The sequence below is a fragment of the Acidihalobacter sp. genome (genome assembly GCF_037381185.1).
Classification (GTDB): domain Bacteria; phylum Pseudomonadota; class Gammaproteobacteria; order DSM-5130; family Acidihalobacteraceae; genus Acidihalobacter_A.
The window spans coordinates 1-50942 of the sequence record NZ_JARRQY010000016.1; the positions used below are offsets into that span (position 1 = coordinate 1).

Annotated in this window: 46 protein-coding genes, 1 tRNA gene and 1 pseudogene; 30 read left to right on the top strand and 18 right to left on the bottom strand. The window is 59.2% G+C overall.

Going from position 1 to position 50942, the window contains the following annotated elements; genetic code table 11:
* Positions 1-80: 80 nt before the first annotated feature.
* Positions 81-377, bottom strand: a complete 297-nt coding sequence (locus P8014_RS07370; RefSeq protein ID WP_337816668.1) for a hypothetical protein — start codon at positions 375-377, stop codon at positions 81-83.
* Positions 378-820: 443 nt separating this feature from the next.
* Here P8014_RS07370 and P8014_RS07375 point away from each other — a divergent pair.
* Positions 821-1140 (top strand): annotated as a pseudogene (locus P8014_RS07375) (integrase core domain-containing protein); the annotation flags it as partial.
* 93 nt (positions 1141-1233) lie between these two features.
* On the opposite strand, the gene cynS reads toward P8014_RS07375, so the two are convergent.
* Positions 1234-1674, bottom strand: coding sequence for a cyanase (gene cynS, locus P8014_RS07380; RefSeq protein ID WP_337816669.1), 441 nt, complete (start codon positions 1672-1674; stop codon positions 1234-1236).
* 281 nt (positions 1675-1955) lie between these two features.
* Here cynS and P8014_RS07385 point away from each other — a divergent pair, with 281 nt between their 5' ends.
* The 9 genes from P8014_RS07385 to P8014_RS07425 all read left to right on the top strand — a co-directional run bounded on the left by P8014_RS07385 (position 1956) and on the right by P8014_RS07425 (position 11545).
* A complete protein-coding gene (locus P8014_RS07385; protein WP_337816670.1) occupies positions 1956-2762 on the top strand; it encodes an ABC transporter ATP-binding protein in 807 nt (268 codons plus the stop codon).
* Positions 2763-2795: 33 nt separating this feature from the next.
* The gene (locus P8014_RS07390; RefSeq protein WP_337816671.1) at positions 2796-4079 is read left to right on the top strand and encodes an ABC transporter substrate-binding protein; all 1284 of its coding nucleotides are present in this window, start codon (positions 2796-2798) and stop codon (positions 4077-4079) included.
* Positions 4076-4909, top strand: coding sequence for an ABC transporter permease (locus P8014_RS07395; protein WP_337816672.1), 834 nt, complete (start codon positions 4076-4078; stop codon positions 4907-4909). Before P8014_RS07390 ends, P8014_RS07395 begins: the two co-directional genes overlap by 4 nt.
* A gap of 147 nt (positions 4910-5056) precedes the next feature.
* Complete coding sequence (locus P8014_RS07400) at positions 5057-5926, top strand: sulfurtransferase (protein WP_337816673.1); 870 nt, start codon at positions 5057-5059, stop codon at positions 5924-5926.
* Positions 5927-6159: 233 nt separating this feature from the next.
* Positions 6160-7743: a sigma 54-interacting transcriptional regulator gene (locus tag P8014_RS07405; protein ID WP_337816674.1), complete on the top strand. Its 1584-nt coding sequence runs from the start codon at positions 6160-6162 to the stop codon at positions 7741-7743.
* 196 nt (positions 7744-7939) lie between these two features.
* The gene (locus P8014_RS07410; RefSeq protein ID WP_337816675.1) at positions 7940-8488 is read left to right on the top strand and encodes an OsmC family protein; all 549 of its coding nucleotides are present in this window, start codon (positions 7940-7942) and stop codon (positions 8486-8488) included.
* A 25-nt stretch (positions 8489-8513) separates the two neighbouring features.
* Positions 8514-9647, top strand: a complete 1134-nt coding sequence (locus tag P8014_RS07415) for an acyl-CoA dehydrogenase family protein (RefSeq protein ID WP_337816676.1) — start codon at positions 8514-8516, stop codon at positions 9645-9647.
* Positions 9648-9675: 28 nt separating this feature from the next.
* Positions 9676-10065: a DUF302 domain-containing protein gene (locus P8014_RS07420; RefSeq protein WP_337816677.1), complete on the top strand. Its 390-nt coding sequence runs from the start codon at positions 9676-9678 to the stop codon at positions 10063-10065.
* Positions 10058-11545 (top strand): FAD-dependent oxidoreductase, encoded by a 1488-nt coding sequence (locus P8014_RS07425; RefSeq protein ID WP_337816678.1) that lies wholly within the window; start codon positions 10058-10060, stop codon positions 11543-11545. Before P8014_RS07420 ends, P8014_RS07425 begins: the two co-directional genes overlap by 8 nt.
* A 575-nt stretch (positions 11546-12120) precedes the next feature.
* Here P8014_RS07425 and fabV read toward each other — a convergent pair.
* The 5 genes from fabV to glgC form a co-directional block, all read right to left on the bottom strand.
* Positions 12121-13311, bottom strand: coding sequence for an enoyl-ACP reductase FabV (fabV, locus tag P8014_RS07430; protein ID WP_337816679.1), 1191 nt, complete (start codon positions 13309-13311; stop codon positions 12121-12123).
* 217 nt (positions 13312-13528) lie between these two features.
* Positions 13529-14698 carry a 4-alpha-glucanotransferase gene (malQ, locus tag P8014_RS07435; protein ID WP_337816680.1) on the bottom strand — a complete coding sequence of 390 codons (1170 nt, stop codon included), beginning with the start codon at positions 14696-14698 and terminating at the stop codon, positions 13529-13531.
* A complete protein-coding gene (locus tag P8014_RS07440) occupies positions 14602-15000 on the bottom strand; it encodes a 4-alpha-glucanotransferase (RefSeq protein ID WP_337816681.1) in 399 nt (132 codons plus the stop codon). Before P8014_RS07440 ends, malQ begins: the two co-directional genes overlap by 97 nt.
* Before the next feature lie 5 nt (positions 15001-15005).
* Positions 15006-16706: a glycoside hydrolase family 57 protein gene (locus tag P8014_RS07445; RefSeq protein ID WP_337816682.1), complete on the bottom strand. Its 1701-nt coding sequence runs from the start codon at positions 16704-16706 to the stop codon at positions 15006-15008.
* The gene (glgC, locus tag P8014_RS07450; protein WP_337816683.1) at positions 16696-17961 is read right to left on the bottom strand and encodes a glucose-1-phosphate adenylyltransferase; all 1266 of its coding nucleotides are present in this window, start codon (positions 17959-17961) and stop codon (positions 16696-16698) included. The genes P8014_RS07445 and glgC overlap by 11 nt, the downstream gene beginning before the upstream one ends.
* A gap of 162 nt (positions 17962-18123) precedes the next feature.
* Between glgC and glgB the strand changes: the two genes are divergently transcribed.
* The 9 genes from glgB to P8014_RS07495 all read left to right on the top strand — a co-directional run bounded on the left by glgB (position 18124) and on the right by P8014_RS07495 (position 26832).
* Positions 18124-20304, top strand: a complete 2181-nt coding sequence (glgB, locus tag P8014_RS07455) for a 1,4-alpha-glucan branching protein GlgB (RefSeq protein WP_337816712.1) — start codon at positions 18124-18126, stop codon at positions 20302-20304.
* 55 nt (positions 20305-20359) lie between these two features.
* Positions 20360-20435: transfer RNA gene (locus P8014_RS07460), tRNA-Ala, on the top strand.
* A 949-nt stretch (positions 20436-21384) separates the two neighbouring features.
* A complete protein-coding gene (locus P8014_RS07465) occupies positions 21385-22050 on the top strand; it encodes a hypothetical protein (protein WP_337816684.1) in 666 nt (221 codons plus the stop codon).
* Positions 22043-22945 carry a helix-turn-helix domain-containing protein gene (locus tag P8014_RS07470; RefSeq protein WP_337816685.1) on the top strand — a complete coding sequence of 301 codons (903 nt, stop codon included), beginning with the start codon at positions 22043-22045 and terminating at the stop codon, positions 22943-22945. Before P8014_RS07465 ends, P8014_RS07470 begins: the two co-directional genes overlap by 8 nt.
* Before the next feature lie 125 nt (positions 22946-23070).
* Entirely contained in the window at positions 23071-23946 is an 876-nt protein-coding gene (locus P8014_RS07475) for a hypothetical protein (protein WP_337816686.1), read from the top strand.
* Between the two features lie 77 nt (positions 23947-24023).
* The gene (locus P8014_RS07480; RefSeq protein WP_337816687.1) at positions 24024-24482 is read left to right on the top strand and encodes a hypothetical protein; all 459 of its coding nucleotides are present in this window, start codon (positions 24024-24026) and stop codon (positions 24480-24482) included.
* A gap of 250 nt (positions 24483-24732) precedes the next feature.
* Positions 24733-25236 (top strand): restriction endonuclease, encoded by a 504-nt coding sequence (locus P8014_RS07485; protein ID WP_337816688.1) that lies wholly within the window; start codon positions 24733-24735, stop codon positions 25234-25236.
* An 80-nt stretch (positions 25237-25316) separates the two neighbouring features.
* A complete protein-coding gene (locus P8014_RS07490; protein ID WP_337816689.1) occupies positions 25317-26045 on the top strand; it encodes a hypothetical protein in 729 nt (242 codons plus the stop codon).
* Complete coding sequence (locus P8014_RS07495) at positions 26038-26832, top strand: hypothetical protein (RefSeq protein ID WP_337816690.1); 795 nt, start codon at positions 26038-26040, stop codon at positions 26830-26832. The genes P8014_RS07490 and P8014_RS07495 overlap by 8 nt, the downstream gene beginning before the upstream one ends.
* Before the next feature lie 111 nt (positions 26833-26943).
* Here the strand turns inward: P8014_RS07495 and P8014_RS07500 are convergent, their stop codons facing one another.
* The 4 genes from P8014_RS07500 to P8014_RS07515 form a co-directional block, all read right to left on the bottom strand.
* Positions 26944-27450 (bottom strand): HEPN domain-containing protein, encoded by a 507-nt coding sequence (locus P8014_RS07500; RefSeq protein ID WP_337816691.1) that lies wholly within the window; start codon positions 27448-27450, stop codon positions 26944-26946.
* A 6-nt stretch (positions 27451-27456) separates the two neighbouring features.
* Positions 27457-28542: a DUF262 domain-containing protein gene (locus P8014_RS07505; protein WP_337816692.1), complete on the bottom strand. Its 1086-nt coding sequence runs from the start codon at positions 28540-28542 to the stop codon at positions 27457-27459.
* A 129-nt stretch (positions 28543-28671) separates the two neighbouring features.
* Positions 28672-29064, bottom strand: coding sequence for a DUF4160 domain-containing protein (locus tag P8014_RS07510; RefSeq protein ID WP_337816693.1), 393 nt, complete (start codon positions 29062-29064; stop codon positions 28672-28674).
* An 80-nt stretch (positions 29065-29144) separates the two neighbouring features.
* Positions 29145-29510, bottom strand: coding sequence for a hypothetical protein (locus tag P8014_RS07515; protein ID WP_337816694.1), 366 nt, complete (start codon positions 29508-29510; stop codon positions 29145-29147).
* Positions 29511-29977: 467 nt separating this feature from the next.
* On the opposite strand from P8014_RS07515, the gene P8014_RS07520 reads away from it, so the two are divergent.
* Positions 29978-31843 carry a type IV secretion system DNA-binding domain-containing protein gene (locus tag P8014_RS07520; protein WP_337816695.1) on the top strand — a complete coding sequence of 622 codons (1866 nt, stop codon included), beginning with the start codon at positions 29978-29980 and terminating at the stop codon, positions 31841-31843.
* A 66-nt stretch (positions 31844-31909) separates the two neighbouring features.
* On the opposite strand, the gene P8014_RS07525 is transcribed toward P8014_RS07520, so the two are convergent.
* Entirely contained in the window at positions 31910-32224 is a 315-nt protein-coding gene (locus P8014_RS07525; protein ID WP_337816696.1) for a hypothetical protein, read from the bottom strand.
* Between the two features lie 14 nt (positions 32225-32238).
* Complete coding sequence (locus tag P8014_RS07530) at positions 32239-33672, bottom strand: hypothetical protein (protein ID WP_337816697.1); 1434 nt, start codon at positions 33670-33672, stop codon at positions 32239-32241.
* Between the two features lie 97 nt (positions 33673-33769).
* Here P8014_RS07530 and mobF point away from each other — a divergent pair, with 97 nt between their 5' ends.
* The 7 genes from mobF (at position 33770) to P8014_RS07565 (ending at position 42643) form a co-directional block, all read left to right on the top strand.
* Positions 33770-36694 carry a MobF family relaxase gene (gene mobF, locus P8014_RS07535; RefSeq protein ID WP_337816713.1) on the top strand — a complete coding sequence of 975 codons (2925 nt, stop codon included), beginning with the start codon at positions 33770-33772 and terminating at the stop codon, positions 36692-36694.
* On the top strand, positions 36666-38804 hold the full coding sequence (locus tag P8014_RS07540) for a type IV secretion system DNA-binding domain-containing protein (RefSeq protein ID WP_337816698.1): 2139 nt from the start codon (positions 36666-36668) through the stop codon (positions 38802-38804). The genes mobF and P8014_RS07540 overlap by 29 nt, the downstream gene beginning before the upstream one ends.
* Positions 38805-38874: 70 nt before the next feature.
* A complete protein-coding gene (locus P8014_RS07545; protein WP_337816699.1) occupies positions 38875-40875 on the top strand; it encodes a DNA topoisomerase 3 in 2001 nt (666 codons plus the stop codon).
* Between the two features lie 69 nt (positions 40876-40944).
* Complete coding sequence (locus P8014_RS07550; protein WP_337816700.1) at positions 40945-41127, top strand: hypothetical protein; 183 nt, start codon at positions 40945-40947, stop codon at positions 41125-41127.
* Positions 41128-41199: 72 nt separating this feature from the next.
* Positions 41200-41499 (top strand): hypothetical protein, encoded by a 300-nt coding sequence (locus P8014_RS07555; protein ID WP_337816701.1) that lies wholly within the window; start codon positions 41200-41202, stop codon positions 41497-41499.
* Positions 41496-41690, top strand: a complete 195-nt coding sequence (locus P8014_RS07560; RefSeq protein WP_337816702.1) for a hypothetical protein — start codon at positions 41496-41498, stop codon at positions 41688-41690. Before P8014_RS07555 ends, P8014_RS07560 begins: the two co-directional genes overlap by 4 nt.
* A 2-nt stretch (positions 41691-41692) precedes the next feature.
* On the top strand, positions 41693-42643 hold the full coding sequence (locus tag P8014_RS07565; RefSeq protein WP_337816703.1) for a hypothetical protein: 951 nt from the start codon (positions 41693-41695) through the stop codon (positions 42641-42643).
* A gap of 187 nt (positions 42644-42830) precedes the next feature.
* Here the strand turns inward: P8014_RS07565 and P8014_RS07570 are convergent, their stop codons facing one another.
* Both P8014_RS07570 and P8014_RS07575 read right to left on the bottom strand, forming a co-directional pair.
* Positions 42831-43250, bottom strand: a complete 420-nt coding sequence (locus P8014_RS07570; protein WP_337816704.1) for a hypothetical protein — start codon at positions 43248-43250, stop codon at positions 42831-42833.
* 9 nt (positions 43251-43259) lie between these two features.
* The gene (locus P8014_RS07575) at positions 43260-43559 is read right to left on the bottom strand and encodes a hypothetical protein (RefSeq protein ID WP_337816705.1); all 300 of its coding nucleotides are present in this window, start codon (positions 43557-43559) and stop codon (positions 43260-43262) included.
* 477 nt (positions 43560-44036) lie between these two features.
* Here P8014_RS07575 and radC point away from each other — a divergent pair, with 477 nt between their 5' ends.
* From radC to P8014_RS07590, 3 genes are all read left to right on the top strand, one after another.
* Positions 44037-44555 (top strand): DNA repair protein RadC, encoded by a 519-nt coding sequence (gene radC, locus P8014_RS07580; RefSeq protein ID WP_337816706.1) that lies wholly within the window; start codon positions 44037-44039, stop codon positions 44553-44555.
* 104 nt (positions 44556-44659) lie between these two features.
* Positions 44660-45091 (top strand): hypothetical protein, encoded by a 432-nt coding sequence (locus P8014_RS07585; RefSeq protein ID WP_337816707.1) that lies wholly within the window; start codon positions 44660-44662, stop codon positions 45089-45091.
* Between the two features lie 180 nt (positions 45092-45271).
* Positions 45272-46129 carry a DNA-binding protein gene (locus P8014_RS07590; RefSeq protein WP_337816708.1) on the top strand — a complete coding sequence of 286 codons (858 nt, stop codon included), beginning with the start codon at positions 45272-45274 and terminating at the stop codon, positions 46127-46129.
* Here P8014_RS07590 and P8014_RS07595 read toward each other — a convergent pair.
* The 3 genes from P8014_RS07595 to P8014_RS07605 form a co-directional block, all read right to left on the bottom strand.
* Positions 46126-47490, bottom strand: coding sequence for a DUF6035 family protein (locus P8014_RS07595; RefSeq protein WP_337816709.1), 1365 nt, complete (start codon positions 47488-47490; stop codon positions 46126-46128). The two genes, P8014_RS07590 and P8014_RS07595, sit on opposite strands and share 4 nt — an antisense overlap.
* Before the next feature lie 583 nt (positions 47491-48073).
* Positions 48074-48940 carry a hypothetical protein gene (locus tag P8014_RS07600; protein WP_337816710.1) on the bottom strand — a complete coding sequence of 289 codons (867 nt, stop codon included), beginning with the start codon at positions 48938-48940 and terminating at the stop codon, positions 48074-48076.
* A 72-nt stretch (positions 48941-49012) separates the two neighbouring features.
* Entirely contained in the window at positions 49013-50734 is a 1722-nt protein-coding gene (locus P8014_RS07605; protein ID WP_337816711.1) for a DUF262 domain-containing HNH endonuclease family protein, read from the bottom strand.
* Positions 50735-50942 lie beyond the last annotated feature (208 nt).

Genomic DNA, 50942 nt, shown 5'->3' on the forward strand with positions numbered 1-50942 from the left:
TGATCCACCTCCACCGACACCACCTGCCATGGCGAACTCAACCCCAGAATCTGCGCGTAAAGATCTATGTCTCTCATCGCTCAGCAGCCTAAGCCACCCACTCGATTAGGGGAAGCGCCACTAATATAGGTTTTTAGATCATTAAATATACTTTGATGAATGTAAACATGGACTTCTTGCATTTCGACGGTAAGTACTTGCCAGCGGAAAGCGTCTATCCCCTGTGGGAATATGCGCTGGATCTTATCCAGTTCCTCAAGTATTGAGCGCCCTGTAAGACGTACTATGTGCCAATTACCGACACTATTACTGTGCGCATACTTATAGATGCTACCTAATGTATAGTTTGATATTTTAAGCCCGTCTTCCAGCGACAACGCATCTCCTTCTGAGTCGACACGTAGGTAAAATCTGAGACATGCCGTGGGTAGACGCCTTGATCATAAGCCGACGTTTGGGCGGGTCCAAGGGCACCGCGCCGTATTGCTGACACTGATGCTCATCGGCTTTCCTTGCACTTGTGTTCCACGGGCCGAGGACCGCCAGCTACTGGAGCAACGCAGCGGGCTCTACGAAACGGCAAAACGGCGCCACCCGCAACGGTGGTCAGGCAAGACACGCGACTGGAGTGTGATCGGTCCGACCGCCCTGAATCCAGAGCGTACGGAGCGGCTGAACGAACGAGCCGCATGAACGGAAATAGCGACAACTGTCTTGAAAAACGCCGGCCCAGACGACGCATCAACCGCTTGGCGGTATAACGTGTTACTACGCAGCACCTTTTGATCCTGTAGGCGATTCGGACTTGAACTTGCGGCAAGCCTACGGCGCCCCGGAGATCGTCAATACCGATCAGGGGAGTCAGTTCACGAGCGAGGCGTTCACCGGCGTTCTCAAGCACCATGGCATCCGCATCAGCATGGACGGCAAGGGTCGGTCGATAACATGCTCGTCGAGCGCCTGTGGCGCAGCGTGAAATATGAGGAGGTATATCTGAAGGCCTACGACAATGTCGCCGATGCACGAAGGTCACTGGGGCGATACCCGGCCTTCTACAACGCCCAGAGGCGGCACCCGTCGCTGGACCGGCGCACGCCCGACAGCGTGTACTACGAATCCGCCGCCAGACTGGCGGCATAACCCGAGAGAGGAAGCACTTATCGTGCTGTCCAATTTCCCGGGGCCACTTCTTCTAACCGCCGGTCTTCAGACGTGTTGAGCACGGACGATGTGTCACCAGCTCTTGTAGGGTAGGAATTTGCCGTTGAGCGTAATGACGACCCGGTCCCCCTTGGGATCGTCCACTTTCTCCACGCAGGTGGTGAAGTCTATGGCGCTCATGATGCCATCACCGAATTTCTCATGGATGATTTCCTTGAACATCTCGCCATAGACCCCGGTGATCTCATAAAAGCGGTAAATCAGCGGATCAGTGGGCACGATCTGATCCCAGTCCTTCTTCGGGAATGCCTGCAAAGCGGCGGACACCTCTGCCGGTAGACCCAGGGATTCACACACAGCGTCGGCGGCCTCTGCCTTCAGACTGTTCATCCCCAGGCAGGCCGAGCAGGTGAACTCGACAGACAAGCCCGTCTTCGCGGCGAGCGCCTCCCAGGTCAGGCCCGTGGTCTGCTTGGCTTCGAGAATAGCTTGCTTCATTTCATTCTTGGTCATGCCGTATCGCCTCAATGATGGTTTAGGGAGCAGCACGGTGGCCACTGTTTGCTGACCAGCAAATGCGGTGCCAAGACAGAGGCGACTCGAGCCGTGCGCCCACCGGCCAGTTCCTCGTGCTAGCGCCTACTCCGCCGTCACGCGAACGGTGCGGCGACTTTGTCGGACATTGTCGGCAATGCGGACCGGACAAGGCCTTCTGATCAGCCACTCCAGTGCGCTCATGCTGAATGGCACGATGTCTGCAACCTGGCAATAGAGACCAGAGCCGGGACATCCACATGGGTGCAAAAATCTCCGTTGACTTCATTTCCCACACCTTCAAGGGTCAGGCGGCGCCAACCTTGAAGGATATCGACCTAAGCATTGCACCCGGCGAACAAGTGGCGCTCATCGGCCGCAGTGGGTGCGGCAAATCCACTCTGCTGCACATGCTGGCGGGCCTGCTGCTGCCGAGCGAGGGTTGTGTGCGCATCAATGGCCATCAGGTGAGTAAGCCCAGTGCCAAGTGGAACATGATGTTTCAAAAACCCGCCCTGTTTCCCTGGATGTCGGTGCGCGAAAACGCGTCCCTGGGTTTGGTATTCGCGGGTCGCAAAGACGCCGAGAAGGTGAACCGCCTACTGCGGCTGGTCGGGCTCGCCGACAAGGCCGATGCAAAGATTCAAGCCCTCTCCGGAGGACAGCAGCAGCGCGTGGCCCTGGCGCGTTCGCTGGCGGCGGGACCTGAGGTACTGCTGCTGGACGAGCCGTTCTCGGCACTGGACGCGTTCACGCGCACGAGCCTGCAGGACGAGGTTGCTCAGATCGCCAGGCGCGAGGGACTGTCGCTGGTGATCGTGACGCATGACATCGACGAGGCGGTGGCGATGGCGGACCGGGTTCTGATCATGGCAGCCGATCCCGGACGTATCGTCGGCGAGATCGTGGTGGATGCCGACTTCCCACGCGATCGCAGCAGTAGCGAGTTCAGCCGCCAGCGCGAGGCACTCATGCGAACGTTCGAACGGTTAGTGGGGAGTGACGTATCCGCTATCGATCGCAATTCCACAAAAAATCCGGCGACGACACCACAGGCCGCCGCCTGAAGCCCATCAACCCTAGACACGAGGCCCCGCTCGATGAGTGAACACAAAAACGACGAATTGAATTACATCTTCAATCACGAAATGAGCCGGCGCGACTTCCTGCTGGACATGCTCGCGATGGGTGGATTGGCGGCGGGCATGACGCTTCCCAATACCGTGCTGGCGAACACGGCCCCGCCCGAGGACGAGGTCGTGCGCATCGGCTATATCCCGATTACCGATGCGACCGCGCTGCTGGTCGCGCACGAACTGGGATATTTCAAGGACGAAGGTCTGGAATCCGCACCGCCGACCCTCATTCAGGGTTGGTCACCGCTTGTGGAGAGCTTCGCCGCAGGCAAATTCAACCTGCTACACCTGCTGATCCCGATCCCGATCTGGATGCGCTACAACAACAAATTCCCGGTGAAGATAACGGGCTGGGCACACGTCAACGGTTCCGGCGTTCTGGTCGGCCCGCATGTCTGGTCCGCACAGGACGCGAAGAAACTGGCAGGCGACGGCGCAAGCGAGTTCACCGTGCTGGCGGGAAAGCAGGTGGCGGTACCGTACTGGTACTCGACGCACAATGTGCTGTTGCAAATGGCGCTGCGCACGGTTGGACTGAAAGCGGTCATCAAGCCGCAGAGTGCGCCCCTGGCCAAGGACGAGGTCAATCTCGTTGTACTGGCCCCACCCGAAATGCCGCCGGCTCTGGCAGCCCGGAAAATCGACGCCTACATCGTGGCCGAACCCTTCAACGCGGCCGGCGAGATGTTCGTGGGCGGCAAGATTCTGCGTTTCTCCGGCGACATGTGGGAGAACCATCCGTGCTGCGTCGTATGCATGAACGAACACACGGTTAACAAGAAGCCGGTTTGGACACAGAAGGTCATGAACGCGATCGTGCGCGCCGAAGTGTACGCGCAGGCCAACAAGAAAGAGGTCGCACACATGATGTCCAAGGACGGCAAGGGCTACCTGCCGATGCCGGCAAAGGTTGTCGAGCGGGCGATGACGTTCTACTCCGACAAGGACTACGCGGACCCGCCGGCCATCCAGAACGAAAACACCTGGCATGACGGTCGGATCGACTTCCAGCCCTGGCCGTATCCCTCGGCGACCAAGCTGATGGTCCAGGAGATGAACAAAACCCTTGTCACCGGCGACACCACCTTCCTGAAAAATCTCGACCCGGATTTCGTGTCCAAGGATTTGGTTGAGTACAGTCATGTGAAATCCGCGATCCTGCGTCACGGCGATTGGCGCAAATGGTCAACGGTCTACGGCGTCGATCCTTACGACAAGTATCTGCGTAAGGAAGTGGTGAAAATATGAGCGCCAAGCAGGCAGCCGTCATTGGATTCATGCGTGCCGATCACCCCTCGCGAATGTCCTGGCGACGGTGGGGACTGCGCCCCTTCTATCCGGTCATCGGCGGCGGCCTGCTGCTCGGCTTATGGTGGCTCGGTGGATTTATCATTCAGCACGACAGCCGGATATCGTCATTCTCCGGCTTCGCTCCGGCCCCCACCTTCCGGACCTTGTATCACCTGATCGCGAGCGGTGCCCTGTGGGGCATCGCCGCTCCGAGCATGTACCGCATCGGCATGGGCCTGTTCTGGGCGATCCTTATCGGCGTGCCCTTCGGCGTTGGTGTCGGATTGTTCAAGGAGGTGCGGGAAATCACGCATTTCCCATTCCAGTTCTTGCGCATGATCAGTCCGCTGTCCTGGATGCCCGTTGCGGTGCTGACATTCCCCTCCTGGGACGGGGCGATCATCTTCCTGATCGCCATGGCCGCAGTCTGGCCGGTGCTGTTTTCCACGGCGCAAGGCGTCAGGCGCATCGATCCGCTGTGGTTCAAGGTGGCCAGGAACCTGGGTGGCAACGGGTTCCAGTTGCTGCGCCGAATCATCATCCCCGCCGTTGGTCAGGACATTTTTGCGGGTATCCGGCTAGCGCTCGGCGTCGCCTGGATCGTACTCGTGCCGGCAGAGTATTTGGGCGTGACCAGCGGCCTGGGCTACGCGATCAACGACGCAAGAGATTCATTCGACTACAGCACGGTGACCGCCATGGTTCTGGCCATAGGCGTCATCGGATTCTTCCTCGACGCCATCTGCGTCTCGATGATCAAGAAATTCAGTTGGCATCAGGAAGGCTGATTGCGGACCGCGTTAACACCCGCGCGACCGTATTCACCATCCAGGACATTTTGAACATTGAACAGGGGTCGCTATCTCAGGGCTCTTGAGACATCGACCCCGCCTCAAGGCTATTGGCGCAAACCGTGTTTCATAGGAGATGAAAACATGACGATAAACACACTTGTATCCTGCAGCGAACTCGAGCAGATGAAGGCCTCCCAACCCGCCGTCATCATCGACACCCGGTCACCTCAGGCCTACGCAGCTGGACACATCCCCGGTGCGGTCAATCTCCATGAGATATTCACATATCTGGCAACCTCATCGAAGGAAGGTCTCGAAGAGCTGCGCGACAAGTTTTCCGAGGCATTCGGTTCCGTAGGCGTTTCCGGTGAGGAGCCGGTGGTCCTGTATGAGGAAACGATGAATGCCGGGTTCGGCCAATCCTGCCGCGGTTATTTTCTGCTGCAGTTTCTGGGTTACCCGAAGGCGGCCATTCTGCACGGTGGATACCAGGCCTGGCTGGCGCAGGGGATGGAAACGACCATCGAGGTTCCTACGCCGCAGAGCAAGACGTTTCCGGTGGACGAAACGGCTGCGAGCGTCCTGCTGACGCAGGAGGACATGCTGGCCGTTTTGGATGACCCGAACGCCTTAATCCTGGATGTGCGCGACGCGGATGAATGGGTGGGGATCAGTTCCTCACCGTACGGCATCGATTATTGTCCCCGTAAGGGACGCATTCCGGGCGCGGTGTGGCTGGAATGGTATCGCATGATGAAGCCAAATGAAGATGGCGTGCCCGTGTTCAAGTCCAAGGAGGAACTGCAGGCAGAATGCAGAACCGTTGGCATCGGACCGGACACACCCATCTATCTGTACTGTTTCAAGGGCGCGCGTGCGTCGAATACCTTTGTCGCTCTGAAACAGGCCGGCGTGAAGGACGTCAAACTCTATTTCGGCTCATGGAACGAGTGGTCGCGTGATCCGAGTCTGCCCATCGAAAGTGGTCCCCTCGCCTGGGAGGCCGCGTAAGCGAGCCCGGCCCGGGCACCAACGCCCTTCCCCACCGAAAAGTCGACGCCGGCGGCGAGCGCATGCCGAGGCTGGAGCGAACCCACGTCATGCGCCCCATCAAGGGGCGCGTGACGCCTTTTTGGGCGACGGTTTTACCTTGAGCCCGGCCTGTATTCCTTATATCCCGTCATTCAGCACTGGCCCTGATCTTGCTTTTTTGAGGTTGTTGTCTACCTCGTATGTCTATCCCCATGGGTGCTACGCATCATTACAGCTCCACCGAACCCGAACTCCTGGTCGTACAGGAGGCCGCCCGCCTAATCACTCATGGCAGCGACACGGGGGGATCAATTTACGGCATTCTGCACCTGCTGTCCCAGTTGCTGGGTCTGAACCGCGGGCGCGTGCTGCTGTCCGAAGGCGAGAGTCCGGATCTCGTCATCCGCTATGCCTACGGCCTAACGGCTAAGGAGCGCGAACGCGGACGCTACGCCATCGGTGAGGGCATTACGGGCCGCGTGTTCCACACGGGCCAGATGGCACTGATCCAGGATATCGACGACGAACCGACCTATTTGCGGCGGGCCGTGGACCGAGCCACCCTGCCGGACGAAACCGTGGCCTATATCGCGGTGCCCATCTTGTGGGAAGACAAGCCGGTCGGGGTACTCGCCGTGCACCGCCTGCGCAAACGTGAACGCCCTTTTCGACGCGACATGGCTCTGTTGCAGGTGATTGCCACCTTCATCGGACAGGTGCTTCGCATCGATGAGATGGTGGAGGCCCGCACCGCCGATCTGTTGTCCAAAAACCAGATGCTGCGCAACAAGCTGGAAAGCGAGGGCGCGCGCTACGGCATACTGGGTCAGAGTCCTGCCCTGCAGGAGGCGGTGCAACAGGCGCTGCAGGTCGCCGCGACCAACACCACGGTGCTACTACTCGGCGAGTCCGGCACCGGCAAGGAACGCTTCGCGCGCATGCAGCACATGGCCAGTAAACGCGCCGATGGTCCCTTCGTCAGCATCAACTGCGCGGCCATCCCCGCCAACCTCATGGAGTCTGAACTGTTCGGCCACGAGAAGGGTGCCTTCACCGGCGCCGCGTCGGCCAAGCGCGGGCGCATCGAACTGGCCTCTAACGGCACTCTGTTCTTGGACGAAATAGGCGATCTGGATCTCGAACTACAGGCCAAACTGCTACGCGTGCTGGAGTACAAAACGATTCAGCGCGTGGGCAGTACGCGGGAAATTCCTGTGGATGTGCGCATCGTGTCCGCGACCCACAAGGATCTTCAGCAGGCTGTGCAGGAAAAGCGTTTCCGACTCGATCTGTTCTACCGCTTGAACGTATTCCCGATCAAGTTGCCGCCGCTGCGCGCGCGCCAGGAGGACATCGGCATCCTGGCCCAGCATTTACTCGGTCTTGCCAATCAGGAATTCGGCCATGAATCGAGCTTTGGACCTGGGGCTCAGGGCGCCCTGGCGGCCTATACCTGGCCCGGCAACATCCGTCAGCTGGAGAATGTGATCAAGCGCGGGGTACTGATGAGCGGCGGGCGGCTGATCGGGCGCGAGCTGATCGAGGACATCCTCGCCCAGGAAATCTCCACCGGGGTCCATGACGCCTCGCATCTCCCACTTCCGGCGGGGCAGGCGCGACCGTTCTCCCCGGTCGAGCAGCTCCGTCCCTATGCGCGGGTCCGAACGGAGGAAACGGCCGACATCCTAGAGGCTTTACGTCACCAGCAGGGCAACAAAACACGCGCCGCTATCAGTCTTGGGTTGACCCCGCGCCAGCTACGCTATCGCATGCAAAAACTGGGCATTGCCAACTGAGTACCACCCCGGCGGCTGACAAAATCGACAAACCGGTCACTCAAAATTACATTGTCGACAATCTCGGTTCGGCGCCGTAGGCCAAGAGCCCATAACATAACGCATCACATTGTTTTAATGGATAATTTCAGACTTGGCGCAGGCGTTGCTTTACTCGTGAGTGCAGATGCATGACTCACACAAGAGGAGAGCGAGAATGAGCACCCCTGCCGAAACCGTTTCCACCACCATCAGCTATCTCCGCCCCATCGATGCCGAGGGTCTGACCGCGCTCGGGAAAAAGGGCAAGTCCAATCCCGACGCTACGGTGACCCTCAAGGCCAAAACGGTCTGCGAAGGCCAGTTCCGCATGCAGACCTATGTGCGAGACCTGGCGCCACTGCTGATAGATGAACCGCCGCATCTGCTGGGCGAGAACAACGCCCCCAACCCCTCCGAGGCCTTGCTGGCAACCCTGGGGGCCTGCCTGGCTGTTGGCGTACACGCAAACGCCACCGCACGCGGCGTCAAGCTCACCAAGCTAGAACTGCAGCTCGAGGGCGACATCAACGTCACCGCCGTATGGGGCACAGGTGATCTCAATCCTGAAAAGCCGCTGGGCTTTACCGATGTCCGAGTCAAGATCAACGCCGAAGGAGACGCGCCCGAGGAAGTGATCGACGACGTCATCACGCACTCCAATGTCTGGTCGCCGGTGGCGAACACCCTGCGGCGCAATGTCAATCTGGTGGTCGAGCCGGCCTGAGGTCATCGCGATGGAGGGCACAGCCATGAGCGAATCGGCAGCCAGACTGATTGATGCCGCAGACCACCCAACGTCCATGCTGGAAGCAGCGGCTCGGATCGTCCATGAGGACTTGAAGCCGCTGACGCTGAAGATCGATCTGGAAGGCTTGTATCCGCAAGCCGTGATGCATCAGCTCGGTGCGGCGGGCGCCTTCCGCCCGCACCTGCCCGCCGCCCGTGCGGACGGGGCAATGGATATGCCGTCTTCGATCAAGGCCATGAGCCTCGTATCCCAGGAATGCCTGTCCACGGGGTTTTCAATGTGGTGTCAGGACACCTGCGGCTGGTATTTGCAGAATGCGGTCAATTCTTCGGTACGCGAGAACTGGGTCGGCCGTTTGGCCGAGGGGCACGTCCTGGGCGGTACGGGCATGTCCAATACCATGAAGGCCTTCGCGGGCATCGAAGAGCTGCGCCTGCGCGGCAAGCGTGTCGATGGCGGCTATGTGGTCAATGGCAGTCTGCCCTGGGTCTCCAATCTGGGTGCCGGGCACGTGTTCGGCACCCTGTTCGACGTGGAGGGCGAGCCCGGTCGCTCGGTCATGGCGCTGGTCGATTGCGATACGCAGGGCTTCCAGCTTCGCCTGTCGGCGCACTTCACCGCCCTGGAAGGCACCCGAACCTTTGCCTGCATATTTCAAGAGGCGTTCATTCCCGATGCGATGATCATCGACGACGACGGGGCCGCCTTCCTGCGCCGCAGTCGTGCGGGGATCGTGTTGCTGCAGCTCGGCATGGGACTCGGCGTGGTGCAGTCCTGCATCGATATCTGCCGGGATGTGGAACCGATGCTCGGGCACGTCAACTGCTACCTGGAGGACCGCCCGGACGAATTACAGCTGGAACTGGATGACACCGAAGAGGCGAGCCTGGCCCTGGCGGAAGACGCCTTTGAGGAGTCCGATGATTACTTCCGCGAGGTCCTGCAGCTGCGCCTGACCTCTGGGGAGCTGGCGCTGCGTGCGGCACAGTCAGCCATGCTGCATACCGGCGCCAAAGGTTATCTGCAGTCAGCCCCTGCGCAACGCAAGCTGCGAGAGGCCTATTTCGTCGCCATCGTAACGCCGGCCATCAAGCATCTGCGCAAGGAGCTTGCGGAGATGGATCAGGCCTCCTGACGCCAAGGCAACCCATAACAGGATATGCATGAAAACTTTCACTACCCATTTGAGCGCGGATGAAACCGTGAAGCGACTGCTAGCGGGCGTCGATGCCGCCAATATGCGTCTGGTCGCTCACATCAATGGACAGGAGAACGCCCGCAAAATGGGCAAGGAAGTGTCCGCCGACCAAATCCTAGAAGTGTTTCGCCCCGATTTCGCCATCCGCGTCTGGCAAGCCTACAAGCCCGCCGGGTATGACATTCCCTTGCGCATTCACGTCTACGAGAATAGCGGTGCTACCTGCGTGGCCTGCCGTATGCCGAGCGAGGTGTTCTCCCCCTACGCCAAGCCCGCACTAACGGCCATCGGCTGGGAACTGGACGACGTCTTTGAGCAGATTCTGGCCGGGGTGCCGGAGGCCCTAAATGACTGATGGCGACTACAAACGTTGGAGCTGCGATGCCTGCGGGTTTATCTACGACGAGGCCAAGGGCGACCCTGACTCCGGACTCGAACCCGGCACCCGCTACGCGGACATCCCCGATGACTGGCACTGCCCTCTGTGCGGCTTGAACAAGAGCGATCTTCGACCTCTGCCGGAGGCGCCACCCGCCGTGCTCGCGAATCCTGCGATACAACGCCCCATGGCTTCGGGTAAGTGCCGCGGAGGCAACGACTATGTGGTCATCGTCGGGGCGGGGCTTGCCGGCTGGTCGGTGGCCGAGGCCGTTCGACGGCGTGATCCCAGCACACCACTGCTGCTTATCAGTGCCTGCGATGGACTGATCTATCCCAAGCCGATCTTGTCTATAGCTCTGGCCAAGGGCAAGTCCGCCGAAGACTTGGTCGAGGAAGACGCCTGCAGCCGGGCTGCGCGCCTGAACATACAGGTACGCACCCAGACCCGCGTGATACGCATCGATTCGGCCAAGCGCCGCCTTGTCACTGCCAAGGGCGGCATCGAATACGGCAAGCTGGTGCTTGCCCTCGGCGGCCATCAGCGCGAGCTGCCGGTCGGTGGCGAAGCCTGCGGCGACATCCTGCGGGTCAATGACTTACTCAGTTACACCAAACTGCGCCGTCGCCTGGAACGCGGCGTGCGTCATGCGACCATCCTGGGAGCAGGCCTGATCGGCTGCGAGTTCGCCGAGGATCTGAGCGGGGCGGGCTATGCGGTGACCGTGGTCGATCCCGCCCAACATCCGCTCAACCGCCTGTTACCCGACAAAATGGCTGAGGATCTGAGCCAACAATTGGCCGACAAGGGGATCGAGTGGCGCTTCAAGGAGACGCTGATCAGCCTTGAAAACAATGGCGATGGCTACCGCGCGATGCTATCCAGCGGTGATCACTTGGACACCGATCTCGTGCTGTCCGCAGCCGGTCTAATCCCCAACACGGATCTCGCCGCCAAAGCGGATTTGGCTGTCCGCCAAGGCATCACTGTGGATAGGCGGCTGCGCAGTTCGGTGCCCAATATTTACGCCTTGGGTGATTGTGCCGAGATCGAAGGACAGGTGTATGCATTCGTGGAGCCTATCCGACGACAGGCCGAGGTCATCGCCGCCGACCTGTGCGATAGCGCGACGCCCTTCGAGACCATTCCCCAGCTGATTCAGATCAAGACGCCGACCCTGCCAATGACCGTCTGCCATGGCGAGACACTGCCGCTCAGTGGATGGGCAACCGTGGACCAGTCGGGACAGGGCAGACGAATGGAGTGGCGGAACACGCAAGGGACACTGCGTGGATTCGCATTGTCTGGCGTGCACACACGCCACGCTCAGGAAGTTTACCGCTTAATGACTCATTCCATCTCTCGGGAAGACCCCAGGGACAATATTCAACCTACGCGCCCACGGCCGCAGACACAAACGACAAGGCCGGCTATTTCCACGTCCAAACAGCTTTGAGATACCAATGACCGCCGCAGCTGGAAGCGGACACCGTACTATCAGAATCCACTCAAGGATGCCCAAGATACTAACCCCTGCCCTGCTTTTCTTCGGGGCAACTGGGTTGTCAGTCAGATAGCCGGATTTGAGGGAGGGTCCAACCACTAGACGCCTCATTAACATATTTACTTGGAAAGCTCCGAGGACAGCATATTGAAACGCTTGCTTGATGCCATTTACATTTATGCTTGGAGTCTCGCCTCATAAAATCAATAAGTTAACGCGCCATCTATTAACAAATATATTTGGGTGTCCACCCGGCTTGGAAGTACGCCGCGAGCGAACTGGACGGATCGACCTCAAGCACGCAGAGCGAGAAGCCGGATAGCTCCGCATGCCCGGTTTCATCAAGACCAGGCTTGCCGAGTTGCCTTCAGCCGCGGCAAACCGCAACGAGTTGCCCATTGACGACACACTGAGCGGAAACACGCACTCTCATCACCGCAGAAATGGTTATTGCCAAAGGTGTGGCAGCGACTTCTGATCGGATCACCCGCGACCGTACATCAGTCGCGGGTGGCGGCGTATTCAGATCAGATATCGATGAGCTCGAAGTCGACCTGGGGACTGACGTCCACCTGATAGTTGACGCCCTCCAGGCCAAAACCGAAGAGTTTGAGGAATTCCGCCTTATACGATGCGTAGTCCGTGACCTCAAACAGATTCTCAGTCGTGACGCGCGGCCAAAGCTCACGGCAGGCGTCCTGAATATCTCCGCGCAATTCCCAGTCGTCCATGCGCAACCGTGACTCCTCGTCGACCATCGCGCCATCACCATACAGGCCGGTCAAAAAGAGCCGATCGATTTGTTCGATGCAGCCCTCGTGCAGGCCATTGTTCTTCATGACCTTCAGCGCGATCGACAGATACAGCGGCATCATGGGGATGGCCGACGATGCCTGGGTGACGACGGATTTGAGCATCGCCACACATGCCCGCCCTTCCCGCTCATGCAGTTTTGCATCGATGGTGTGGGCCGCGCGGTCCAGATCCTGTTTGGCGCGGCCGAGGGCGCCGTGCCAGTAGATCGGCCAGGTGATGTCGGTACCGATGTAGCTGTAGGCGACGCTCTGACAGCCTTCGGCCAGCACCCCGGCCTGGGACAGGGCGTTGATCCACAGTTCCCAGTCCTGGCCGCCCATAACCTTAACGGTGGCTTCGATCTCTTCTTCGGTGGCTGGCTCGATTTCGGCTTCGGTGACGACGTCGCGGTTGGTGTCGATGGCGTTGGCGCGGAACGTCTCGCCGATCGGTTTCAGCGCCGAACGTGCGACTTCGCCGGTATCGGGCATTTTGCGCACGGGCGATGCCAGCGAGTACACGACGAGATCGACCTGCCCCAGGTCTTCCCTGATCAGTTCGATGACTTTCTGTTTGGCTTCGTGCGAGAAGGCATCGCCATTGAGGCTTTTGGCGTAGAGACCGGCTTCATGCGCATAACGGTCGAAGGCGGCCGCGTTGTACCAACCGGCAGTGCCTGGCTTCTTTTCCGTGCCCGGGCGTTCGAAGAACACGCCGATGGTCGCAGCGCCAGCGCCGAACGCGGCGGTAACGCGTGAAGCCAGGCCGTAGCCGCTTGAAGAACCGATCACGAGGACACGTTTGGGACCATCCGCGATGGGATGCTGCTTGACGTAGTCGATCTGCTCCCGAACGTGCGCGGCGCACCCCGCCGGGTGTGCGGTGGTGCAGATGAATCCTCGAATTTTCGGCTCAATGATCATGGTGTCGAATGCTTCCGTATTTCGTGAGGGCCGCGGCCCTGTCCCTAGGTGGCTTGACCATGCGCAATCGCATGCTGGGTTCTAAAGCGGGCATTCTAGCGCATCGAATGATGCGCTGTTTTAAGAGGCGGGATCCCACGACGGCACGGGGCGTTGTCTGTGGTTATATTTACATATAAAACAATTAATTATTTTTTAAAATTAAAGTATTTTATCATCAAAAAATTCTGCCATAGAGCCTGCACATGCGCTCTATTCGTTCGCTCAAGCCTTCTTCCAGCTGTTCCCAGCGAAAACGCCATTGCCAATTACCGCTGGTGGTACCCGGTATGTTCATGCGGTCCTCGCCACCAAGAGCGAGGAGGTCTTGCATCGGGACAATGGCGAGCCTGGCGACCGAGGCGAATGCGGAACGGATGATCGGCCAGGGCATGGACTCCTCCATACCGCCGCAGCCAAGGTACTCGCAGATGCGTTGCTGCAGTTCCGGAGAGCGCGAGTCGAACCAGCCGAGGGTTGTGTCGTTGTCGTGCGTTCCGGTGTAGACAACGCAGTTCTCAGCGTGATTATGCGGCAGATAGGGATTGTGGGCGTCGCTATCGAAGGCAAATTGCAGGATCTTCATGCCCGGCAGACCGTAGTCGTCGCGCAGACTCTCGACCTCGTGAGTGATGACCCCCAAATCCTCAGCCACCAGCGGCAATTCGCCGAATGCTTCAACCAACGCATCGAATAACGCCCTGCCCGGTATCGGCTGCCAGTAACCATGTTCTGCGGTCTGTTCGTGTGCGGCAACTGCCCAACAGGCTTCGAAACCACGAAAATGGTCGACACGAAGGAAATCGAATAACTCGAGCTGGCTTTCGAGCCTGCGTTTCCACCAGGCAAAGCCATCAGCCCCCATGCGCGTCCAGTTATAGAGGGGATTTCCCCAAAGCTGGCCGGTAGCCGAGAAATAATCGGGGGGTACGCCGGCGACATAGTGCGGGGCCCCGCTCTCGTCGAGATCGAACAGGTGGCGGCCACACCAAACATCGGCGCTGTCCAAGGCGACGAAAATCGGCATGTCGCCGAATAGGCGCACACCGCGCTCGTTGGCATAGGCACGCAGTTCACCCCACTGCCGGAAGAACAGGAATTGCTCGAATATGCACTGCGCAACGTGCTCGCCTAGCTCTTCACTTGCGGCCTGCAGTGCATCGGCGTCGCGGTTGCGCAGCGGCTGGGGCCATTTCCACCAGGGCATATCGTTGTGATGGCGGCGTAGCGCGCGGAACAGTCCATAGTCGCTCAGCCAATGCCCATGGCGCTGCGTAAATGCCTCGAATGCATCCCTGAACTCAGCGCCAGCGCTACACTCGAACTGCTGCCTGGCCAGATGCAGCAAACGGGCGCGGGCTTCGCACGACGCCGCCCCCCCGGTTCTTCGGGAGCAAGCCAACCCTGCTCCGATAGCAATTGCAAGCTGATCAGGCGTGGATCACCGGCATGCGCGGACTGCGCCTGATAGGGAGAACCGTCGTTATGTGGCGGGTTGAGCGGCAGAACCTGCCAGACGCCGAAGCCACTGGCCGCCAGGAAATCCACGAAACGTCTGGAATCCGGACCTAGATCACCTTGGGGGCCAGGCCCCGGCAGCGATGTGGGATGCAAGAGAAGACCGGCGCTACGGCGATCGAGCGCACCCACCTCGCCTACTCCTGACCGCGGCGCATGGTGCCACCGGCATCGGGGTCACCTCCGCCGAAGGAGAATGCATGGCCCAGATACTCGGGCGGGCTTTCCTGAAGCATCACATAGAGATTGGCCAGATGCACGCGGTAGAGTCGATCGAAATCGTTGACCGACGTGGAGGGATTGTAGTCGCCGAACCACCAGCACCAGTCCGAACCCTCGCATATGCCGAGCTGCGCGCGCGCGGCCTCAAGCGCCTCGCCCTGCAGCCGGCCGGAATCGACTGCTCGGTCAAAGGCCTGTTTGGCTGCGATGAGCATTTCCCAACCGCGGTTCTTGTCCTTGTCGCCGATCCAGGTGGAGAACGTGCCGTATACCCAGCTGCCGGCCACCAGCGTGGACAAGGGTGTGGATTTGACGTTGCCTGCAAGCACCTTTCCGAAAGTCGTCATTTCAATCTGCGGATGGTCGGCGAGCAGCTCGTACACGCGGGACAGGAAATAGTAGCCATTCGCCGGATAGTATTCCCAGGCGTTCTCTCCATCGAGAATAACGGAGACGACGCGCGACGCGGCGCCCTGTCGATCGGCGATCTCTTCAAGGCGGTGAACGAAGTTGGCTGCGGCATCATCGCCGTGCCAGTTCGAATACTTGAAACCGATCGCATCGGAAAGATTGTCGTCACGGAAGAAGCTATGGATGCCCTTATCGCCAAACCGGTACGGATGGTAGAGCCAGTCCTTGTCGCCGTCGATCCGCGTGCCGATCTGCTTGAGTGAATTGGCCAGGACCGTCTCGCCGCTGGCTGTCCACTGAAACCCTGCCTGACCGAGCAGATCTAGCGTGCCAGCACTGAGACTGCCTTCGGACGGCCAGCAACCGGTCGGTCGGACGCCGAAAACCCGTTCAAAAACGTCGCGTCCGTGACGCAGATGCCACAGCACGCGTTCGCGCCCGCCGGGATATTCATGTAAGCCCTCAGGCAACTGCACGTCGGGCCACGCCTCCTCCGCGCTATGCATATCCAGCAGCAATGGCATGATCGGATGACCATAGGGCGTCATCGAGAGTTCGATACGTTCCTGTTTAGCCAACGATTTGTAGCGATCGAGTACCCCTTTGAGCAATTCGCCAATCAGCTCGATCAGCAGGCGGCGGTCCTGTATGGTGAAATGTGTCCCCTGCTCCATCAGCCGTTTGACGCGCGCATCCGCGCGCTGCACGGTTTCGCCCATCCAGACCAAGTGATACCAGACCAATAAATCGCTCAGAAACTGGTCGCTTACGTAATCGATGGCATGGCTGTAGCGCCCCATCCAGCGAACCGTGCCGACCAAGTCACTGAATACGGGGTGCGGGTCGATCATGTGCTGCTGATTGGCCTTCAGACAGGCCTCGGCAATCAACATGCGTTCTTCGGGTCTCTGCGGCAGCACCGGCCCCGCCAGCGCGGCAAGCAGCGGATCGCGGATCGGCGTGCCCTGCTGAAGCCAGGCAGCAATCTGTGCGGCGTAGTCTTCGATCTGCTCGATCAGTATCGGCGCAAAATTGACCACTGCGCGAGCGCCGGGATGCGCTTCAAGGTGCGCAGCCATGTCGACATAGTCCTTGATGGCATGCAGGTAGGTCCAGGGAAGCTGGAACTCTTGCTGCGCGTCGCGATAATCGGGCTGGTGCATATGCCAGCACAACACTACTTTGAGCTTTTGCTTAGCGGGCATAGTTGAGGCGTTCTCCGAGCATTTCAGCAGTGACCAGCACGATGCCGCTGGACGATACGTGGAAACGGCGGGCGTCTTCCTCCGGATCCTCGCCAATGACCATCCCCTTGGGGATCATACAACCCTGATCGACCACCACATTCTTGAGGCGCGCGCCACGCCCGACATCGACGTCAGGCAGTATCACGGAATCCTCGATGTTGGCGAAGGAGTTGACTGTAACATTCGAATATAAAAGGGAATGTCGCACCGTCGACCCGGATATGATGCAACCACCCGAGACCATGGAGTCTACCGCCATCCCGCGGCGTTCCTCCTCATCGAAAACGAACTTCGCAGGCGGCAGCTGCTCCTGGTAGGTCCAGATCGGCCATTCCTGGTCGTAAAGATTGAGTTCCGGCGTAATGCCAATGAGTTCCAGGTTGGCGGCCCAGTACGAATCGATAGTTCCGACGTCTCGCCAGTAGGCCTGGGTGCCGGTCTGGGTGTCTCGATATGGAAACGCCATCACCCGGTATTTCTCGATGATCCCGGGAATGATGTCCTTGCCGAAGTCGTGCTGTGAGTTGGACGAATCCGCGTCCTTGGTCAGCTGTTCGTAGAGGAAATGCGTATTGAACACATACACTCCCATCGAGGCGAGCGCCCTGTCGGAACGGTCAGGCATGGGCTGCGGCTGGTCGGGTTTTTCGGCGAACTCGTATACCCGCCCCATCTCGTCGACGCTCATGACGCCGAACGCCTTGGCCGACTCCAGATCAACCTCCAGGCAGGCCACGGTCATGTCGGCGTTGGTTTCGACGTGGTGCGCAATCATTTCGCCGTAGTCCATCTTGTAGATGTGGTCGCCGGCGAGGATCAGAATGTACTCGGGATCATGCTCCCGGATGATGTCCAGGTTCTGGTAAACCGCATCGGCGGTCCCCTCGTACCAGGACGTGTCGATGCGCTGCTGCGCCGGCCAGATTTCCACGAACTCGTGGAATTCACCGCGCAGGAATCCCCAGCCTTTCTGTACGTGCTGGATAAGCGAATGCGCCTTGTACTGGGTCAGCACCGCGACGCGGCGAATGCCCGAATTGATGCAGTTCGACAAAGGGAAGTCGATGATGCGGAACTTGCCGCCGAAGGGCACGGCCGGCTTTGCCCGCCAGTTGGTGAGATCCCGCAGTCTGGAGCCGCGCCCGCCCGCGAGAATCAGAGCCAGGGTGTCGCGTGTGAGCCGACTAACGAAACGCTGCGACTGATGCTTCATGCAGTCACCTGAGTTTCATGCGTTGGAAGGAAATGACTCCATCGTCCGAGTCCGGCGAAGAAGCCATGTTAGACTTGCTCTGCGTTTTCTAGACTACTGGAAACGCGCGCCTTGGCACAATCCTTGTTCAAGCCCATTTCCCAACTGCCAGAGGTTCCTGAGATGGCGGATGCGACTCAACCGGCTGTTCCCGACAATATTCAACGCATATTGCTGGCCCGCCATCATGCGCCATCCGGCGTCCTGGGAAAGCATCCGCTCGACGAAGCCAGTGTCACAGTACGCGCATTCCTTCCGCATGCGGCCGCTGCTTCTGTCGAAGAGATGACGCTGGAACCCGTCGCCAACGCCCCTGGCCTGTTCGAGTGGCGCGGCCCGCGGGAAGATCTCCCCGAACACTACCGCATCGATTGGACCGATGCCGGCGGCGCCCGCCATTCAGCGATTGACCCCTACAATTTCGCGCCGCAGCTCAGCGACTTCGACATCCACCTGATCAACTCCGGCAAGCATTGGCACGCCTACCGCGTACTCGGCGCACATGCCCACAATGCGGACGGTATTGCTGGAACGCTGTTCGCGGTATGGGCCCCCGGCGCCGAGCGGGTCAGCGTGGTCGGAGAATTCAACCGCTGGGACGGCCGCTGCCATCCTATGCAGGTACGCGGCGGCAGCGGTATCTGGGAACTGTTCATCCCCGAAATCGGAGCCGGCGTTCTGTACAAGTTCGAACTGCGCAACCGCGACACGGGCGCGGTGATGGTCAAGATCGATCCCTATGCCCGACAGTTCGAACGGCGCCCCCAAACGGCCTGCATTACTACCGGAGAAAGCACCTACGCCTGGAACGACGGCGACTGGCTGACGCACCGGGCCGGTTGGGATTGGCAGCACGCACCGATGTCGGTCTACGAAATTCACCTCGGCTCATGGCAACGCGACGAACACGGCGAATTTCTCAATTATCGCACACTAGCCGACCGGCTCGTCGATTACCTCGCCGACACCGGCTTTACGCACATCGAACTACTGCCGGTGACCGAGCACCCCCTGGACGCATCCTGGGGTTACCAGACCACCGGTTACTACGCCCCCACCAGCCGCTTCGGCACGCCAGACGATTTTCGCTATCTGGTCGACCGTCTGCACCAAGCCGGCATCGGCGTGCTGCTGGACTGGGTGCCCGGACATTTCCCGCGCGACGACTTCGCCCTGGCGCGTTACGACGGTACCGCGCTGTTCGAGCACGAGGACCCGCGCCTTGGTGAACACCGCGACTGGGGAACGCTGATCTTCAACTACGGGCGCAACGAGGTACGCAACTTCCTGGTCTCCAGCGCCATGTTCTGGGTCGAGGAGTTCCATATCGACGGCCTGCGCGTCGACGCCGTGGCCTCCATGCTCTATCTCGATTATTCGCGCGAGGACGGCGACTGGCTGCCGAACAAGTTCGGCGGGCGCGAGAACCTCGAGGCGATCGATTTCCTGCGTGAACTGAACGTCACCGTCCAGGGCCATCACCCCGGGACCCTGATCATCGCAGAGGAATCAACAGCTTGGCCGCAGGTCACCCGACCGACCGAACTCGGCGGCCTTGGCTTTGCGATGAAGTGGAACATGGGCTGGATGCACGACATTCTGGAGTACTTCAAACAGGATCCCGTGCATCGCCAGTACCACCACGACCAGCTCACCTTCGGCCTGCTCTACGCCTTCACCGAGAACTTCGTGCTGCCCTTCTCCCACGACGAAGTGGTGCACGGCAAACGCTCCCTGCTCTACCGCATGCCGGGCGACGAGTGGCAGCGCTTTGCCAATCTGCGTCTGCTCTACGCGTTCATGTATGCCTACCCGGGCAAGAAATTGCTGTTCATGGGCTGCGAATTCGGCCAGGGCGACGAATGGAATTTCGACAGTCAGCTCGACTGGTACGTGCGCCAGTTTCCGCTGCACGAAGGAATGCGCACCCTGGTGCGAGATCTCAATCGCCTGTATCGCGAACACCCTGCCCTGCATACCCACGATTTCGAGTGGCAGGGCTTTGACTGGATCGACTGTCACGACGCGCCACAATCGGTGCTGAGCTTCGTACGCCGTGGCGGCGAACGCGAATTGATCGTGTTGTGCAACTTCACGCCCGTGCCGCGCACGAACTACCGGGTCGGCGTGCCGGCCGGCGGCGTCTACCGGGAAATCATCAACTCCGACTCCGAATACTACGGCGGCAGCAATCTAGGCAACTCTCCCGTAGTTCTGGCCGAGCCCACCCCTTGGATGGGGCGGGAGTTCTCGCTGAGTCTGTCGCTGCCTCCCCTTGGGGTGCTTATCCTGGAACACGCATGATGTGCAAAAGGGCTGGTCAGTCGTCTAAAAGATCGCTACAATGCGCGTCTTCGATGGGGCGGTAGCTCAGCTGGGAGAGCGTCGCGTTCGCAATGCGAAGGTCGGGAGTTCGATCCTCCTCCGCTCCACCAAATTTCCTAGCTAAAATCAGTAGCTTACATAAAGGCCGACTCTTTTGAGTCGGCCTTTTTTTGTGCCCGTTCTGGGCGTTTCGTGGTCCCGTTTGGTCCAAATTTGGTCCAGTTTCTGTTCCTGTCTGTTCTCGTCTGTTTCTGCCTTTGGTCCAATTTTGGTCCAAGGTGGCTTGTAGTGTGTTTTATTGGGTACCTTAACAAACAATATATTAATCAGCATGTTACGTGTATTTTGTTCTTGCCTGTCTCTGCCTGCCGTGGAATAATTGCTCTGTCGTCTCACTAACATAGGAGGCATGACGATGGCACTTAACCCACGCCCACTTAGGGCAGACGAGCAGATCGCTGACTGGGATCCGCTCGAAGCGCACTGGCACAAGATGCTCGAACAGGCAGAATCTCGGGCGTGCCGTGCAAGTGCGCGCAGGAATCGTGCGGTAGTTGTAGCCGCTCCGGCTTCGTCTTCTCGCGCTGCCAAGCGTTCGCGCTCTAGGCGTAGCCCTCAAGCGCACGGTGGCAGCAGCTCGCGCGCTTCGTCGAAAGGCAGTGACTCAGACGGAGACGGATCAGGCGACCCAGACTCCGACCCTTCAGCTCCACCCCACTCCCTCCCCCACTCAGCATCTCTCCCCCTCCCCGACGACCGTCTATGGTCGGTTCAAGATCTAGCTTATTTTCTCGGCATCTCCGCGGATCGGGTTTATCACCTCCTCTCTGCGAAGCGCTTCCCGGAAGCGATTCCAGCTCCAAGCTGCAGAATTCTCAAATATCCGAAGTGGCGCCCTCAGGACGTTGAACACTGGCTTGAGCTCCGCTGTGTCGCGTACGAAATGGAGCACGGACTAGCGCTAGAGGACGCATCCCCTGCGCCTGCGCCCGCATCTGTTAAGAAGCGTGGCCGCGGTCGCCCGCGCCTGTCCGACAACCGTCAGGCAGGGGGTGCGAAATGAGCGCTCGCCTCGACCCCCAATGCATGCCCGACGAGTTTTTTTACGTCGGTCCGCGCTGCCTCAAAAAAATCCTCGTCCCGCTCCTGCGCCAGTATGTGGCCGACGACGTGGATGAGGCACGCCAGATCTGGGCCGTGACCGTCCTGGAATGCCAGGGCCAGCCGCATGCCGTCGCGGCCCGCCTCAACCACCTGATCAGCCGCGGCCGCGCCGCCCAGCGTGGCGCGGCGGGCGCGGCATACGGCCATGCCCAGATGCGGGGTTGGTCGCCAGCAACTGAGGCTGGTGACGACGGAGTCGCCGCGCACCAAATCTGGGCTGAGTGGGACACCGCTCCTCAGCCCCCCCAGGCATCCTCAGCCGAGCTCGACGCGGCCTTGGGCGCGGCGGCCGCCATGCTCCCCCGGCAAACGGCCCGCGCGCTGCGCATGGTATGGGCAGGCGCGGACAGAGAGGAGATTTTGGCGGCCCTGGGGGTGGACGATCGTCGTCTGCGCCAAATGCTGGGGGACGCCGAACTGGCCGTCCGCGCCAGTCAGCGCGGCGGCCTGCGTGCCGCGGCGGCCGTGCTGCGCGCACGCTCTGACCGTCGCCATGCCCTCAGCCGCCCCGTGCTTGACGGTCAGCTCAGCCTGCTGGGTGAGGAGGTGCTCCATGCCTGACATGAATCTCCTCAACTGGGCTCTCAAACAGAAAACCGGATCGAGCTCCACGAAGGCGGTCTTTATGGCGTTGGCGCTGCACGCCGCCAACGCTGATGACCCAACCCCAGAGGTCTGGCCGTCGGTCGCACGGATTTCGGAAATCACCGAACTCAACCGCAAAACGGTCCTTTCCTCGCTTCATGCCCTTCGCGATGCCGGTTGGATCTCCGACACCGGCTGCCGAGTCGGGGATACACGCCAGGTAGTAGTTTGGCGGTTGGCGGCTTTGGTAGGCGAACAGTCCCAAAAACGGGACCGTTCCAACAGTCCCAATATTGGGTCCCTTGCCTCTAAAGAGTCCCAAAACCGGGACTGTTCCAACGCCAAACAGTCCCAAAAACGGGACACGGAACAAAAGACTGTAAGTAGTATTTATAAATATACAAATACAACAGACACAAACAGTTCCGATTCTGACAACTGTTGGTCAGGGGTCGCCGCACGGGAGCGGGAATACATCGAGCACTACGTCGCAGATCGGCAGAAGAAACGCGGCGACATCGACGATCCGGCACGCTACATCCGAGGGATGATCAAGCGGGCGCGAGAGGGCGCTCTGGACATCCCGTCAAATTGGAAATCGCAAAGTGAGCTTGCCGTAGAGCGTGCCGCAGAGGAGGAGAGATCGCGGGAGCGAGCACGACGCCTGAGAGTCACTTTTCTGGTGAACTACCTGCGTGACTTCCCTGACGCGCAGCGCGAGCAAGAAGAGCTGAAGGGCCTCGTCTCTGACGAGGAATTTAAGCGTCTTTTGATGCCAAGTAGTTCCCCGTTGCGCACTGCCGACAGTTTTGCCCAGCAAATCATGTCAAAGCTGAATGCTAGGGAGGCCTGCAGCAATGTGCCTGCCTAATCATTTTCGGACGATCACATCAGCATCTAACGCTTCTCGTATCCCCGTAAAAATTTTCGTTTCCGCCCCCGTGCATACCCCTGAGGCCACTCATCCCGAGCGGCCCGCACCAACAGAGGTATGACATGAAACGCACTCACCTAATTGCCAGTCTGATGCTGGCCTTCGCCGGTGCCGCCGCCCAGGCGCACGCCGCGACTCTCACCACCTCCGCCAGCCGCGAAACGGCCCATGGAGTCGCCATCAATGGTGTTTCCATGGGGCTGCACATCGATCGCCTCACGATGGGTTTCGCTGAGCGAACCGGCCACGACACGCTCTCCCCCGGCAACTACCGCACCTCCACGCGTGTTACGAGCACCTATCAGCTCCCCACCCTGCGCCGGGGTAGCTGGGCGCTCGCCTCCAGCATTGCCGCCAGCCTCCAGCAGATCAGCCTGCCCACCCAGGGTGGCTATGCCCCCGGAAACACCTCGACGACCTATGGGCGTCTGGGTGGCAGCCTGGCCGCGAGCCGCGCCCTGGTCTCGGGTCAGGTTGTGACTCTGGGAGTCGGCATCCAGCCGTGGGCCGAGCGCCTGCCGTCGGGCGGCGGCCAGCTCAGCGCGCCCACCGATACGTCACTGGCCCTCTACACGCCGATTCAGGGCGGCGGCCTGACGATCGAGGGTGTGCACTCGGCGGGCAACGTCCCGGGCATGAGGCTGAGCGGGGAAAGCTTGGCGGTTCGTTACCAGGGTCACGGCGGGCTGGAAGCCGGCGTGAGCTACACGCATGGTTTTGCCGTGGGCGCCACGGAGGCGCAGCTTGCCGACGTCTCGTTCCCCTCCCCTGACCCGCGCCACCCCTGGACTTCGTATGCCGATGGTCTGGCGGCGTACGCCAGCCTGCCGGTGCCCGTGGTCCATGGTCTCCGAGCCGACGCGGGTTTCGTCACAAACATCCCCCCGGGTTCATCCCGCGTGACCACCGTCAAGGCTGGCATTTCCTACTCGTTCTGACCCTCCATGCGCCGCGGCGGTTTCCGCCGCGGTGCATCCCCATGAGGGCAATCCAGCCCCACCCGGAGATCCGAATCATGAAAGAGCTTCTTTTTATCCCCGCCGCCGGCCTGGCCTTGGCCCTGCTCGGCGGCTGCGCACCGAATATGTCGCCAACCGTCGCCACTACTGGCTTAACCGCACAGCAGGTTCTACCCGGCGTCATCGTTGGCCTCCAGCCCGTAGAGCTTTCCCCGTCGAACGTCGGCGGTGTGGCCGGCGCCGGAGCCGGCGGGCTCGCCGGTTCGACTCTTGGCGACTCCACCGTCACGCGAGCGCTGGGCGCGATCGTCGGCGCGGTCGGCGGCGCTATCGCAGGACACGCCGCCGGCAACGCGCTGACCGACCAGAAGGGGGTCGAGGTCACCGTCCGCCTGGCGGACGGATCTATGGTAGCCGTCGCGCAGACCTACCAGAAACCCCGCCTGCACGTCGACCAGCACGTCCAGGTAATCAAGGGCAGCGGCAATCACGTGCGCGTGCTGCCTCTCGGCTGACACTCCTCAATCACTACCCCGGCCCGGATCACCGGGCCGGGATGTAGGAGCCAAAAATGCACGATCAGATTGATATTTACGTTGTTGAGGCGGTTGGCGGCACATGGTTGGTCAGGGCCGCATGCCTGATGTGCGGTAGGGTCGTAACGCTTCTTTGTCTCCCCTCACGCGAGGATGCTGAGCAGCATGCGGCTCGTTGGCGTCGGGTGTTTTCCTGCAACAAGTCCGACGATCCGCAGGTGGCGCAGCTATGACCACCACCGTGCGCGTATCTCTCCTCCTCCGCCTGCGCATCTGGTGGAACAACCACCGTGCAAATCGAAAGCGCGGCCACCGGCGAAGGCGCCGCCAGGCGCTGCGCGTATACGCGCGCCTGCGTCAAATCGACGGCGCGGGCGCCAATGCCCGCCGCCTGGCCTACCTGCGAAAAGTCGACCCACTTGCCTTCGAAGAAATGACGCTAGATGCCTTCGAGCGACAAGGCCACCGCGTGCTGAGAAATCTCAGATACACGGGCGACGGTGGACTTGATGGGCGAGTAATGATCAGAGGCGTTTGGCACGGAATCCAGTGCAAGCGCTATGGAAAGAACATCAGCTGGCGACACGTTACTGAGTTTCCCCATGACCTGAGGCGCGTGGGCTTGGAGCGTGGAATTTTCGTGCACACGGGGCGCACACCGAAAGGCCGACTGCCACCGCCGGGCGTCCAGATCATTTCTGGCCAGCGTTTGCTCGAACTTCTACTCCACTAAGCGCGCGTTTCCGGCCCAGCGCATATGCGTGAGGGCGGCAATCCCGTCGCCTTCATCGACCGAATTCAAGGAGCAATAACATGAACCGCAAAATGATCATCGTCCATGGCGATAAAGGCGGCGTCGGCAAATCCACGATGGCGAACCTGTGTGTCGATTATCTTCTCGATCGCGACGGCAAAGTCGTCGTCGTGGAAGGCGACAAAACGATCAGCGACGTCGCCGCCCGACATGCTGGCGTGGCCGGCGTTCAGGGATCCATGGCCTCCCTCGCCCGCCCTGACAAGCGCGAGGAGGCTGTAATCGCGCTATTCGAAAACCTCGACCGGATCGGCGAGGACGCCGGCCACGTCGTGATCAACACACCGGCTAGTGCCTCCGAAACCCTGGATGCCGTGGCGGAGCTGTTCATCGAAACCGCGCACATGATGGGCTTCCATGTGCATGTCGGATGGATGTTGGGCGACGACGAAATCGGGGCCGCCAAATCCGCAGAATCGGAACTTTGCCGCTTGGCTGACCGGCGTGTCGCCGTGCTCAATGGACGCTTTGGCGGCGGCCGCACCTGGAAGCGTCACGCAGCTCGCACTAAGTGGTTGAAGGGCGGCGGACTGGAGGTCGAACTACCCGAGCTCACGGAGCGGGCATCTGAAATCATGCGAGCGACGAATGGCCGCCTTAGCGACCTGACCTCTCCCGACGGCGGCCAAAGCATCGTGATTCGCCAGGTCGTCAAAGAATGGCTGCATCGCAAGGGAGCCTTGGCCGCCGCCGCCGAACTCGTCGGCGAGGAGGAAAGCGATGGCTGACATGACCGAAGGTCGGCCAGACTTCACCCCTGGTGAGCCCGCCGGTTCCGTGGCAGCGGAACCTGTGGAGCGCATGGAGGCCGCCATCCAGGCGGCCTCCATCGCCGCCGGTGATGAAGGCCAGGAAATCGAACGCAAACTCCGTCGACTGGCCCACGAGCAGCAGATCCCGGCAGATGACCCACTCTGGGCGGCGTTCTCTATGGCAATTGAGGTTATCGCTGCAACCACTGCGGCGGAGCTTACAGCCGCTGAGACCGCCGAACGCGCAGCGGCGGCGGGTGAAGCCGTCGCCGAGAAGCTGACTGATATTCCCGAGCGGATGCGCGAAGGCGCCCGGGCCGCCGGCGATGACCTCGCGCGGCAGATCGAGCAGATCGTTGCGCACGCTGTCCAACGTGCCGGTGACCCGGCCGCCGCCCTGGGGCGCGAGATCGCCGCAGAAATCGGCCGCAGCCGAGCGGCCCTGATCAACGACATCAAGACAAAGCGGAAGGAGGTTGTCGAAGACTGGCGTAGTGCTGCCGTCGAAGCCGCCAGAGCCGAGGTGCGCTCGCAGGCAGCGGGCCGCCGTGCCCTTACATGGCTGATTGCTCCGGCTGTGTTCCTGGCAGGACTCACTGCCGGACTGGGTGTAGCCTGGGAGAGCGGATATTTGCTCTCTCCCGGGGATCGCGTTCAGGTCGTAGAGCGCACGCCACGTGGCCCCGTGCTTGGCCTGAGCGGCGGCATCTACCGCTGGAGCGGTGATTGCTCGGAGACCCTATGCATACAGATTCACCGGTGAGAGCACGGCTTTAGGCAGCAGTCGACCCACTGCTGCCAGTCTCGTATCGGTGATGCGTTGTCGGTTCCAGACCTACCAGCGGCCGTTCGACACCTACGTTGGGCGGCACCTCTACCGGCGCATCGTCTCCGCAAGACAATGTATGATCTCCTTTCCATCTTCGTATGCTGTCACAACCTCCGCAAAGGTTGCGGTGGTATTAATTCGGCCTTCATGAGCAAAGTCATTCCGCCAGATGATGATGTTTCCGTACGATGAACGCACATCACGGCCCTGGGTAGCAAGAAACACCTTAGAGCGCCTCTCCATATTTCGCTTAAATCGTTTTTTGTACTTGTCACCAAACTGAGGAACATACTCGTCTTTAATTATCTGGTACTTGATTCGGCCATTGATTCTTTCAAAGTGTGATTCGACATATTTCCCGAATACTTTGTTTTTTGCCTCGCCAAATTCGATAAAGATAGATTTAATGGCTTGTTCATATACGGTCACGGCAGAAACTGCTACAAACCCGATGAACTTGATTTGCATGAGCGGATCAGTAATCGTTGGCACATAGGCCTGAAGTGACGTTATAACGTCATCCGCATGCGAGAAGTGGTCCTGGTAAGCCATGTAGGTCTACCCTACTAGGTATTCTTTGACTAGCTTGCATCGATCACGGACCGTCTTCGTATCCGTGGTGTTTATTCGCGTGTACTCATCGAATGAGCCATCATCTAGCAGTGCTGTAAATCGCTCACTTAGTTCACTCCTCGGCAGCCGTTCGTGATTCTGAATGAGAACTGCCATGACGGCGTCTAATGCGGACACATTGATAGGCCCGCGCAGATGAAATGGGCGCTCCCCTATCTGATCTACGACATTTTTAGTTACTTTCGGAAACACCTCAAAGAAGTTAGAAACTTTTTTCGTGTCGCCAGCGTTGTGCTTCTTCATGGCAACATTGAGGAATTCCTTCATCGGTTTTTCATAAGTTTGCCAAGCACCCACTAACGCGAAGACCCTCAACAACAACTCGACATCCTTTTGGTGCTTGTCAAGATATGGCTTACCGATAATCTTTCTCCAGTTTACGTCTTGGTTGGCTTCTTTAAGACGCTTATTAAAATCACCCCTAAAAACGCAGTTACGAATTTCCTGCGGCTTGAGCGGCGTGCCTCCAGTATTGAGACGTTCGAAGATATGGTATGCACTTGTGCTCTCACCACTTGGATTAAGCTGGCGAATGTTGACCGCCCTGAGGACAGCCTGCTTAAGTTTTCGTTGATCCTTTTCTTCAATGTCCTCAAACCGGTCATTTAGGTATGGGTGTTTCGGGTGCAGCCCAGACAGGCGAAAGACCTGACGTTTCCCTTGTGTGCTCTCGCGCCCAAAATAGCCATCCATAAAGAAAACAACGCTCAAAATTCTTTGCTGGCCATCAATGACGAGATTCTTATTGTCATCGTCAACATAGAAGAATACTGGCGGAACTGGCAAACCAGTTAGGAAAGAGTCTATAAGTAGAGATGCTTGTTTTATGGACCAAACGAATTCCCGCTGAAAATCGGGGATTACAATGTCACCATTAGCCCACATCTCAGAAATACCGCTAAGTGTGAAATCTGATGGGTAGCTGGCTATGTCATAGGCGACGGCTACTTCATCTTCTTCTGTCCCGTCCGCCTCTACTTCAAGATCGTCTTCAAATTGTGATGCGCTCACAAAGATCTCCTATCCGGTTATCACGTTGTTTCAAATGCCGCCCAACGCCCAGCTTCGCCTCCGGCCTTGACTGCGCGAAACGGCGGCAAGGACGTCGGGTGGCAGCGCTAGTTGGGTGCATTCTGCGAGTTACTCAACATACAGCCCCACAGGACAATCGCTCGGGCGCGTGCTGTTCCATTTGTCGATGATTTTCTGCTTGTTTTCTCTATGCCAGAGCCGAATGTTCTTCTGATAGAAGTTCAGATCACCACTCAGTTTCGAACAATCCTTTATTGAGTAGTTGGCTGATTCTCCATTATAGGACACGCGGAAATGAGGGGGTGGGTGCTCATTTGAGAAGACTTCGAATTTAAGTTTCCCTAGCACGCCTACTTTGTGCTCAAGCGCAGTTCTACGTATTCCACGCGTTGTTTCTCCGATCACGACGCCACTAATGAAGTCAAGTTCGAGTGAGCTGGCTAAATCCTCCAGATTTCCGGTGGACCATTCTTTCTGCCCAGCAATCTCCTCCAGCTTCATATGACTAATCCTCGCGCTCAACAGTTGGCTAGACAGAATCCGCCATAATAGTGCTATTCAGATTCATGTATGGCGTCCTTTTAGCCGTCGACGCCATCTTCAAGGAAGCCCTCGAAGCGCGGGGTAGCGCCCGAGGCCGAAGCTCCCGCAGTCGTCGGCTTGGCGGTGACAGGTTGACGAGCCGGGGGCGCAGCACCCTGCTGCTGCCGCTTCCTCTTCCCCGCCCCAACCTGACGTGAATAGGCCTTACGCACCTGCTCGCCGCTGAACGGCTGACCACAGGTTCTCGACAGTGCGGCCGCGACGGCCTCCCAGCCATGCCCCATCTGGCGGGCCTGCTCGATCAGCTCGCGGTGGGCGGCGACCAGACCGCGCGTGCCGCCGCCGGGCTGCTGCGCGAGCGCGGCCAGATCGGGGCCATCGGTGATTCGTGGTTTGCGTGCCATGGCACCTACTCCGGACAATCCGTCACAATTTCGGACACGATAGCATAAAGTCGGACGAAATGACACGCCATAACGGACGTATTTCGGACGGTTATAGGACACGATGTCCCTGGTTGCGGACAAGTTCATCCATTCTGCGGTCGTTGATAGGCCGTCTTTCCTACGATTTTGTGTGTTTTAGTTGTTCGTAGTCTGAGAATGATGTGGGTTTGACGTCACCGTTGGTGACTATCCTTTCTCTCTCGTTGTTCGAGAAAGGTTACACAGACGCACCTGTCGTGCTGACTAGGGTCAGCTTCACGCCCCTGGCGTCTGTTTCTGACGTTTGCCTGAAATCACATGGTCATTTTGTAGTTTTGCAGCGCGCGTGATCAGCAGCCCGAGCGTCCCCTCCTCCGTTCCGTTTCCGGCCTCGCGCATAGGCCTGAGGGCCGGCATCCCGCCTGCCTCTGATGTGTGAGGTTCCCATGAAATTCGGAGAAGTTGAGTTGCTGCAGCTGCGCGCTGCAATGAAGCCCGCGTGGTCTGCGGCAGAGAAACAAATCGGCCTGATCTGGATCAGCGCTGCCCTACTCTCCCTGGCAAGCGGCGGTTGGGCGCTTATTGGCGCACTGCCTGGCTGGGCCGCATGGACAGTGTTCTCCAGAAGCAAGTTCGCGCCATTCCGGGAAGCCGCGGCCGGCGGTCAGCATGAAGCAGCCATGAGCGAAGCAAGGTCGATCAGACTGCAACTCGGATGGCTGTGGGCTGTGCTCGCCGTGGCTGGCGCCTGGTACATGCGCGGCGTTGGGTGGGATCATTTGGTCAACGCCTGCCTGCACTCCCCGTACACAAATCGCTGCAACTGGCAGAGTTTCAGCGTCATCGATGTGCTCGGCTATTACATCAATAGCTGGGGCATTATCCTCGGGGGCGTTGGCGCAGCTGCGGCGTTGATCGGCTCCATCGTCACATGGCGGCATCTGGTCGGCCTGGGAGACGGAATCTTCAATGGTCTTAAAGGCGGCGGCACGGCCACCGGTCGAGATGGCGACGTGCTCCTGCGCGGCACGGCCGTGCGCAGCAGCTCCGGCCGGACGCTCACCGACGACATCACTCAGATTGGGGGCGTCCCGATTCAACGCGACGACGAACCTCAGGGCTTTCTGCTGCAGGGCTCGACTGGCTCGGGCAAATCAACCGAATTCCGGCACCTGATGCGCACGGCTCGCGCCCGTGGTGAGCGGGCCGTGGTCTACGACCCGACTGGTGAATACGTGGAGCGGTTTTATCGCGAGGGGGTCGATCACATCCTGTGCCCTCTGGATGCTCGCGACGCGCGCTGGGATCCGATGCGAGATTTTGAGGGCGAACACGAGATCGAGGAATTCGCTGCGGGTCTTATTCCCTCCGAACCGGGCAGCAAAAACGCCTTTTTCGAAGAAGGCGCTAGGGCCATGTTCACCGCTGCCCTGACTCATTTCGGCTCCGTCGACGAGGCGGTTGCCATGATCATGGCCGGTGAGATTGGTGACTTGATGGATGTCATCACGGCCGAGGGTCTGGGCGGCATGGTGGGCGGCTCAGAAAAGAGCTTGGGCGAGATTCGCAACAGTGCGGCGGTTTTCGTCCGCTCGCTGAGCCTGCTGCACCCCGCCAGGCCGGAACTGGGCGCCTCATTCAGCATCCGCGAATGGCTGCACAGCGAGGACGATTCGTGGCTGTTCTTGCCAGCGCCCGGCGATGCACTCCAGGCGTTGCGCCCGCTCCTGAGCGCAGCCATGGATATGGTCATCCGCAAAATGATGACGTTGAGCCCGGATAGCAAGCGCCGACTGTGGGTTTACCTCGACGAGCTGCCCACCCTGCAGCGCCTCCCCGCGGTCAATCCGCTGACCAAGCTGATGCGCAAATATGGAGTTGTCCCCGTTCTCGGGTTTCAAGCTAAAGGTGACTTGGATGCGACCTATGGCCGGGATCGTGCGGGCGCGATTCTCGGTCAGCTGGCAACGAGACTTCTCATGCGCGCGAGCGATCCGGATACTTCGGAGTGGACGAGTAAGGATATTGGCGACCAGCACATCCGCCGCATCACTAGTTCGACCAACCAGCAGGGAAGCGGCATGCAGGCTTCCAGCACTCGGTCAGAGCAAGAGCAGATCGCCACGGAACGTGCCGTTCTGCCGGCCGAGATCCAGAAGCTACCAGATTTGACCGGCTATCTGCGGACCCCTGGGCAGGATGGTGTTCTGCGGGTGCAACTGGAGTACCTGGATCTGCCAGTGATTGCCGAGGGCTTCCAGCGGGTGCCGCCGCGCCCAAGGCCGAAACCCGTCCCACCAACTGCAAGCTGAGCTCCAAAAGTATGGCCCCGCGGAAGCGGGGCCATGTGTTTCACGTTAAACATTTTCCTTCAGGGATCACCGTTCGCGTTCCATCTGCTCGGGCAACTTTCCTTGTTCCAAGGCACGCCGTCGCCGCAAGCGTTTAGCGGCAATGCGCCGCCCCTCCGCCTCGCTTTTCTCGATCTCGCCCTGGACATGCTTTGTCTGCCCGATCGACATGGCGTTTAAGGCCTCCCCAACCGTCCGATTGGGATTGTTTTTCGTCGGGCGGTCCATCAGCGAGGTGCTGTTTTCTATCCGCGCCGCTGCAATTTTCCCCAGCGCCCCAGCGCCTCCGCCACCACGTCCGAGCTTCCTGAAATTCTTGAGCGCTCTGAGCAAACCCATCATGGCAAACCTCCCTGTTAGCGGCTACGTTCGTGCGCGCGCTCGGGCTGTTGATCTCGCGCGCGTTCTTTTTCCTGCGTCTCCCGCTCGACACGGCTGGCGCGCGCCGCCTCGCGGGCCTGCGCCTTTTCTTCACGTTTTGCCCCGAGCTGAACTGTCTTTTGCTGATCTCGTTGAGGAGTAGCAGGTTGTTGCTTCTGCTCCCTCTCCGGCTGTTCAGTCCGTTTCGGCTCCTGCTTGTGTGCCGGCGGCGGCTTCTCGACCTCGGGCGGAGCCCGGAACTGCTCCTGCCTCTGCTGTGCCTGTTTCTCCATGCCGGCCCAGTGCTTCTCCCGGTCGGCGCTGCCTGCTGCGACAGAACGTCCCTGCTCCGCCATCTGCCGGTAAATTTGCTTCTGGTCGCGCGCAAGCGCTTCCATGCCGCCCCACTTCTGACGCAGAAAACTCTGCAGGCCTTCGCGATCCTGCCGACCCAGCCCCGACAGATCGCCGCGCATGACCGCCTGACGCCGCTGCATTTCATGACGAATCGCGCCCGGCGCAAGCTGGCGCAAGCGGTCTACGACGCCATGCGCTACCGGTGCCGTACGCTGCGCATATTCAGCGCGCCAACGCTGCTCCATGCCATCACACTGATGGCGAACGATCTCTGCGGCTGCCGGTTCCGGACGGTTGATGCCCAGCCTCTGCCCGACCTGCCCCAGGCGCTCACGTGAGGCCTCCATCATTCTGGTCGTGGAACTGCGAACATGGGTCAATCGTTCCCGAACGGCCTCCACCATCCGTCCGGGCGCGCTGCGGATCTGCTCAATGCGCTCTTGCCGTCGCTCGCCCCGGCGGCCCATCTCCAGCCGATGCTCGACCACCTTGCTCTGCGGTGCCCGGTAATTCTCCGGGTTATGGGGAGAGTCCGGATGGGTCATGTCCAGCTCGTCGATCTCATGTTCGTGCGCTGGATCCTTTCTGGCGGTTTCATGAGGTTCAGCAGGCCGCGCTGCCTCCTCGCGGACCTGTTGGGCCTGTTCCTTGGTCTCAGGTTGGTGCTGCCGTGCAGTCTGCTCAACCGCAACCGGTTTCTGCTCCTGGGTTTGGGTTTCCGGCTGCTGCGCGGCCTGTTCTTGCTTTTGCTCCTGCTGTCGTTCGCGAAACCTCTGGACAGCATTCATGGCAGGCCCGCGGGCCTGCTCCGCCTGAATCTGGCGCGGGGTCATACGCCGCTCGTGAGCCAGCTGCTCCACGTGTTCCCAGCGATCGGCCATGTACCCGGCCAGGCGTGCCGCGTCGCCCGGCTCAAGAAACGCATAATTTCCCGCCCGCATGTTCTGCCTGCGCGTCCATTCCACGCTACCCGGCATGGCGAAACCGCCCAAATGCGTGCGCACGTATTCCTCGCGCCAACTCCGCTCCCAACGCTCGCGCTCCTGCTCCCGAATCTCGTCTTGTACGGCCATGGTGTACTCCTGATCTGGCGCCCCCGTTTCCGTCCGGGTGCATGACGTTGAGGGCTGATGCCCTCAGTACCCATGCACAGGAGCGGAAACGAACATGATGAGTCCCCCGCAACATCAAACACTGTCAACAACCAATGCAGGCGCTGGCGCCAGCGGCATCGCCGGCTATCTGTTCAACGAAAAGGCCAGCGCCGCCGCCAAAACCGGCTATTACCTGAGAGGCGAAGCGCCCTCGCAATGGCTGGGGCGCGGCGCTGCCGCCATGGATCTACATGGCGAGGTGGAACGCGAGCGCTTCATGGAGATGCTGCAGGGCCGGTTCCCTGATGGCAGTGACCTGTCGAACCGCAAAGGGGGAAACGGCAAGCGCAGGGCCGGATCGGACGTCACCTGGAGCCCGCCGAAAAGTTTCAGTTGTCACGCCGTTCACGACCCACGCCTCCAAGCACTTTGGCGTGAAGCCCAGACCTACATGGTCGGCCTGATGGAGCAGGAAGTCGCACACGCTCGAAACGGCAAAGGCGGGGCTGACGTCGAACACTCCGGAAATCTGATCGTGGCCGCGTTCCAGCATGAGGACGCGCGCCCCGTAAACGGCCGGGTGACCCCCGACTGGCACACGCATTTTTATCTGCTTAACGCAACACGCCGCGCGGATGGAAAGATGACGGCACTGCATCAGGAGTGGGGACGAGAAGGCATCAAGTTGCTCGACTTCGCCGGCAAGGCGTGGCTGGCGCAACGCGTGCAGGAGCTGGGCTACGAAATCCGTGCCACCGCGGATGGCTTCGAGATCGTCGGCATGAGCCGCGCGCAGATCGAACATATGAGCCCCCGCAAAGGGCAGATTGACAAGGCGCTGCAAGAGCGCGGCCTGACCCGCGAGAATTCGACCAGCGGGCAGCGCGACACGGCCAACCTCTCGACGCGCGAGGACAAGCGCCAAATCGGGCGCGATGAACAGCACTGGGAATGGCGACGCGAGCTTCGCGAAATGGGTTTGAACATGGATCAGATGCGGCGCGACGCCGAGGCGCGTGGACCCATCGACATCGAGGACCGTACCGCCGAGGCGGTGCAATACTCCGCCGACCACCTGGGCGAGCGCGACACGGTCAACCGTGTCGGTGCCCTGCGCCTGGAGGCGCTGCGGGCCGGCATGGGCCATACGACCCTCGAACGGGTCGATGACGAGATCGGCACCAACCGAGAGTACATCCGACATGAAGGCCTATTCACGACCGAATCAGCCCTCGCACGCGAGGCGAGGATCATCCAGCGTGCGCGTGACGGCCGGGGCAGGTCCGACGCGCTGATGAGCGCAGGCAATGCCGCCGAGTTCATCGAGCGGATCAACAACGAGAGTGAATATCCGCTGACGCCGGGGCAGCGTGAGGCATTGAACCTAGCTCTCACCTCGCAAGACCAGACGTTCATCATTCGCGGCGCGGCGGGCGTCGGCAAAACCAAGGCGATTTTGCGCAACTTCGTGGAGAAGGCCGCACACGAGCAAGGCTACGACGTGGTCGGCCTTGCTCCGACGTCCAGCGCCGAGGAAGAACTGCGCGAGGCCACAGGGCCGGAGCGAGAACAGACGCGCTCGGTCGCGTCCTTCCTCGCATCGACCAAAGCGCCGCGCCCAATCCCGCGCATCTACATCATCGACGAGGCGGGCATGATCAGCGATCGCGATATGGACAGGATGCAGGCGAAGATTCTGGCCCAGGATCCAGGCTCCAGGATCATCCTGACCGGGGACCAGCGCCAAATCCCAGCCGTCGAAGCCGGCCGCCCGCTGGAGCGACTGATGCAAGCCAAAGCCTGCGACATCGCCAACGTCAGCGATGTCGTGCGTCAGCGTGACCCCAAACTTCTCGAACTGACCCAGGCACTGGCCGACGAGCGTCTGGGCGATGTCGCCGATCGCATCGAACAATTTACGCAGGAGATCGAGGTCGAGCCCCGGAGGAACAAAAAGGGCGAACTGATGGTGGACGATGAAGGGCGCCCGAAACTGACCTGGAATCAGAAGTGCAAAGCACTGGCTGAGAGCGGTGCGGACCGCTTCATGTCGATGGCACGCGAGGAACGCTCGCGCACACTGCTCATGTGCCCGACCAATGCGGTACGCGAGAGGATCAACGAACGGGTACGCTCGCAGCTCATCAAGCTGGGCGAGGTCGACATCTCGACCAGCGCCGTCATGACCGTAGACCGTAAGGTCGACATGACCCGAGCGCAGAAAACGAACTCGCTCGCGTACAAGCCCGGTATGCAGGTGGATTTTCCTGGCGCCAAGCGCGGTGAGGTCGTGCGCTTTACCGTCGAAGGGGCCTTGGACCGCGAACGTGTGCAACTGCGGGCCGAGGACGGCTCCCTGCGCGAATGGCGCCCGCGTGAAGAGCGCGCGCAGGGCGTGCACACGCTGGAGACCATGAGCGTGGCGCCTGGCGATCGGCTGGTATACACGGAGATCGCCAATCATGATGGCAAGCGCATCGCCAACGGCACCCGACTGGAAGTCACGGGCGTGGACCGCGAGGCCGGTGAGGTCGTGGTCAGGAACCTGGCCGACGACAGCGAGCTGCGCCTGAACCTGGATCAAACGCACGCGCTCGATCGCGGCTGGGCGCTGACCGTTCACAAGGCCCAGGGCAAGGGCGACACGACGGCGATTTTCGTTGCCCCCGTGACCGATCGCGTCAGCGCCCAAATCATTAACGTGGGAGCTACACGAGGCATCCAGAACTTCACGGTGATCACCGACAACACGAAAGCGCTTCAGAAACGTCTTGGAGAGTGGGCAAAGACGGCAACGGCCGGAGGCCTCAAGCGGCAGGCCGAACTAGCCGGCGCCGAGGGCGCCAACCCGTTTGTCCAGGACCGCGAACGGATCGCCGCCGAAGCTGCCCGATCTGCCCGGCAACAGGAACGCCCACGTTCCGTTTCCGCCCCCGTGCATGAACCTGTAGCCAAACAAAAGGAGCAGGTCCATGTTCGGGAACGCACAAGAGAAGATTGAGTATCGGCGCGATTGGTGGCAGACCCTGGTCTCCGCCTTCGGCGGCGCCATGGTCGGTGGATTCATTGGCGCTGCGCTCGCCCTCTTGGTCGAGGCGCATTGGGTGCTGCATGTGCCGCCACAGGCCCTATTCCACGCTTGGGTCATGGCTCATGCGCCCGAGCTTTTTCATCCAGAGGCCTATGCACAGCTGCTCGCGCAGCACGCGCCCAACCTCGATCGCATTCTTGCCGTCGCCGCCGCCGGCGGCGCCCTGCTGCTCGCCCTGGCGGGCGGCTCCTTGGGCGGCCTGGTGCGCGACCGCCAACAAGAAGGCGGCCGGCGCCTGCTGCGCGGCCGTGACGCCATGCGGGCGGCGCAGGCGGAGTTCGCAAAAGAGATCAAAATCTTTGGCTTTGGCCAAGGCGCGGCGCTGCATCCGCAGCTTCCCATCTCCCGCGATCGCGAATCGCGCTTGGTCCTGATCGGGGGCGCCCCTGGCGGCGGCAAAACGCAGATCATCGAGACCATGGTGGAGGAGATTCTGAAGGCCGATCCGCACGCAAGGATCCTGCTGCATGACATCAAGGGCGATTTTAAGCAGCGCCTGGGAGCCTTGGTTCACCGTGGGCTGATTGGTAAGTATGACGTAGGACTGGTTGAACCGTGGGATGCGCGCAGCGTCCGCTGGTCGGCGGCAGAGGACATCCTGAGCGAGGTAGACGCCCAGGAGTTTGCGAGCCGGCTGATACCTCCGCCCGACAAAGGCGACCCCAGTTGGCAGAACGGTGCCGCCAACATTCTTGCCGGCCTCATCATCAGCCTTGCGCGCGCGAAGCCAGGCCGGTGGACATGGGCCGATCTGTACCGCGAACTGTCCCTGCCCTACCCGGAATTTCGCGCACGAGCCATCGCCGGTGTTGCCGATGCGTCGCTGGTGCTGCCCGAAGGCGAGCCCAATCAGAACACCATGTCGTATCTAAGCATCATCACCGCACAGGTGGGCATGCTGGTGCGCAGCCTGGGCGCGGCCGACCGTGACCTGAAAGGCCACCGCCAATGGTCTGCGCGGCGCTGGATTCTGCGAGAGCCGAACAGCGGTCCGCGCATCATGATTCTGGGCAACTCTACACGATTTGAGTCCCTTGCGCGCGTGATGCACAACGCCATCGTCAGCTCCATGCTAGCAGCGATCGACCAGATGCCGGAAACCCGAACCCGGCGCACGTGGTTGGTGTTGGACGAGTTTCCGCAACTGGGTCGCTTGGACGGCATCCGGCACATCGTAGCGGTAGGTCGATCAAAAGGCATTTGCCCCGTGCTCACCTTCCAAAACATCTCACAGATCCGTGAGATTTATGGGGAAAACTTCGCCAAGGATCTGGATGGCATGGCGAGAACGGTCATTCTCTGCCAAACGGCCGGCCCTGACACCCAGGAATGGGCGGCGAGCGTGGTCGGCAAGCGCCAGGTCATGCGCCAGCTGCGCAGCGCGTCCGGCGACGCCGCGCTTGGCGGGCGCAGCTGGACATCCACCAAGAACGTAACCGTCAGCGAGCACCTCGATGAGGAGTATCTGATGCGCCCGGATGAATTCGGAGAACTCGGGCGCGTGCCGGGCGGGATCGAAGCGGTGATCGTCACAGGCGGACGAGATGTCTACCGCGTGAAATGGAAGTTCAGTAAGTGGTATGAGGCCGCACCGCAAATAGTGCCCGCACCCTGGACCGTAAACCTACAGCCTAAGACTGCCGCACGACTCGAAGGCCGGATGCGCTGGAAGCCAGGTACAGCGAACCGAGCGGCGCAGGCTGCAGCCTCCGTACCGACGACTACGGTTCGCCAGGATAACGGCGCAAGCAAACCCGATGATTCCGAGCCTGACCGGTTCATTGTCCAGGAGAACCAGCCTGCGGCGCAGCCGAAGAACAACGACACCGAAAATGCCGCCGACGCTGCAGGCGAACTCGTCACCAAGATGGCCGCGGACCATCTGACTGGCGGCCTCTCCTCACTGGTTGAGCTGGCAGACACCGTGACCGATGGCCTGCGCAGGGAAGGTGCCGGCGAGGTAGCGCCAATCCGTACCGGCAGCATCAAGCGCAAGCGCGGCGATAGCCGCGGGCGCTGAGGCTGCGTTTCCACTCACGCGCATACCGGCAAGGGGCGGCAATCCGCCGCTCCATCTGCCGGAGATCATCATGCGCGTATTCATTGCCGAGAAACCCGCCCTCGGAGCGGCCATTGCCGCCTGCCTACCCGGCCCTCAGAGGAAGGACGAGGGGTACATCCAGTGCGGCGCGAACGACACTGTGACCTGGGCGTTCGGGCACCTGTACGAACAGGCGGAGCCCGACGACTATCTGCCGGACGACATTCCGCGTGGCAAGAATGGCCGCAAGCGCTGGCGGATGGAGGATCTGCCGATCCTGCCTGATCAGTGGCGGAAGGAACCAAAACCCAAGGCGGCTAAGCAACTAAAAGTCATCCGAGGCTTACTCAAGAACGCCGCCAACGTCGTTCACGCGGGTGATCCAGGTCGCGAAGGACAACTGTTAATCGACGAGATCCTGGAGGCAGTCGACTGGCGGGGGCCGACACAACGTATCTGGCTAGCGTCGCAAGACGAAACGAGTGTTGCGCGAGCGCTCGCCGGGATCAAGGACAACGCCGAGTTTGTTGGTTTGCGCGATGCGGCCGAAGCCAGGGCGCGAGCCGATTGGTTGATCGGCATGAACATGACGCGTGCTATGACTTTGAGCAATAGCGGCGGCGGCCTCGTGTCGGTCGGGAGAGTACAGACGCCGACGCTCGCGCTTATCGTCGCACGCGACCAGGAGATCGAGGATTTTCAGCCTCACCCATTCTACGTACCTCAGCTGGTCGCCGCCGGGTTTGTGTCCAACTGGAAGCCATCGGCGACCGATGGTTCTGGCTTCGACCCGGAGGGGCGTCTGATCGACAAGGCCCGCGCCGACGCTTTGGCATCCGCCGCAAAGGCGGCCGGCACCGCAACCGTCGATTCATACAAGAAGGACACGAAGCGCCAGGAACCACCTCTGGGACTCAGCCTCTCGGAGCTGCAAAAGATATGTTCGGCCCGATTCGGCATGACCGCCAAACAGGTACTCGACATCGGACAAGTGTTTTGGGACAACAAATTGACGAGCTATCCACGCTCCGATTGCCGTTATCTGCCGGACGAACAACATGGGGATGCAGCCGGCATTCTCGGCAGCCTCAGCCAGACATTTGAATTTGCGAGATCTGCCGATCCGGCGCGCAGGTCGCCGACATGGAACACCGCGAAGGTCGGGGAGCACCACGCGATCATCCCGACAGGCAATGTTCCGTCACAACTCAGCGATGCGCAGGCAAAGGTCTATGAAGTGGTTTGCCGCAGCTACGTCGCCCAGTTCTATCCGGAATATGCGTATGACGCGGTGGCTGTGACGCTCACCTGTGCGGATGAGGCCTGGAACGCGAACGGTCGCAAGATTGTCACTCTTGGCTGGCGCGAGGTTTTCGGCGATCGACCTGTCGACGCTGAGCTGCCGGCCTTGTCCGATGGCCAGGTGCTGGCTGTTGAGGATGCCCGAGTCGAAGAGAAGAAAACCACGGCGCCGGCACGGTTCACGGAAGGCACGCTTATCGATGCGATGAGTGGCATTCACCGTTTCGTCGAAGATGCCGAGGCCAAGGCAAAACTGAAGGAGACCAGTGGTCTCGGCACGGTGGCGACTCGCCCCGACATCATCGAAAAGCTCAAGAACCGTGGCTTTCTGCTGGTCAAGGGCAAGCAGCTCATCTCGGCACCCGCCGGCCGCACGCTCATATCCGCCCTGCCCCCTGTGCTAACCGATCCTGTAACGACGGCACGCTGGGAGGACGTTCTATCCGACATCGCCGCCGGCCAAGCGACGCTGGCGCAGTTCGAGGCGGCACAACGTGAGCAGGTTGTGCAACTCGTAGAGCAGGCAAAGAGCATGCAGGTGCAAATCGGTGAAGCCAGAGCGCCAGGCGGCGGCAAGACCAACCGCAAGCCGCCGGCGGGCCCAGCCTGTCCGGATTGTCGAGCGCCGACCATCACCCTGAAAACGAAGGCCGGCAAGGCGTTCTACAAGTGCGAGTCCTGCCGTTCATGCTGGTGGCCGGGGTTCAAGAACGCGAAGACACTGGGCAAGAAGTGGGAGAGCCGCTGAGCGTTTCCGCTCGGGTGCATGGGAGTGAGGGGCGGCATATCGCCGCCTCCGCAACCTGAGGTATTCCCCATGACGCACGTCAATATCGCTTCCAACGCCGCCGGTGCGATCGCCCTGCTGATCGCGGTTCAGTTTTCCGCTCACCTGACGCCCGTTTCGCCGGATGGTCGCGCGGTTTCCCGCCCCGCCCCGGTGTACTCCGTCAACCCGGCGCCCTCGCGCACGGATCCCTACGCGCATCGTGGCGCCTGACGCTCTCCGTTTCCGCCCCCGTGCATAAGCGCGAGGGGCGGCGCTTTTGCTGCTCACTATGGGAGTGTTGTTATGGAGTTGAAACTGGAAGAGCGGATCGAGGAACTGGCCGAGCGTCTGGTTGCATGCTGGGATATCGCCCATGTCGAAGTGATCCCGAACGTCGTTCTGCTTTCTGAACATTATCCGCTTGTAGCGGGTGATCATCTTATGTCAGACGACTGGGCTGAAGCGTTCGATGAACTGCAGGCAGCGACCCGCCGGGTGATTCTGACGGATCCCGAGACCCGCAAGGCGGCCATGCTGGAAGTCGCGCGGTTCATTGCACGTGAGCGCTTGAGGTTGGCTGGATTCGATGAGGTGGCGCCATGAGTCACTACTACTCGGTAGGCCACGACCTGGCGCACATGGTCGTCTCGGGGCTGGTGCATGGCGTGATCTACGACGCGATCTGGAAGGCCATGCACAAGCTTGGGCTTGGTGCGTCGATAGGTGTTGCAGTTGCTGTGGTGGCCGGAGTCTGGTTGAGCGGCTGGGCGCTGCGCCGCCGGCGGAGATGGTGATCATGTTCGCTCGCAGACCTATGGCGACGCTCTGGGATCAATGGCACGAACCGGATGCCAACGGCGATCCTCGCATCTCCGTGGTACTGCCTCCGAACGACGATCAAGCAGCGGCGGCAATCGAACTGGCCGCCATGGATTGTCGCGAGGCTCTTGCCGGCCTGGCCAGCGCCATTGGCCTGGGAAAGGCGCCGCCGGCGAACATCAGTCCGCTGCGTGAGATAAGCGGGTTCGCGCCGGTTGATCCTGCCAGCAGAAGATGGGGCGACACGATCAGCCTGAACGCGTGGGTTGCAGACAGTCCTGGCCGCGTGTGGCCACGTACGCCCACATACTGGAAGTTCCTGTACCTCCACGAGACCGCGCACGTGATCCTCGCTGATGCGATCGCCCGCGGCGCCAAGGACGACAAGTGGAGCGGCGGGCATGCGCCACTATTCTCGGCCGTTGAACTGGTCATGCTGATCCGTCATGACCTGCGTTTCCCCGAATCGCCGCGGCTAGGTACGCGAGCGACGCTCTACGACTTCGGATTCGATCAGATCGATCGGCTAGGGCCGAGCGCCATGCTCGCATCCAGTCCCTCCTGGCGAGGAAACGAAACACGCGACTGGGGCTGGACGTTCGAATGGGCGATCCGAACCGCTCAGAGATTGGCGGTAACGGACCTCACCGTCGAGCAAGCCGCAGATGTGGTCGTTGCACGATGGCTTCGGATCATCAAACAGTGGAAGCGCGCGCGTGCATATGCCATGGGGCAGATGCGGGCCGAACTACACGCCAGGCGGGCGGGATTCCAGGCTGGGCAAGACGCGGCCGTTGCTGCTATGCGTCGACGTGCTACAGCAGCATTGCACGAGCGCGAACAGCGCCGGCGGCGTAGAGCTTGGTACGTTGCTAGTGGGGCGCTTGTCGTCGCCGTGGTTGTGGGCGTTCTGGTCGCTGCCCTGTAGGCCCTACTGCGACGACATGCGGCAGTAGACACGCAAGCGTTACAGTAGCCGAAAGCATGCGACAGTAACGGGATCAGCGTTACAGCAGCGCAATTGGACGTTAAGCCCGGTTGTCCACGGGCCGTCCACAGCGGGGTGCCAATACACCCCAGAGCTGTGGGCGGGCGGTGGTCAACCGGGGATGAAATCAGAGCACAAGCTCGACTGGCTTGAACGTTTCCGCCGCCTCAGGCTTGAACGGCCCATCAGCGCTGAGCGCATTCAGAATGACGCTTTTTGATTTGTCGGCGTCTACCGGCGAGTGGAACAACAGCACTTTCCGCGGTTCGAGAGACTTGTCCTCGATCCAGCACATGTCCACGTATGCGCCTTGGGGGTATATCTGCCGCTTTTCCACGCCGACCTTGACGACGTCGCCAACGTCCAAAGCGGCCGTTTTGAGCTTTCCGTCGGCGTCAGGCCCAACATCGTAGTAACTCATGACGAGTTTTCGTTTGTTGTGATCGATAGCTAATGCCTCGATGACCGGGTAGAACTTGTCTTTCAGCCTGGTGCGCCCACGGAGGATCAACGACCGTATTTCGCTGCTACCGTTCGATACAAGCATCACGCTCTTCTAAAGCCCTTCCTTTTCGAGCATCTGGTTGATCGCAGCCAGACTTTCGCTCTGGGCGCCCTCTTTCCCTTTCTGCTGCTTGTCGGCCTCGTTTCTACCTACCGCATTTCCCACGCCTTTGCCCAGCAGGATGCTGAGCAAACCGATTGGCCACACGAAGAAGGTCATGATTCCCATGCCGGCGCCGGCGTCTTCACTCGTGTACTTTTTATAGAGCCCCAGCGTTATCACCCAGCCCAGAAACCATCCAACAGCTATCAACATCAGTACTGTGGTCGGGTCGGTGTTGCTTCCGTCCATGGCGTTCTCCAGTTTTAGTGTTGTTCTGAGGTCAAAGCAGGTTGCTTTCGTAGGTATATAACCACATGAGGTCAGGTGTTTGAATCCCCTGGCCATCGCGTGTCCCTTCGGGCCGGGCTGCTGCTGGTTCCGCTTTCGCTCCATCCCTCACTTCGTTCGGGACAGGCCCTCCGCATCCCTCACGTCTGCGCGCTCCGCTTGCGGGGTTCGTTTTGCTGTACCGCTGGCGCATTGCTGGTTTTGCTTAACACGGTGTTATGAGGTGGGCGCTGCCCCCCTCGCGTCAAGAGTTCGCTTCGCCACCGGCAAGGGTCTCCCCAACCTTCCGCGCTCCCTCTGGTCGCTTGTGCAGGTCGGGCGATCCCCCTCCCTTGCCGGCGCTCTTGACGCTTCACCCCCTGCCCTCGCCGGGAGGCGTTCCGGGTTTGTGCCCGGCACAAACCCAACTCCATTCAAGCAAAGGCAAGGGACAAAACCATGAACCAGAACCCGCAGCAAGCCATCGACTTCGGTGCCTTCGTTCGAGACGCCCAAGGGCGGTACCAGACCGCCAGGCCTGTGGCCGACGACGACGTGATCGAGCTAGCTCGTCAGATCCTCGATGCCCGGGTGCGCAAGGTCGACGTGATGGACTCCCCCGGTGTGGCCAGCGTCTATGTGATGGCGAAGCTGGCCGGGCACAAGAGCGAGGTGTTTAGCGTGTTGTGGCTGGACAACCGACATCGCGTGATCGCCTTCGAAGAGATGTTCAACGGCACCATCGACGGGTGCAGCGTGCATCCGCGCGAGGTGGTTCGTCGGGCACTGGAGTTGAACGCTGCGGCTTGCATGCTCGCGCACAACCATCCTTCTGGGGTGGCCGAGCCGAGCATGGCTGACGTACAGATCACCCGCAAGCTCAAGGAGTCGCTGGCGCTGATCGACGTTCGCGTGATCGATCACCTGATCGTCGGTGGAGCCGAGGTCACGAGTATGGCTGAGCGGGGACAGGTTTGAGGTGCACGGACATTGCGGCGTGCGGCCGCGTTTCCGGTATCGAGCATTCCAGTATGTGCAGTGCGGCACTGCACATACACGACAACGAAACGAGGTAACAAACAATGAGCAAAAAGGACCTGATGGACGAGATCGAGCTGGAGCGCCAGGCTGATGAACTGGCCGAGGCCGCCTCCCGGCTGGCCCATAAACAGGTGCGAGCAGTGCGGCAGATCGTGCAGGCTTATCGCGGCCCATTCATCATCCCCGCGCCGCCCGGTGTATATACCTGGCAGTTCTCACGGGAGGGGAGAGAGTGGGATGGCGGATACCAGAATTTCACTGCCAAAGCCAAGAGGATAAGCATCGGGTCGGATAGCAACAGCCTCGATATATCCTTTTCCCCAAAGGACGAGGGCACTTTCTGGCCGCACAAGATGACTTTCGCCGAATTTTTGGGTTTGTACCCCGGCGGCCTGCGCGGGCTGCTGGCGGCGATAGAAGAAAAAATCGAGAAGGACGGGGCGGACCTGGTGCGCGATCCCCTTCCATTCTAGCGCTGCAGGCCTACATCCGGCTCCTTTTGGGGCCGGATCCCATAATCGCCGTTTCGCATCAGCATGCGTGATTGTCAAGCGCGCGAAGTGGTGGATCGAGAATCGAAACCTGAATCGTCAAAACCGCTGATTCGTATCGTTTCATATCGTATCAATCATATCGTTACATAGGAGAACACCATGGGACGCGAAGCAACCATCACCCCCGAGCAGGTCAACGCCGTCGCTGACACACTGAAAGCAGAGGGCTCCAGGCCAACGCTACGCGCCGTGCGCGAGCGCCTTGGCAGCGGCAGCATGGGCACCATCTCCAAGTTCCTGCAGAACTGGAAAGCCCGACAGGAGCGCGAGCAAACCTCCGCTCTGGCGCTACCCCCTGCCCTGCAACGGGCGATCCTGGACTATATGGATCAGGAGTTGGCAGCGGCTCGTGCGGCGCTGGAAAGTGATCTGGCTGAACAGCAGCAGGAAGCGGCCGACGTGGGCGCCGAGAACGAGCGCCAGGCCGAAGTGATCGAGGAATTGACCACAGAGCTCGAAGCCCTTGCCACCACCAAGGCCGCGGCCGAAGGCAAAGCCGGGCAACTGGCGGCCGACCTGGCCGCCGCCAAAGAAGACGCAACCCGCGAACGTCAGGCTGCCGAAGCGGCCCGTACGGAGCTAGCCAAGGCCGCACTACGACTGGAAGCTATGCCGCGCCTGGAGGCTGATTTGACGGCAGCGCGAAACGAACTGGAGCAGGAACGCCAACGCCGCATCGAGGCTGAGCAGCAGGCGGCGGTCCTGGCTGCGCAGAAAACCGCTCTGGACGGCCGACTGGCTGATGCGAAGCATGAGGCCGAACGTACCGCGACGCAGCTGCAGAAGGCGCAGGACAGAGCCGAGCAACTGGCCGAGGCGCTGGCCGATGCCCGCGTAACCGTGCAGACCCAGAAGGTCGAGCTGGAGAAGATGGCCAAGGCTACCCCTAGAAAGACCACGAAGAGCAAGCCCAAAGTAGCGGCAGCTGACAGCACTGACGCCAGCGCAGCGGGCTAATCGACGTGAAAAGAGGCAAAAGCCGACCTAGGTTCCTCGGAAAGCTGCAGAGCAATTTCAGGGAATAGGAATTTAATCAAATCATCGAAACGCCTATCCGGAGCAAATTCAGTATCTCCGTTCTTCCACGCTCGTCGATATAGTGGAACCTTTTTATGAACCCAGTTCTTGGTTACATCTTCTTTAATGATTTGAGGGCCGCGTTCGTGAGCTTCTAAAACCAACCGGAAGGCCCACAAAAAGCCTTTGTATCTATCAAATATGTGGTGTGCAATTTTCACAAGGTTCTCAAATCGCCACCCTACCGGCCTACCCTCTTTGGCACTATATAGGGTATTGAGCAGCCGATAGAGATCGTCTGCTTCTCCTAGGTACCGAGGTAATTCAATATCGTAACGAACAAAGCGCTTTCGTATATCGCGCCAAACGTCATTATCTGTCGCTTCCTCACCGGACAACCAGTATCGGTTGAAATCTTCTCGCAGCAGCTTTTTATCAGCGTCTTGTTTACAGTTTTCTGCTGCCGAGTCCGCATCAAATAAATAAACTCGTTGGCCTGCCCTATCAATCGTGAGGCGCTCGAATGTCGTCCTGCCAAATCGCTGATGCCAGCACAGTTGCCCGTTTTCGACAGAGGGCTCTGACCATATACAATCTAGCGTCATTGCGTCATCTGCCCTAGAGGCAATCAAGGTGTCTTCAGTAACAAGGAAAGCATTGCGGTTATTATTGTAGTAAATATCTTCTTGCGTCAGTCTTGCTTTATTAGTATCAAAGCCCTTAAATACCCACAGTAAAACCCCTCCTTCCTTAAGATAAAACGCTCGACGTTCAGCTATTACTCGAAGGAATGTAGTCGATAACTGAACTTCAAAAGCAACTAGCAGTGATTTTTTCCACAATGCCCTGACATCTGGTCTTCGACGGCTATTAGCCTCAACACCCTTCCATACTGGTTCGGTCTCAACATTTGAAAAATTTGGATCAGCCCTAAGACTATCAGCAATAATATGTTTCATCCTTAAGTGTGCTGCTGACTCGCGCGCGCCATCGTACTTCATTGCGAGTATCTGCTTCTCTGTATATTTCCCCTTGGTTCTTGCTGGACATCGCCCATCTTCTATTTGATGTCGAAAATAAAACAGCCGTGTTTTTGTTAACGACACCAGGTGAACAGGCACACCGCATAATGGGCATGCAAATTCTGCCTCCCCTAAGGCGATGCTCTGCTGCAGCCGCATCCTAAGCTGGAGCGTTTTCTCGTAATCTGAACCGACAACTTCCTCTACCGATAAAATTTCGCCGGTTTCAAGGTTCATAACCTCTTTGATCTCAGGCGAAGAAACGGCATAAGAACTCATGAGTTAGATGCTCTTTGTTACCTTTTTTCTTTTGAGTTTTGGTTTCGATGAAAATAACGCGATTATATAGAATGCGGACATCATTGACGCTGATGTAAATGAATAGAAAAAACTAAAAATCGGGTTGATTGACTCAAATATAATCGTCACATATAGCACAAGCATTAGTGTAGTAAATATTTTTATTGCGATATTTGAACAGCCTATGCTCGGATATGTTTTAAGAATCACCATATCATCATCAGATAACATTGATTTTATTTGTGCATACTTATGCTCCGCTAAGAACATGATCGCGCCCACCGCGGCGTAGACAAACAGTGTTAAATATACGGCCGCCACCATCGAATGACCTATTGAAACGTTTAATATTGGAATAGTGTATTCGTGCGAACCTGATTTTGATTTCGCTTGCAAAACAAGCCCTAGAAATGCGGTAGCGGTTACGAATCCCGCAAAGTAACTTCTCTGAATCAACTTGCAGCTTTCAATGAAATTGGCTTTCAATATATCGTCCACTCGCTTCCCCATGAAATTTCGTTTTCTAGGGACAAATATGAATAACGACTGCTCTCCATTACCTTTAGGGAATGTCGGACACCGCAAATCCCACTAAAGCAGCTACCGTCGCTAGTATCAACTGTGCTTCAGCACGAGAGTAGAACTGCTCTCCCCCATCACTCACCGCATGATGGGCTGGATGCGCGTAATGACGCACCGCTGCCCATACTGCCGCTTCGCGCTCACCTCGCACCATACCGGTGCGATCATTCGCCAGCCGCATAAGCAGCGGACTCGCCCAATCCTTCTTGCTATCGAACCTCTTACGCCCTATCTCATCGAGCACAGTGCGGCACATCCCCACGCAAGAACGATAATCGCCATGTTGGTAGTGGACCACTGCTTGCTGTAAGTCCTTACCGGCCGCGGCTAACTCTTCCGGGGGATCCACCAATGGCACGGGTACTTCCAACAAAAGAATATTCTTCGCCCCAGCAGTGCGTAGACTTTCTATCCATTCGGAACGCGGGACCCTGAAGTGCAGCATGTCATACACACTTTGAGCACCATACTCATCAGTTTCAGTTCCTACACCTGACACCTGTAGCTGAAATGCGATGTTCCCCCCATCGCGAACGCGCTCAAGCTCCGCTAGTTGCCCTGGATGTAGCGATTGAACCAAGAAACACGACATGGGATGTGCGTGGTCATACTGGCGAAGTTCAATCGGCTGCTCTGGTTGAGCGAAACCAACATCCAACGATACTCCCCGATCATTACTCAAGCGGACCCGTGCGCCAAAGATCGTTACACGCCTCTCATGGTCCCGCTTCGGGTTCATGGTTATCTTGAGCGAGAAACAGAGCTCGTAAGCACCTAATACTGGGCGAAGCGACACGCTCTGGTTAGAAATCTCACCGACTATCAAGCCGTTTATCGTCAGACTCATCACATATATGACCAGTTGAGAGGCATCGTCCATCGCCCATATTTAGAGTTAAGCAGCAAAAGCATCTAATATTCAAAGAGCGCCCAGCTCATCCAAAAGATTCTTCCTGTTTTCCAAGCGCCAGTAAGCCTCTAACGTAGCAAGATGCTTCTTCTGGCGTGCATCTACCACTGCGGGAGTCCATTCCGGGTCTTGCAACACTTCAGTTGTGAGAACAAAAGGCGATACGCCTCCACGAGCGAAGTAAGCGTTTTTCTTTCTATCGAAGTCGTAATTAGAGGCCGCACTGTTTTTCCTTCGACTAAGCAACGCAAGATTCCCCAGCGTGTGAACTCTGGATAAACGATCCCTGACTTCAGGAAACCACTTAGCCCACTGGCTAGTTGGATCAACTGTCTGAGGTAGAACATGCTCTACCGTGACTATTGAATAGTCGTACTGGGCACCGCCGCCAGATAGTAGAGCATCAAGTCGTAACAGTACGGTTGAACGCGCGCGAGCTGAAAGTGACTCGTAGATCGGACCTGCCAAAGCCGCGTACATCGCATACTGCTCATAAGGGGTAAGCTGCAACGAAGAATCGCTCACAGACAGATCATTCCCTCTTTCAACGTCTGCCGTCAGTTTGGAAAAGCGATCAATGCGGGCGTTGACCCCAGCCTTTGTGATCAGCATGAAATAACCCAACCTTTCTAGGTCTCTGAAAAAATTGAGCATCCGAGCAGGCTGATTACGATAGTGAGTGACAAATGCGATAGCAGGCGGCATCCAGTCCTTGAAGTTCAACCTGTTTAGCCAACCGAGATGAACATTAACTTGCTCGGCCAGCTCGGTACTTGAGTAAGAGGCATCCGAGATTTCTTCATAAGCCGACGCAGCTGGTAGTAGCACATCATCAATGAACTTAATAGGGGCCTGTGCCTCGGTTACGTGTTCTTTGAACTCTTTGAGCAAGGTCGCTTGAGGTTTGGCTTTTCGATAAATCATTCGGATATGACTAAACAATTCACTAAATGATTCTCGCCCTAGATCTTCCTCGGCGTCTTCCCACTTTTTGTTGTACTCGTCACGGCTCGACTGCGGCACACCGCCGACAATCTCCGCCTTCAAAATATCAGTCGCAGAAAGTTCCAGACCACGGCTATTAAGAACAGAGAAGATTCGATAAGCAGAATCCAAGTCCGGGGTGGCAACCACGACGAGAAAGCAGCGAGTCACGATGAAACGGGCCAAGGCTGCCCGCTCCGACTCATCGAGTTTTTTTAGCTGGTCGACAAAAAGTCGAGCGTTATCACGAATGTTTCGTTGGCTATCAGGAAGCTCAGTATTGATTTGAAGCAGGCCATTCAAACCATTTTCGATCTGCACATATTTTCTGAAAAATTCAGCGTCACGCTCGCGCAGCTTAAGCCTGTAGTGATCCAATGTTCCCTTGACCGAGTTACCTTTCTCATAGATGAAAGAGGTAATGTCCTTAGCTGTGTCTACGTCAACTGATTCGCGAATCGCTGAAAGAAGAATTGTGATGGTGGTTAGCCGCTGCTGACCATCAACGACATCAGATTGAGGAACGGCTTCTTGCTTGATGAGAACAATGCTGCCGAGGAAATAAGGTGGCATATCTACCACGTTGCCCCCGCTGTCCCGCATGAAACTGATCAGGTCTTCAAAAAGCTCAAGCGCCTGATCTGTTGTCCAGGCATAGGGGCGCTGATAGCTCGGGATATTGAACGCATAGCCATCACTGAAGATGCTTGAGATTGGCTGTTCGTGGGCAACGATGGTTTGAGGCATTATCTTGGAAACCTTCAAGTGGTTATGGGGCATGCTCAACATCATGGGATCGCGCATGCGAAGCGGAGCGGCTGCTGATTGAACACGCCAAGTGAACCGCCCCGGTTTTCGCGGAGGCTGTTGGGTTTAAGTTAAGCGGCAATGGGGATTGGCTGCCCGAGTTGCCGGTAGTAGTTTGCCTCAGCTTCTGCGGGCGGGATATAGCCCA

Excerpts from the sequence above, each read along its gene's own strand:
- P8014_RS07485 (WP_337816688.1), top strand. The coding sequence starts at position 24,733 with ATGACCACCACCGTGCGCGTATCTCTCCTCCTCCGCCTGCGCATCTGG.
- P8014_RS07575 (WP_337816705.1), bottom strand. The coding sequence starts at position 43,559 with ATGGACGGAAGCAACACCGACCCGACCACAGTACTGATGTTGATAGCT.
- P8014_RS07595 (WP_337816709.1), bottom strand. The coding sequence starts at position 47,490 with ATGAGTTCTTATGCCGTTTCTTCGCCTGAGATCAAAGAGGTTATGAAC.
- cynS (WP_337816669.1), bottom strand. The coding sequence starts at position 1,674 with ATGACCAAGAATGAAATGAAGCAAGCTATTCTCGAAGCCAAGCAGACC.
- P8014_RS07470 (WP_337816685.1), top strand. The coding sequence starts at position 22,043 with ATGCCTGACATGAATCTCCTCAACTGGGCTCTCAAACAGAAAACCGGA.
- P8014_RS07415 (WP_337816676.1), top strand. The coding sequence starts at position 8,514 with ATGAGCGAATCGGCAGCCAGACTGATTGATGCCGCAGACCACCCAACG.
- P8014_RS07490 (WP_337816689.1), top strand. The coding sequence starts at position 25,317 with ATGAACCGCAAAATGATCATCGTCCATGGCGATAAAGGCGGCGTCGGC.
- glgC (WP_337816683.1), bottom strand. The coding sequence starts at position 17,961 with ATGAAGCATCAGTCGCAGCGTTTCGTTAGTCGGCTCACACGCGACACC.
- P8014_RS07385 (WP_337816670.1), top strand. The coding sequence starts at position 1,956 with ATGGGTGCAAAAATCTCCGTTGACTTCATTTCCCACACCTTCAAGGGT.
- P8014_RS07520 (WP_337816695.1), top strand. The coding sequence starts at position 29,978 with ATGAAATTCGGAGAAGTTGAGTTGCTGCAGCTGCGCGCTGCAATGAAG.
- P8014_RS07550 (WP_337816700.1), top strand. The coding sequence starts at position 40,945 with ATGACGCACGTCAATATCGCTTCCAACGCCGCCGGTGCGATCGCCCTG.
- P8014_RS07590 (WP_337816708.1), top strand. The coding sequence starts at position 45,272 with ATGGGACGCGAAGCAACCATCACCCCCGAGCAGGTCAACGCCGTCGCT.
- P8014_RS07500 (WP_337816691.1), bottom strand. The coding sequence starts at position 27,450 with ATGGCTTACCAGGACCACTTCTCGCATGCGGATGACGTTATAACGTCA.
- P8014_RS07510 (WP_337816693.1), bottom strand. The coding sequence starts at position 29,064 with ATGAAGCTGGAGGAGATTGCTGGGCAGAAAGAATGGTCCACCGGAAAT.
- P8014_RS07605 (WP_337816711.1), bottom strand. The coding sequence starts at position 50,734 with ATGCCTCAAACCATCGTTGCCCACGAACAGCCAATCTCAAGCATCTTC.
- P8014_RS07540 (WP_337816698.1), top strand. The coding sequence starts at position 36,666 with ATGTTCGGGAACGCACAAGAGAAGATTGAGTATCGGCGCGATTGGTGG.
- P8014_RS07410 (WP_337816675.1), top strand. The coding sequence starts at position 7,940 with ATGAGCACCCCTGCCGAAACCGTTTCCACCACCATCAGCTATCTCCGC.
- P8014_RS07475 (WP_337816686.1), top strand. The coding sequence starts at position 23,071 with ATGAAACGCACTCACCTAATTGCCAGTCTGATGCTGGCCTTCGCCGGT.
- P8014_RS07445 (WP_337816682.1), bottom strand. The coding sequence starts at position 16,706 with ATGCCCGCTAAGCAAAAGCTCAAAGTAGTGTTGTGCTGGCATATGCAC.
- P8014_RS07600 (WP_337816710.1), bottom strand. The coding sequence starts at position 48,940 with ATGAGTCTGACGATAAACGGCTTGATAGTCGGTGAGATTTCTAACCAG.
- P8014_RS07570 (WP_337816704.1), bottom strand. The coding sequence starts at position 43,250 with ATGCTTGTATCGAACGGTAGCAGCGAAATACGGTCGTTGATCCTCCGT.
- P8014_RS07495 (WP_337816690.1), top strand. The coding sequence starts at position 26,038 with ATGGCTGACATGACCGAAGGTCGGCCAGACTTCACCCCTGGTGAGCCC.
- P8014_RS07390 (WP_337816671.1), top strand. The coding sequence starts at position 2,796 with ATGAGTGAACACAAAAACGACGAATTGAATTACATCTTCAATCACGAA.
- P8014_RS07515 (WP_337816694.1), bottom strand. The coding sequence starts at position 29,510 with ATGGCACGCAAACCACGAATCACCGATGGCCCCGATCTGGCCGCGCTC.
- P8014_RS07530 (WP_337816697.1), bottom strand. The coding sequence starts at position 33,672 with ATGGCCGTACAAGACGAGATTCGGGAGCAGGAGCGCGAGCGTTGGGAG.
- P8014_RS07425 (WP_337816678.1), top strand. The coding sequence starts at position 10,058 with ATGACTGATGGCGACTACAAACGTTGGAGCTGCGATGCCTGCGGGTTT.
- P8014_RS07480 (WP_337816687.1), top strand. The coding sequence starts at position 24,024 with ATGAAAGAGCTTCTTTTTATCCCCGCCGCCGGCCTGGCCTTGGCCCTG.
- P8014_RS07395 (WP_337816672.1), top strand. The coding sequence starts at position 4,076 with ATGAGCGCCAAGCAGGCAGCCGTCATTGGATTCATGCGTGCCGATCAC.
- P8014_RS07555 (WP_337816701.1), top strand. The coding sequence starts at position 41,200 with ATGGAGTTGAAACTGGAAGAGCGGATCGAGGAACTGGCCGAGCGTCTG.
- P8014_RS07400 (WP_337816673.1), top strand. The coding sequence starts at position 5,057 with ATGACGATAAACACACTTGTATCCTGCAGCGAACTCGAGCAGATGAAG.
- P8014_RS07405 (WP_337816674.1), top strand. The coding sequence starts at position 6,160 with ATGGGTGCTACGCATCATTACAGCTCCACCGAACCCGAACTCCTGGTC.
- P8014_RS07545 (WP_337816699.1), top strand. The coding sequence starts at position 38,875 with ATGCGCGTATTCATTGCCGAGAAACCCGCCCTCGGAGCGGCCATTGCC.
- fabV (WP_337816679.1), bottom strand. The coding sequence starts at position 13,311 with ATGATCATTGAGCCGAAAATTCGAGGATTCATCTGCACCACCGCACAC.
- mobF (WP_337816713.1), top strand. The coding sequence starts at position 33,770 with ATGAGTCCCCCGCAACATCAAACACTGTCAACAACCAATGCAGGCGCT.
- P8014_RS07420 (WP_337816677.1), top strand. The coding sequence starts at position 9,676 with ATGAAAACTTTCACTACCCATTTGAGCGCGGATGAAACCGTGAAGCGA.
- P8014_RS07585 (WP_337816707.1), top strand. The coding sequence starts at position 44,660 with ATGAGCAAAAAGGACCTGATGGACGAGATCGAGCTGGAGCGCCAGGCT.
- P8014_RS07560 (WP_337816702.1), top strand. The coding sequence starts at position 41,496 with ATGAGTCACTACTACTCGGTAGGCCACGACCTGGCGCACATGGTCGTC.
- P8014_RS07525 (WP_337816696.1), bottom strand. The coding sequence starts at position 32,224 with ATGATGGGTTTGCTCAGAGCGCTCAAGAATTTCAGGAAGCTCGGACGT.
- P8014_RS07465 (WP_337816684.1), top strand. The coding sequence starts at position 21,385 with ATGAGCGCTCGCCTCGACCCCCAATGCATGCCCGACGAGTTTTTTTAC.
- glgB (WP_337816712.1), top strand. The coding sequence starts at position 18,124 with ATGGCGGATGCGACTCAACCGGCTGTTCCCGACAATATTCAACGCATA.
- P8014_RS07565 (WP_337816703.1), top strand. The coding sequence starts at position 41,693 with ATGTTCGCTCGCAGACCTATGGCGACGCTCTGGGATCAATGGCACGAA.
- radC (WP_337816706.1), top strand. The coding sequence starts at position 44,037 with ATGAACCAGAACCCGCAGCAAGCCATCGACTTCGGTGCCTTCGTTCGA.